Annotated in this window: 55 protein-coding genes and 1 tRNA gene (2 of these 56 running past the window's edge); 30 read left to right on the forward strand and 26 right to left on the reverse strand. The window is 63.7% G+C overall.

The window, feature by feature from the left end:
* The 3 genes from J7573_RS04990 to cmoB form a co-directional block, all read left to right on the forward strand.
* Nucleotides 1-306: the 3' portion of a protease inhibitor I42 family protein gene (locus J7573_RS04990; protein WP_294326550.1), read on the forward strand. The gene continues 87 nt to the left of window position 1, outside the view; only the last 306 of its 393 coding nucleotides appear in the window; its start codon lies beyond the left edge, outside the window; its stop codon occupies nt 304-306.
* An 89-nt stretch (nt 307-395) separates the two neighbouring features.
* Nucleotides 396-1139, forward strand: coding sequence for a carboxy-S-adenosyl-L-methionine synthase CmoA (cmoA, locus tag J7573_RS04995; RefSeq protein ID WP_294326552.1), 744 nt, complete (start codon nt 396-398; stop codon nt 1137-1139).
* A complete protein-coding gene (gene cmoB / locus J7573_RS05000; RefSeq protein ID WP_294326553.1) occupies nt 1136-2092 on the forward strand; it encodes a tRNA 5-methoxyuridine(34)/uridine 5-oxyacetic acid(34) synthase CmoB in 957 nt (318 codons plus the stop codon). The genes cmoA and cmoB overlap by 4 nt, the downstream gene beginning before the upstream one ends.
* A gap of 70 nt (nt 2093-2162) precedes the next feature.
* On the opposite strand, the gene J7573_RS05005 is transcribed toward cmoB, so the two are convergent.
* Nucleotides 2163-2366 (reverse strand): hypothetical protein, encoded by a 204-nt coding sequence (locus J7573_RS05005; protein ID WP_103449372.1) that lies wholly within the window; start codon nt 2364-2366, stop codon nt 2163-2165.
* 241 nt (nt 2367-2607) lie between these two features.
* On the opposite strand from J7573_RS05005, the gene J7573_RS05010 reads away from it, so the two are divergent.
* Together J7573_RS05010 and J7573_RS05015 are read left to right on the forward strand one after the other, a co-directional pair.
* Nucleotides 2608-3282 carry a heavy metal response regulator transcription factor gene (locus J7573_RS05010; protein WP_294326560.1) on the forward strand — a complete coding sequence of 225 codons (675 nt, stop codon included), beginning with the start codon at nt 2608-2610 and terminating at the stop codon, nt 3280-3282.
* Nucleotides 3279-4661, forward strand: a complete 1383-nt coding sequence (locus J7573_RS05015; RefSeq protein WP_294326562.1) for a heavy metal sensor histidine kinase — start codon at nt 3279-3281, stop codon at nt 4659-4661. Before J7573_RS05010 ends, J7573_RS05015 begins: the two co-directional genes overlap by 4 nt.
* 142 nt (nt 4662-4803) lie before the next feature.
* On the opposite strand, the gene pdxJ is transcribed toward J7573_RS05015, so the two are convergent.
* From pdxJ to rpoE, 10 genes are all read right to left on the reverse strand, one after another.
* Nucleotides 4804-5544 (reverse strand): pyridoxine 5'-phosphate synthase, encoded by a 741-nt coding sequence (gene pdxJ / locus J7573_RS05020; protein WP_294326564.1) that lies wholly within the window; start codon nt 5542-5544, stop codon nt 4804-4806.
* A gap of 43 nt (nt 5545-5587) precedes the next feature.
* Nucleotides 5588-6271, reverse strand: coding sequence for a DNA repair protein RecO (recO, locus tag J7573_RS05025; RefSeq protein ID WP_294326567.1), 684 nt, complete (start codon nt 6269-6271; stop codon nt 5588-5590).
* A 170-nt stretch (nt 6272-6441) separates the two neighbouring features.
* Complete coding sequence (gene era / locus J7573_RS05030; RefSeq protein ID WP_016498176.1) at nt 6442-7344, reverse strand: GTPase Era; 903 nt, start codon at nt 7342-7344, stop codon at nt 6442-6444.
* A complete protein-coding gene (rnc, locus tag J7573_RS05035) occupies nt 7337-8026 on the reverse strand; it encodes a ribonuclease III (protein ID WP_060508426.1) in 690 nt (229 codons plus the stop codon). The genes era and rnc overlap by 8 nt, the downstream gene beginning before the upstream one ends.
* Before the next feature lie 161 nt (nt 8027-8187).
* Complete coding sequence (gene lepB, locus J7573_RS05040; protein ID WP_054885003.1) at nt 8188-9042, reverse strand: signal peptidase I; 855 nt, start codon at nt 9040-9042, stop codon at nt 8188-8190.
* Nucleotides 9043-9047: 5 nt separating this feature from the next.
* On the reverse strand, nt 9048-10847 hold the full coding sequence (gene lepA, locus J7573_RS05045; protein ID WP_294326581.1) for a translation elongation factor 4: 1800 nt from the start codon (nt 10845-10847) through the stop codon (nt 9048-9050).
* A gap of 182 nt (nt 10848-11029) precedes the next feature.
* The gene (locus J7573_RS05050) at nt 11030-12466 is read right to left on the reverse strand and encodes a DegQ family serine endoprotease (protein WP_294326585.1); all 1437 of its coding nucleotides are present in this window, start codon (nt 12464-12466) and stop codon (nt 11030-11032) included.
* Nucleotides 12467-12653: 187 nt separating this feature from the next.
* Nucleotides 12654-13619 (reverse strand): MucB/RseB C-terminal domain-containing protein, encoded by a 966-nt coding sequence (locus J7573_RS05055; protein WP_294326588.1) that lies wholly within the window; start codon nt 13617-13619, stop codon nt 12654-12656.
* A gap of 12 nt (nt 13620-13631) precedes the next feature.
* Nucleotides 13632-14222, reverse strand: coding sequence for an RseA family anti-sigma factor (locus J7573_RS05060; RefSeq protein ID WP_294326590.1), 591 nt, complete (start codon nt 14220-14222; stop codon nt 13632-13634).
* Nucleotides 14223-14253: 31 nt separating this feature from the next.
* Nucleotides 14254-14835: an RNA polymerase sigma factor RpoE gene (gene rpoE, locus J7573_RS05065; RefSeq protein WP_003252049.1), complete on the reverse strand. Its 582-nt coding sequence runs from the start codon at nt 14833-14835 to the stop codon at nt 14254-14256.
* A 435-nt stretch (nt 14836-15270) separates the two neighbouring features.
* On the opposite strand from rpoE, the gene nadB reads away from it, so the two are divergent.
* The gene (nadB, locus tag J7573_RS05070) at nt 15271-16875 is read left to right on the forward strand and encodes an L-aspartate oxidase (protein WP_294326729.1); all 1605 of its coding nucleotides are present in this window, start codon (nt 15271-15273) and stop codon (nt 16873-16875) included.
* Here nadB and J7573_RS05075 read toward each other — a convergent pair.
* Complete coding sequence (locus J7573_RS05075; protein ID WP_294326731.1) at nt 16862-17323, reverse strand: protein YgfX; 462 nt, start codon at nt 17321-17323, stop codon at nt 16862-16864. The genes nadB and J7573_RS05075 overlap by 14 nt on opposite strands.
* On the reverse strand, nt 17307-17561 hold the full coding sequence (locus tag J7573_RS05080; protein WP_008094993.1) for a succinate dehydrogenase assembly factor 2: 255 nt from the start codon (nt 17559-17561) through the stop codon (nt 17307-17309). The genes J7573_RS05075 and J7573_RS05080 overlap by 17 nt, the downstream gene beginning before the upstream one ends.
* 133 nt (nt 17562-17694) lie before the next feature.
* On the opposite strand from J7573_RS05080, the gene J7573_RS05085 reads away from it, so the two are divergent.
* On the forward strand, nt 17695-18636 hold the full coding sequence (locus tag J7573_RS05085) for a folate-binding protein YgfZ (protein ID WP_294326734.1): 942 nt from the start codon (nt 17695-17697) through the stop codon (nt 18634-18636).
* 31 nt (nt 18637-18667) lie between these two features.
* The gene (locus J7573_RS05090) at nt 18668-19474 is read left to right on the forward strand and encodes an HDOD domain-containing protein (RefSeq protein ID WP_294326736.1); all 807 of its coding nucleotides are present in this window, start codon (nt 18668-18670) and stop codon (nt 19472-19474) included.
* Nucleotides 19475-19600: 126 nt separating this feature from the next.
* On the opposite strand, the gene J7573_RS05095 is transcribed toward J7573_RS05090, so the two are convergent.
* Nucleotides 19601-20980: a sensor histidine kinase gene (locus J7573_RS05095; RefSeq protein ID WP_294326740.1), complete on the reverse strand. Its 1380-nt coding sequence runs from the start codon at nt 20978-20980 to the stop codon at nt 19601-19603.
* Nucleotides 20973-21644 carry a response regulator gene (locus J7573_RS05100; RefSeq protein ID WP_159409075.1) on the reverse strand — a complete coding sequence of 224 codons (672 nt, stop codon included), beginning with the start codon at nt 21642-21644 and terminating at the stop codon, nt 20973-20975. The genes J7573_RS05095 and J7573_RS05100 overlap by 8 nt, the downstream gene beginning before the upstream one ends.
* A gap of 200 nt (nt 21645-21844) precedes the next feature.
* Between J7573_RS05100 and J7573_RS05105 the strand changes: the two genes are divergently transcribed.
* The 5 genes from J7573_RS05105 to J7573_RS05125 all read left to right on the forward strand — a co-directional run bounded on the left by J7573_RS05105 (nt 21845) and on the right by J7573_RS05125 (nt 27299).
* Entirely contained in the window at nt 21845-23134 is a 1290-nt protein-coding gene (locus J7573_RS05105) for an OprD family porin (protein WP_294326743.1), read from the forward strand.
* Nucleotides 23135-23178: 44 nt separating this feature from the next.
* Nucleotides 23179-24159 carry a tripartite tricarboxylate transporter substrate binding protein gene (locus tag J7573_RS05110; RefSeq protein ID WP_060508439.1) on the forward strand — a complete coding sequence of 327 codons (981 nt, stop codon included), beginning with the start codon at nt 23179-23181 and terminating at the stop codon, nt 24157-24159.
* Nucleotides 24160-24298: 139 nt separating this feature from the next.
* Nucleotides 24299-24757, forward strand: a complete 459-nt coding sequence (locus J7573_RS05115; protein WP_294326747.1) for a tripartite tricarboxylate transporter TctB family protein — start codon at nt 24299-24301, stop codon at nt 24755-24757.
* A 3-nt stretch (nt 24758-24760) separates the two neighbouring features.
* Nucleotides 24761-26275 carry a tripartite tricarboxylate transporter permease gene (locus tag J7573_RS05120; RefSeq protein WP_294326749.1) on the forward strand — a complete coding sequence of 505 codons (1515 nt, stop codon included), beginning with the start codon at nt 24761-24763 and terminating at the stop codon, nt 26273-26275.
* Nucleotides 26268-27299, forward strand: coding sequence for an AbrB family transcriptional regulator (locus tag J7573_RS05125; protein ID WP_294326751.1), 1032 nt, complete (start codon nt 26268-26270; stop codon nt 27297-27299). Before J7573_RS05120 ends, J7573_RS05125 begins: the two co-directional genes overlap by 8 nt.
* A 27-nt stretch (nt 27300-27326) precedes the next feature.
* Here the strand turns inward: J7573_RS05125 and ung are convergent, their stop codons facing one another.
* Nucleotides 27327-28019, reverse strand: coding sequence for a uracil-DNA glycosylase (ung, locus tag J7573_RS05130; protein ID WP_103449352.1), 693 nt, complete (start codon nt 28017-28019; stop codon nt 27327-27329).
* A gap of 126 nt (nt 28020-28145) precedes the next feature.
* Here ung and J7573_RS05135 point away from each other — a divergent pair, with 126 nt between their 5' ends.
* Nucleotides 28146-29255, forward strand: coding sequence for an enoyl-CoA hydratase/isomerase family protein (locus J7573_RS05135; protein WP_294326753.1), 1110 nt, complete (start codon nt 28146-28148; stop codon nt 29253-29255).
* Between the two features lie 5 nt (nt 29256-29260).
* Here J7573_RS05135 and J7573_RS05140 read toward each other — a convergent pair whose 3' ends face one another.
* Complete coding sequence (locus tag J7573_RS05140) at nt 29261-29701, reverse strand: hypothetical protein (RefSeq protein ID WP_294326756.1); 441 nt, start codon at nt 29699-29701, stop codon at nt 29261-29263.
* Nucleotides 29702-29913: 212 nt separating this feature from the next.
* On the opposite strand from J7573_RS05140, the gene J7573_RS05145 reads away from it, so the two are divergent.
* The 6 genes from J7573_RS05145 (at nt 29914) to J7573_RS05170 (ending at nt 35707) form a co-directional block, all read left to right on the forward strand.
* Nucleotides 29914-31404, forward strand: coding sequence for a sensor domain-containing diguanylate cyclase (locus J7573_RS05145; protein ID WP_294326757.1), 1491 nt, complete (start codon nt 29914-29916; stop codon nt 31402-31404).
* The gene (locus tag J7573_RS05150; protein ID WP_294326760.1) at nt 31397-31630 is read left to right on the forward strand and encodes a cysteine-rich CWC family protein; all 234 of its coding nucleotides are present in this window, start codon (nt 31397-31399) and stop codon (nt 31628-31630) included. Before J7573_RS05145 ends, J7573_RS05150 begins: the two co-directional genes overlap by 8 nt.
* Nucleotides 31631-31677: 47 nt before the next feature.
* On the forward strand, nt 31678-32370 hold the full coding sequence (locus J7573_RS05155) for a 16S rRNA pseudouridine(516) synthase (RefSeq protein WP_294326761.1): 693 nt from the start codon (nt 31678-31680) through the stop codon (nt 32368-32370).
* A gap of 333 nt (nt 32371-32703) precedes the next feature.
* On the forward strand, nt 32704-33591 hold the full coding sequence (locus tag J7573_RS05160) for an alpha/beta hydrolase (RefSeq protein ID WP_294326763.1): 888 nt from the start codon (nt 32704-32706) through the stop codon (nt 33589-33591).
* 111 nt (nt 33592-33702) lie between these two features.
* Nucleotides 33703-33776: transfer RNA gene (locus J7573_RS05165), tRNA-Gly, on the forward strand.
* A gap of 200 nt (nt 33777-33976) precedes the next feature.
* Nucleotides 33977-35707 (forward strand): SulP family inorganic anion transporter, encoded by a 1731-nt coding sequence (locus tag J7573_RS05170; RefSeq protein ID WP_294326765.1) that lies wholly within the window; start codon nt 33977-33979, stop codon nt 35705-35707.
* Here the strand turns inward: J7573_RS05170 and J7573_RS05175 are convergent.
* Nucleotides 35701-36771 (reverse strand): glycerophosphodiester phosphodiesterase, encoded by a 1071-nt coding sequence (locus J7573_RS05175; protein WP_294326767.1) that lies wholly within the window; start codon nt 36769-36771, stop codon nt 35701-35703. The two genes, J7573_RS05170 and J7573_RS05175, sit on opposite strands and share 7 nt — an antisense overlap.
* 239 nt (nt 36772-37010) lie before the next feature.
* Between J7573_RS05175 and J7573_RS05180 the strand changes: the two genes are divergently transcribed.
* A complete protein-coding gene (locus J7573_RS05180; RefSeq protein WP_294326769.1) occupies nt 37011-38021 on the forward strand; it encodes a DUF4917 family protein in 1011 nt (336 codons plus the stop codon).
* A 6-nt stretch (nt 38022-38027) separates the two neighbouring features.
* On the opposite strand, the gene J7573_RS05185 is transcribed toward J7573_RS05180, so the two are convergent.
* Nucleotides 38028-39242 (reverse strand): SAM-dependent methyltransferase, encoded by a 1215-nt coding sequence (locus J7573_RS05185; protein WP_294326770.1) that lies wholly within the window; start codon nt 39240-39242, stop codon nt 38028-38030.
* 73 nt (nt 39243-39315) lie between these two features.
* On the reverse strand, nt 39316-39933 hold the full coding sequence (locus tag J7573_RS05190) for a TPM domain-containing protein (RefSeq protein ID WP_294326772.1): 618 nt from the start codon (nt 39931-39933) through the stop codon (nt 39316-39318).
* Nucleotides 39934-40120: 187 nt separating this feature from the next.
* On the opposite strand from J7573_RS05190, the gene bglX reads away from it, so the two are divergent.
* The 4 genes from bglX to J7573_RS05210 all read left to right on the forward strand — a co-directional run bounded on the left by bglX (nt 40121) and on the right by J7573_RS05210 (nt 47195).
* Nucleotides 40121-42412 (forward strand): beta-glucosidase BglX, encoded by a 2292-nt coding sequence (gene bglX / locus J7573_RS05195; protein ID WP_294326774.1) that lies wholly within the window; start codon nt 40121-40123, stop codon nt 42410-42412.
* Between the two features lie 121 nt (nt 42413-42533).
* Nucleotides 42534-44291, forward strand: a complete 1758-nt coding sequence (locus tag J7573_RS05200; RefSeq protein ID WP_294326775.1) for an ATP-binding protein — start codon at nt 42534-42536, stop codon at nt 44289-44291.
* Nucleotides 44285-45619 carry a sigma-54 dependent transcriptional regulator gene (locus tag J7573_RS05205; protein WP_294326777.1) on the forward strand — a complete coding sequence of 445 codons (1335 nt, stop codon included), beginning with the start codon at nt 44285-44287 and terminating at the stop codon, nt 45617-45619. The genes J7573_RS05200 and J7573_RS05205 overlap by 7 nt, the downstream gene beginning before the upstream one ends.
* Before the next feature lie 256 nt (nt 45620-45875).
* The gene (locus J7573_RS05210) at nt 45876-47195 is read left to right on the forward strand and encodes an MFS transporter (RefSeq protein ID WP_110636269.1); all 1320 of its coding nucleotides are present in this window, start codon (nt 45876-45878) and stop codon (nt 47193-47195) included.
* A 51-nt stretch (nt 47196-47246) separates the two neighbouring features.
* Here the strand turns inward: J7573_RS05210 and J7573_RS05215 are convergent, their stop codons facing one another.
* Complete coding sequence (locus tag J7573_RS05215) at nt 47247-47999, reverse strand: hypothetical protein (RefSeq protein ID WP_294326791.1); 753 nt, start codon at nt 47997-47999, stop codon at nt 47247-47249.
* Between the two features lie 354 nt (nt 48000-48353).
* Here J7573_RS05215 and J7573_RS05220 point away from each other — a divergent pair, with 354 nt between their 5' ends.
* Nucleotides 48354-48680: a hypothetical protein gene (locus J7573_RS05220; RefSeq protein WP_294326794.1), complete on the forward strand. Its 327-nt coding sequence runs from the start codon at nt 48354-48356 to the stop codon at nt 48678-48680.
* A 102-nt stretch (nt 48681-48782) separates the two neighbouring features.
* Nucleotides 48783-49388 (forward strand): flavin reductase family protein, encoded by a 606-nt coding sequence (locus J7573_RS05225; protein ID WP_294326795.1) that lies wholly within the window; start codon nt 48783-48785, stop codon nt 49386-49388.
* Here J7573_RS05225 and J7573_RS05230 read toward each other — a convergent pair whose 3' ends face one another.
* Both J7573_RS05230 and J7573_RS05235 read right to left on the reverse strand, forming a co-directional pair.
* Nucleotides 49389-49622, reverse strand: a complete 234-nt coding sequence (locus tag J7573_RS05230) for a hypothetical protein (protein ID WP_159409050.1) — start codon at nt 49620-49622, stop codon at nt 49389-49391.
* Between the two features lie 45 nt (nt 49623-49667).
* Complete coding sequence (locus J7573_RS05235) at nt 49668-49961, reverse strand: antibiotic biosynthesis monooxygenase family protein (RefSeq protein ID WP_103449332.1); 294 nt, start codon at nt 49959-49961, stop codon at nt 49668-49670.
* Nucleotides 49962-50163: 202 nt separating this feature from the next.
* Here J7573_RS05235 and J7573_RS05240 point away from each other — a divergent pair, with 202 nt between their 5' ends.
* Complete coding sequence (locus tag J7573_RS05240) at nt 50164-51084, forward strand: AraC family transcriptional regulator (protein WP_294326802.1); 921 nt, start codon at nt 50164-50166, stop codon at nt 51082-51084.
* A 1-nt stretch (nt 51085) separates the two neighbouring features.
* Here J7573_RS05240 and J7573_RS05245 read toward each other — a convergent pair whose 3' ends face one another.
* Nucleotides 51086-52723, reverse strand: coding sequence for a 5-guanidino-2-oxopentanoate decarboxylase (locus J7573_RS05245; RefSeq protein WP_294326805.1), 1638 nt, complete (start codon nt 52721-52723; stop codon nt 51086-51088).
* 114 nt (nt 52724-52837) lie between these two features.
* On the opposite strand from J7573_RS05245, the gene J7573_RS05250 reads away from it, so the two are divergent.
* Nucleotides 52838-53713, forward strand: a complete 876-nt coding sequence (locus J7573_RS05250) for a LysR substrate-binding domain-containing protein (RefSeq protein ID WP_294326807.1) — start codon at nt 52838-52840, stop codon at nt 53711-53713.
* Nucleotides 53714-53811: 98 nt separating this feature from the next.
* Here J7573_RS05250 and J7573_RS05255 read toward each other — a convergent pair whose 3' ends face one another.
* Together J7573_RS05255 and J7573_RS05260 are read right to left on the reverse strand one after the other, a co-directional pair.
* Nucleotides 53812-54426 carry an NAD(P)-dependent oxidoreductase gene (locus J7573_RS05255; protein WP_294326809.1) on the reverse strand — a complete coding sequence of 205 codons (615 nt, stop codon included), beginning with the start codon at nt 54424-54426 and terminating at the stop codon, nt 53812-53814.
* A 28-nt stretch (nt 54427-54454) separates the two neighbouring features.
* On the reverse strand, nt 54455-55330 hold the full coding sequence (locus J7573_RS05260; RefSeq protein WP_294326810.1) for an MBL fold metallo-hydrolase: 876 nt from the start codon (nt 55328-55330) through the stop codon (nt 54455-54457).
* Between the two features lie 102 nt (nt 55331-55432).
* On the opposite strand from J7573_RS05260, the gene J7573_RS05265 reads away from it, so the two are divergent.
* Nucleotides 55433-55953, forward strand: the 5' portion of a protein-coding gene (locus tag J7573_RS05265; protein WP_294326812.1) for a LysR family transcriptional regulator. 388 nt of this gene lie beyond the right edge of the window; 521 of the gene's 909 nt are visible here — the first part of the coding sequence; the start codon lies at nt 55433-55435; the stop codon falls past the right edge of the window.

Raw genomic sequence — 55953 nt, forward strand, 5'->3', positions numbered from 1 at the left:
GCCGAAAGCGAATGCCCCAAGCGCCTGCAGGTCGGCCAGAGCCTCACCCTGACTTTGCCTAGCAACCCCACCACCGGCTACCGCTGGCTGGTGCAGAACCCTGCATCCAACGTGCTGCAAAGCCTGGGCCCGGAGGTCTACAGTGCCCCCGAGGACGCCGGTATCGTCGGCAGCTCGGGCATCTCGACCTGGCGCTTCCAGGCACGCACCGCCGGTGAAGGCCACCTGGTGCTGGTCTATCAGCAGCCCTGGGCGCCGGAAGTGCGCCCGGTACAGACCTTCGATTGCGCCATCCGGGTCAATTGAACGGGCAGCGCTGGTCAGCCAACCATGCATCCTGCCCGCGGTTTGGCTAGAATGCCGGCCCTGCCTATCGTCAGCCGCCTGGATTCACCGTGAGCAAACAGCCCGACCGCCTTTTCGCCCAACCTCTGGAGCAAGTCCCCGACTTCGTGTTCAACGAAGACGTGGTGCGCGTGTTCCCGGACATGATCAAGCGCTCGGTGCCCGGTTACCCGACCATCGTCGAAAACCTCGGCGTGCTGGCCGCCCGTTTCGCCCAGCCGAACACTGCGCTGTACGACCTGGGCGCCTCCCTGGGTGCCGTCACCCAGTCGCTGCGCCGCCATGTGCGCAGCGACGGCTGCCGGGTGATCGCGGTGGACAACTCCGCCGCCATGGTCGAGCGTTGCCGCCAGTACCTCACCGCCCAGGACTCGATGTTCCAGGAACTGCTGCCGGTCGACGTGCTGGAAGCCGACATCCTCACCCTGCCCTTCGAACCGGCCTCGGTGGTGGCGATGAACTTCACCCTGCAGTTCATTGCCCCGGAACAACGCTTGGCACTGCTCGGCCAGATTCGCCAGGCACTGCTACCCGGTGGCGCGCTGATCCTCTCGGAGAAGCTGCGGTTTGCCGATGACGCGGAACAGTCGCTGCTCAACGAACTGCACCTGGACTTCAAGCGGGCCAATGGCTACAGCGAACTGGAAATCGCCCAGAAGCGCAGTGCCATCGAGAACGTGATGAAGCCCGACACCCTGGAAGCCCACAAGGAACGCCTGCACGCGGCCGGTTTCACCAAGGTGGTGCCGTGGTTCCAATGCCTCAATTTTGCCTCGCTGATAGCCCTGCCATGATTGATCTGTCCCCCCTCGTCCGCCGCCTGGCGGGCACACCCCTGGCTTCCTGGTCCCAGGGCCTGCAAGCACAACTGGAAGCCAAGCTGGACAAAGGCCACGGCGACCTCGACCGCTGGCGCGGCGCGCTCGACGCGCTGCCGGCCCTGCAGCCCAGCGAAATCGACCTGACTGACGGCCTGCGCCTGGATTGCGAATGCGATGACGCCACCCGCGCGCAGATGCGCCAGGCGCTGATGGGCCTGTCGCCCTGGCGCAAAGGGCCGTTCGACCTGTTCGGCGTGCATGTCGACACCGAATGGCGCTCGGACTGGAAATGGTCGCGGGTCGGCCCGCACCTCGACCTCAAGGGCAAGCGCGTGCTCGATGTCGGCTGCGGCAACGGTTACTACCAGTGGCGCATGCTCGGTGCCGGCGCCGACATGGTCATCGGCGTCGACCCCAACTGGCTTTTCTTCTGCCAGTTCCAGGCTGTACAGCAATACCTGCCCGACCTGCCTGCCTGGCACCTGCCGTTCGCCCTGGAAGAGCTGCCGGCCAACCTCGAAGGCTTCGACACGGTGTTCTCCATGGGCGTGTTCTACCACCGCCGCTCGCCCATAGAGCACCTGCTGGCGCTCAAGGACTGCCTGGTCAAAGGTGGCGAGCTGGTGCTGGAAACCCTGGTGATCGAGGGCGACGAAAACCAGGTGCTGGTGCCCGAAGACCGTTACGCACAGATGCGCAACGTCTGGTACCTGCCGTCGGTACCGGCCCTGGAGCGCTGGTTGCGCCGTGCCGGTTTCACCGATGTGCGCTGCGTCGACTTGAGCGTCACCAGCGTCGAGGAACAGCGCAGCACCGAATGGATGCGCTATCAGTCGCTGGGCGACTTCCTCGACCCGAACGACCACAGCAGGACTATCGAAGGCTTGCCCGCCCCGCGCCGCGCCACCCTGCTGGCGCGCAAATAAAAAAGGCGTCCATGTGGACGCCCGAATCACACCTGTGCCGGGGAGCAGTGCCGGCACAGCTGCTGTTGCCTCAGTCCTTGGCCACCTCGCGGGCCTTCTCCTGCGCCTTGCGCTCGCGCTCGGCGACCGCCTGTTGCTTGTCGCCGTGCAGGCGCTCCTGATCCTGGCGGAACGCTTGCCAGAACTGCTGGGAACGTTCGGCGCCGCCTTCGGCGTAGACACTGGCGCTGCCCAGGGCGAGGGTCGCCAGCAGCAGGTATTTGCTCAGGTTCATGATGCTTGCCTCGTTGATAACCGATCAGACAGGGCAATCGTATCCACCGGCAGCTAACGCCAAGGTGAGGCGGGCATTACAGTCTTGCAATGTGGCCCTGGCAGACAGCCAGATAACACCAGGATTACAAATCCGTTATCTGCGCCGACGGACCGTTCGCATGCCGTAACATCCTGCCGCTTGACCCTGAAGCCCCTACAGGCTTGAGAATCCTGCCCTTTCCAGCCTACCGAGCCCGCCCATGCGCCTACTGATCATCGAGGACGAACTGCGTACCGCCGACTACCTGCAACAAGGCCTGCGCGAAAACGGCTACGTGGTCGACTGCGCCCACACCGGCACCGACGGCCTGCACCTGGCGCGCCAGCAGCCCTACGACCTGATCATCCTCGACGTCAACCTGCCCGAACTGGACGGCTGGACGGTGCTGCAGCGCCTGCGCGCCGAGTCGGCCACGCGGATCATGATGCTGACCGCCCATGGCCGCCTGTCAGACCGTGTCAAAGGCCTGGACCTGGGCGCTGACGACTACCTGCTCAAACCGTTCGAATTCCCCGAGTTGCTGGCCCGTATTCGCAGCCTGCTGCGCCGCAACGACCAGCAACTGCAACCGAGCACCCTGCGCGTCGCCGACCTGGAGCTGGACCCCGGCCGCCACCGCGCCTACCGGGCCGGCAAGCGTATCGACCTGACTGCCAAGGAATTCGCCCTGCTCCACCTGCTGATGCGCCAGAGCGGCGAGGTGCTGTCGCGTACGCAGATCATCTCGCTGGTGTGGGACATGAACTTCGATTGCGACACCAATGTGGTCGAGGTCTCGATCCGCCGCCTGCGGGCGAAGATCGACGACCCGTTCGACGACAAGCTGATCCACACCCTGCGCGGCGTCGGTTATGTCCTCGAGGCCCGCGTGTGAAGCACGCCAGCCTGTCACTGCGCCTGGGCCTGGGCATGACCCTGATGGGCGCCGCCCTGGTCTTGCTGCTCGCCTGCCTGGCGGTGTTCGCCCTCGACCACGAACTGGACAGCCGCGCCCGCAAGGACCTGGCGCGCAAGATGTTGCAGGTGGAGCATAACTTGCGGGTCGACCTGCGCAGCGAGGACCTTGGCAACCGCGCCCACCCGTTGCTCGACCTGGTCATGGGCCACGACAACCTGAGCCTGAGCGTACTGGCCCTTGAGGGCCGTCACCCGCACCTGCTCAGTCTCGGCCCTGCGCTGGAGTCCCGGGTTGGCGAATTGCATACCGATTCACGGCTGAACTACCACGAATGGCGCGACAGCAGCGGCAACCAGATCCTCACCGTGACCCGGCAGATGCGCCTGCGTGACGACACCCCGGTGCGGGTGATGATGTCGCTCAACCGCGCCGACGACCATGCCCTGCTTCAGGCCTATCTGCATTCGACCCTGCTGGCCTTGCCGGTGCTGTTGCTGCTGATCGGCGCTGGCGCCTGGTGGTTGATGCAACGAGGCCTGAGGCCACTGCGCCACTTCCGCCGCATCGCTGGGCAGGTCTCCACCCAGGACCTGCAACACCGCCTGCCCGCCACCGGGTTACCGCTGGAGCTGGCAGAACTGGCGCGCAGTATCAATGTGATGCTCGACCGCCTGGATCAGGGTGTGCGCCAGCTGTCGCAGTTCTCCGACGACCTGGCCCACGAACTGCGTACCCCGTTGGGCAACCTGATGGGCAAAGCCCAGGTCACCCTGGCCCGCGAGCGTGATAGCGCGAACTACCGGGAGGTGCTGGAAGACAGCATCGAGGAACTGACCCGGCTCAACCGCATCATTAACGACATGCTGTTCCTCGCCCAGGTCAGCCAGCCCCAGGCGCAAGTGACGCTCAAGCCGCTGGCCTTGGCGGATGAAGCGGCGCAGGTAAGCGAGCTGTTTGCCTTCAGTGCCGAGCTGAAGGGTATCGAGCTGCCCTTGCAGGGCTGGGGGACAGCGCTGGCAGACCGCTTGATGTTCCAGCGGGCGCTGTCGAATCTGTTGAGCAATGCGATTCGCCATGGGCCTGAAGGGCAAGCGGTGGAGCTGGGCATCGAGCGTCAGGGCAGCGAAGTGCTGATGTGGGTGGAGAACCAGGGGCCGGGGATTGCCGAAGAACATTGGCCTCAGTTGTTCGAGCGCTTTTACCGGGTGGGGTCGGGGCGTTCGCGGCTGGAGGGTGGGACAGGGCTGGGGCTGGCGATCGTGAAGTCGATCATGCAGTTGCATGGGGGTCGGGTCGAGGTGAACAGCACCCTTTCAGGGCCAACCCGGTTTACCTTGGTGTTTCGGGCTGAGTGATGGATACCTGTTCCGGCCTCTTCGCGGGTGAACCCGCTCCCACAAGGGTTGTAAAAACCTTGAGGCAGGCGCCGTACCTGTGGGAGCGGGTTTATCGAGGCGTCGAACCGCCGCGAAGAGGCCGGAGCAGGCAATCAACGCATCAGCGCGAAGCCGCGACGATCAACGCCTTCATCTCGGCCACAGCGGCCTTGAAGCCGACGAACAGCGCATGCGCCACCAGCGCATGGCCAATGTTCAGCTCATTGATCCCCTTGATCGCCGCCACCGCCTCGACGTTGTGATAGTGCAGTCCATGCCCGGCATTGACGATCAGCCCCTGGCCCACGCCAAACGCCACGCCATCGACGATGCGCTGCAGTTCCTCGGCCACTTCGGTCGGTGTTTCGGCATCGGCATAACGCCCGGTGTGCAGCTCGACGGCGGGGGCACCGACACGGCGCGAAGCCTCGATCTGCCGCTCGTCAGGATCGATGAACAGCGACACTTCAGCACCGGTACGCGACAGGCGCTCGACCGCCGCCTTGATCCGTGCCTCCTGGCCGGCCACGTCCAGGCCACCTTCGGTGGTCAGCTCCTGGCGGGTTTCGGGAACCAGGCAGATATGCGCCGGGCGGATCTTTTCGGCAAAGGCCATCATCTCTTCGGTGATGCCCATTTCGAAGTTCATGCGCGTCTGCAGCACGTCCTTGAGCACCACCACGTCGCGCTCCTGGATGTGCCGGCGGTCTTCACGCAGGTGCACGGTGATACCGTCGGCGCCCGCTTCCTCGGCATCCAGCGCAGCCTTGACCGGGTCAGGGTAGCGGGTGCCGCGGGCCTGGCGCAGGGTTGCCACGTGGTCGATGTTGACGCCGAGAAGCATGCGGTTGCTGTGAGTCACGAAACGCTCTCCTGAAGTTTGAGCCACACAGCATACGACGTGCTCAGCGCTTGCGAAACAGTTCCCGGCTGACCAGCGGTTTTGGCCCCAGGTGAACCGCCAGTGCCTGGCGCATCAGGCGCTTGGCCGCCAGCAAGGCGCCGGGGGCATCCCAGTCGGCCTGGGCCAGGGCCAACAGCTCTGTACCGTTGAACAGACCAGGTTGGGCCAGGTACACACGTTCAAGGCCGGCATCGACCCGCAGGCGGTACAGGCCATCAGCTTCGATCGGGTCGTCGTTGACGTCGTGGCTGAGGGAAAAGGTATAGCCCAGGTCCTCCAGCAGCCGCCACTCGAAGGAACGCAGCAGTGGCTCCAGCGGCCTACCCTCGGCCAAGGCCTGCAGGGTGAGCGCGTAATGCTCGAACAATTCAGGCTGCGGCGCCTCGGCGGGCAGCAGGCGCATCAGCAGTTCATTGAGGTAGAGGCCGCTGAACAGCGCGTCGCCATGCAGCCACGCCGCAATACCCACAGTGTCCAGGCGCCTGACGTTCTTCAGCTCACCTTTGCCGAACAGCTCCACTTCCAGCGGTACGAACGGCCGCACCAGGCTGCCCCCCTTGCCGCGTGCGCGCCGCAGCACCGCACGCAGGCGGCCCTGGGGCGTGAAGAAGTCCACAAGAGCACTGGTTTCCTTGTAGGCGCGGCTGTGCAGGACGTAGGCCGGCTGGCCGACTGGCTGTTCCATAAAGATCACTCGTTACCTGCGCCCCGGTAATACTGCTAATTGGGGCTGCTGCGCAGCCCATCGCAGGCAAGCCAGCTCCCACACCGACAGCATCGACTTCAAGTCATGTGCAGTACCTGTGGGAGCTGGCTTGCCTGCGATGGGCCGCAAAGCGGCCCCAACAGTAATACTTAGAGGTCGCCGTACCCCAGCGAACGCAGGGCGCGCTCGTCGTCGGACCAGCCGCCTTTGACCTTGACCCAAAGGTTGAGCATGACCTTGGAGTCGAACAGCACTTCCATGTCCTTGCGCGCTTCAGAGCCAATGCGTTTGATGCGTTCGCCCTTGTCACCGATGATGATCTTCTTCTGGCCATCACGCTCGACCAGGATCAGTGCATGGATGTGCAGCACGTGGCCCTGCTGCTTGAACTCTTCGATTTCCACGGTGATCTGGTACGGCAGCTCGGCACCCAGCTGGCGCATGATCTTCTCGCGTACCAGTTCGGCAGCGAGGAAGCGGCTGCTGCGGTCGGTGATCTGGTCTTCCGGGAAGAAGTGATCATTTTCCGGCAGGTGCTTGGCGATCTGGGCTTCCAGCGCCTCCAGGTTGTGGCCCTGCTGCGCGGAAATCGGCATCACTTCGGCGTTCGGCAGTTGCTCCTGCAGCCACTGCAGGTGCGGGATCAACTCGGCCTTCTCTTCCATGCGGTCGGTCTTGTTGACCGCAATGATCAGCGGGCCGGTCACGTACTGCACGCGCTCCAGCACCAGCTGGTCCTCGTCGGTCCACTTGGTGCGGTCGACCACGAAGATCACCACGTCGACGTCCTTCAGGGCCGCCGAGGCGTTGCGGTTCATGTAGCGGTTCAAGGCCTTGTCGTTGGCCTTGTGCATGCCCGGGGTGTCGACGTAGATCGCCTGCACGTCACCCTCGGTCTTGATGCCGAGCATGTTGTGGCGGGTGGTCTGCGGCTTGCGCGAGGTGATCGCCAGCTTCTGGCCGAGGATGTGGTTGAGCAAGGTCGACTTGCCCACGTTCGGGCGGCCGACGATGGCCACGTAACCGCAGCGGGTCGGATTGTTATCAGTCATTACCATTCTCCACGCCCAGGGCGATCAATGCAGCAGCGGCGGCGACCTGCTCGGCGATACGCCGGCTGACGCCCTGGCCACGGCTCTTGTTGTTCAGCAGCACCACTTCGCATTCGACGAAGAAGGTACGGCAGTGCGGTTCGCCCTGGATGTCGACCACCTCGTAACGCGGCAGCTCGCAGCTGCGCGATTGCAGGAACTCCTGCAGGCGGGTTTTCGGGTCCTTGTTGGTGTCGACCAGGGTCAGGCCTTCGAACTCGTCGGTCAGCCAGGCGAGGACACGCTCGCGCGCGGTCTGCATGTCCGCGTCCAGGTAGATGGCGCCGATCAGCGCTTCCAGCGCGTCGGCCAGGATCGACTCACGGCGGAAACCACCGCTCTTGAGCTCACCCGAGCCCAGGCGCAGGTAGTCGCCCAGGTCGAAACCACGGGCCAGGCGGGCCAGGGTCTCGCCCTTGACCAGGCGGGCACGCAGACGCGACAGCTGACCTTCGCGGGCCTGCGGGAAGCGCTCGAACAGCGCCTCGCCGGCGACGAAATTGAGGATGGCGTCACCGAGGAACTCCAGGCGCTCGTTGTTGCGCCCGGCATAGCTGCGGTGGGTCAAGGCCAGCAGCATCTGCTCCTGATCCTTGAAGGTGTAGCCGAGCTTGCGCTCGAGACGGGCAAGGGAAGCAGTCATGCAGCCACCCGTTGGTTGTTCAACGCGTTGTTCAAATCAACATCCTGAAAGACTGTTGGGCTGTGGTCCGTCGCGGTGAGCGGCGAATCTCTCGTTCCTTGAGAACACAGCCTATGTCAGAAATGCATTCGGCGCTGTCTGCAGGACAGCGCCGAAGGGTATCAATGGATCAGGCCGACCCGCGACAGGTTGGGCAAGTGGCTGAGCTTGGGCTCTGGCCAGCTCATCCATACCGCGAAGGCCTTGCCGACGATGTTCCGGTCCGGAACCATGCCGTGCAGCTCTTTAGGGATTTTCGGGTCATCCCAGTAGCGGCTGTCGTTGGAGTTGTCGCGGTTGTCGCCCATCATGAAGTAATGGCCAGCCGGCACGGTCCATTGCTGGTCCGGCGGCATGCGATAACGGGTCATCTCCTTGCGGATCAGGTGCTCGGCTTCGCCGAGTTTTTCCTTGTACAACTCGGCGCTGCCCAAGGTACCTGGCTCGGCACCGACCAGCTGCTCGGCGATCGGCTGGCCGTTGACGAACAGCCGCTTGTCGCTGGTGTAGCTGATCTTGTCGCCCGGCAGGCCGACCACACGCTTGATGTAGTTGACGTTCGGGTCGCTCGGGTAGCGGAACACCATCACATCGCCGCGTTGCGGGTCACCGACCTCGATGACCTTCTTGTCGATCACCGGCAGGCGGATGCCGTAGGAGAACTTGTTCACCAGGATGAAATCGCCCACTTCCAGGGTCGGTTTCATCGACCCCGAAGGGATCTGGAACGGCTCGACCAGGAACGAGCGCAGCACCAGCACGATGAACAGCACAGGGAAGAACGACTTGCCGTACTCCACCAGCAGCGGCTCTTTGCTCAGGCGCTCGACCACCGCCATTTCTGGCTGGGTGACGCTGCCCTGGTAGTTGGCGATCGCTGCCCGCCGGCGCGGAGCCAGGAACAGCAGATCGATCAAGCCCAGCAGACCGCAGACGAAGACGGCGATGACTAGCAACAGCGGGAAATTTAGCGACATAGGACCTAGCTATCCAACCTGAGCACGGCGAGGAAGGCTTCCTGTGGAATCTCCACGTTGCCCACCTGTTTCATGCGTTTCTTACCGGCCTTCTGCTTCTCCAGCAGTTTCTTCTTACGGCTGACGTCACCACCGTAGCACTTGGCCAGTACGTTCTTTCTGAGCGCCTTGACGGTTGTCCGCGCGATGATCTGGCCGCCAATGGCTGCCTGGATCGCCACGTCGAACATCTGCCGAGGGATCAGCTCCTTCATCTTCTCGGTCAACGCACGGCCTTTGTAGGCCGCGTTGTCGCGGTGCACGATCAATGCCAGGGCATCGACCTTGTCGCCGTTGATCAGTACGTCCAGCTTGACCAGGTTGGCCGACTGGTAGCGATCGAAATGATAGTCCAGCGAAGCATAGCCGCGGCTGGTCGACTTCAGGCGGTCGAAGAAGTCCAGGACCACTTCGTTCATCGGCATGTCATAGCGCACCTGCACCTGGCTGCCGAGGAACTGCATGTCACGCTGCACGCCACGCTTCTCGATGCACAGGGTGATGACGTTGCCCAGGTGCTCCTGCGGCACCAGGATGGTCGCGGTGACGATCGGCTCGCGGAAGTCGGCCACGGCCGAGACATCCGGCAGCTTCGACGGGTTGTCGACGATGATGGTTTCGCCGGTTTTCAGTTCCAGCTCGTAGATCACGCTTGGCGCAGTGGTGATCAGGTCCAGGTCGTATTCGCGCTCCAGGCGCTCCTGGATGATCTCCATGTGCAGCATGCCGAGGAAGCCACAACGGAAGCCGAAGCCCAGAGCATCGGAGCTTTCCGGCATGTACTGCAGCGACGAATCGTTCAGGGTCAGCTTCTGCAGGGCGTCGCGGAAGTCCTCGAAGTCATCGGAACTGACCGGGAACAGGCCGGCGTAGACCTGTGGCTGAATCTTCTTGAAACCGGCCAGCACTTCGACTTCTGGCGTCGAGGACAGCGTCAGGGTGTCACCGACCGGGGCACCGTGAATGTCCTTGATGCTGGCAATGATGAAGCCCACTTCACCGGCCTTCAGGTCGGCGGTCTGGGTGTGTTTCGGGGTGAACACACCGACGCTGTCGACCAGGTGCACCTTGCCGGTGGACTTGACCAGGATCTTGTCGCCTTTCTTGACGCGGCCGTGGCGCACACGCACCAGCGAGACCACGCCCAGGTAGTTGTCGAACCAGGAGTCGATGATCAGCGCCTGCAGTGGCGCCTCGATATCGCCTTCCGGTGCGGGAATGGTCTGCACCAGGCGCTCGAGCACCTCGTCAACGCCCATGCCGCTCTTGGCGCTGCAGGCCACGGCGTCGGTGGCGTCGATGCCGATGATCTTCTCGATCTCGTCCTTCACGCGGTCCGGATCGGCCTGGGGCAGGTCCATCTTGTTCAGGACCGGCATGACTTCCAGGCCCTGCTCGATGGCGGTGTAGCAGTTGGCGACGGACTGGGCTTCGACACCCTGGCCGGCGTCCACCACCAGCAGCGCACCTTCACAGGCCGCCAGCGAACGCGAAACTTCGTAGGTGAAGTCGACGTGACCGGGGGTGTCAATGAAGTTCAGCTGGTAGACCTTGCCGTCTTGCGCCTTGTAGTTGAGCGTGACGCTGTGGGCCTTGATGGTGATACCGCGTTCGCGCTCCAGATCCATGGAGTCCAGTACCTGGGCTTCCATTTCGCGCGCCGACAGGCCACCGCACATTTGAATGAAACGGTCGGCCAGCGTCGACTTGCCATGGTCGATGTGGGCGATGATGGAGAAATTGCGGATATGACTCAAATCACTCACGGGTCAACACTCGGAAAAGGCTGCGAGCCGGACGCCCGCCGAAAAATAGCCGGGAATTGTACCTTAAGCTGCTGGGATATGGGAGATTCCTCTATCGGACTGTACACAGCATTCGCCCCCGCAATTGTGAACTTTCATGAAAAAGGGCAGCCGAAGCTGCCCTTTCCTACCTCTGAGTCCGCTTATTCAGCGAGTTTGAAGGTGATGAAGCTGGCACGCCCCTGGCGCAGCACGCGCATCGACACCGAACGGTTCTTCGGCAGGTCCTTGGCGATTTCGGTGAACTGCTTGGCCGACGCGACCGCCTGGTTATTCAGGTGGCTGATCACGTCGCCCGGGCGCAGCCCGATCATCGCGGCCGGGCCGTCCTGGACTTCCTTGATGACCACGCCACCCTTGAGTTCCAGGGTCTTCTTCTGTTCGGCGGTCAGGTCCGATACCGACACGCCCAGGCGGTTGCTGTTGCGCTCGGCGCCGCCTTCAGGGCCGCTACCGGTACCGATGTCGGCATCGTCATCCGGCATTGGGCCGACGGCAACGTCCAGGGTCTGGCGCTTGCCGTTGCGGATGATTTCGAGCTTGGCTTTCTCGCCGTCCTTCAGGCTGCCGACCAGGTGCGGCAGGTCGGCCGACATGACGATCGGCTGCCCGTTCATGCTCAGGATCACGTCACCCACCTGCAGGCCGCCCTTGGCTGCCGGGCCGTTTTCCAGTACTTGCGCCACCAGGGCACCGGCCGGCTTGTCGAGACCGAACGATTCAGCCAGGTCCTTGTTGACCTCCTGAATCACCACGCCCAGCCAGCCGCGGCTGACCTTGCCGTCTTTCTTCAGCTGGTTGGACACATCGATGGCCACGTCGATCGGAATGGCGAAGGACAAGCCCATGAAGCCACCGGAACGGGTGAAGATCTGCGAGTTGATACCCACCACTTCGCCCTTCATGTTGAACAGTGGGCCACCGGAGTTACCCGGGTTGATGGCCACGTCGGTCTGGATGAACGGCACATAGGTGTCGTTGGGCAGGGTCCGGCCCTTGGCGCTGACAATACCTTTGGTCACCGAGTGGTCGAAGCCGAACGGCGAACCGATGGCCAGCACCCACTCGCCAACCTTGAGCTTCTCGGAGTCACCCAGCTTGACGGTCGGCAGGTTCTTGCCCTCGACCTTGAGCAGGGCCACGTCGGTACGCGGGTCGGTGCCGATCAGCTTGGCCTGCAGCTCGCTGCGGTCCGACAGGCGGACGATGATCTCGTCGGCATCGGCAACCACGTGATTGTTGGTCAGGACATAGCCATCGCTGGAAATGATGAAGCCCGAACCCAGCGACATGGCCTCGCGCTGACGGTCACCGCGCGGCGAACGCGGCTGCTGCGGCATGTTGCGCTCGAAGAACTCGCGGAACATCGGCGGCAGGCCTTCGAGGTCCGGCATCTGCCCGGAGGCGAGGCGGTCCGGCAGTTTCTGCTTGGTGCTGATGTTGACCACGGCCGGCGAGGCCTGCTCGACCAGGGTGGTGAAGTCCGGCAGGGCTTCATCGGCCTGGGCGCTGAGCACCTGGCCGAGCATCAGCACGGCGGCGAACATCGTTAGGTAGGATTTCAAGCGTGGTATTGACATACGGCTCCCGTCACAACGAGCGGTAGTTGGAAATTGCCCTGCACAAAGCAGGAAAGGCCAGACTCCTAGAAGCCTGACCTATAGAAAATTTGCCGAAGGATTGCAAATGACAATGCTTTAATTTCATTTCAGCCGCGTGTCCGTTCGCCTGTGCATTGCCCTTGATACGGCCCGCAAAAGCGCGCCGTCACTGGCGCGCCTGGGCATCCTGAGGGCGCATCGACAACGCGATACGTTCTGCCGTACCCAGCGGAATCTCGCCGACCACGGTGACCTGCACCTTGCCCTTGGGCGTGTTCAGCCGGCGTGAAACGGCCGAGGTCGGGCCAAGCTGGGTGCGCACATCGGCACCGGCATCATCCTTCACGGGCTCGAGGAACACCGAGAATCGGGCCAGACCATCGTCATACATCAGGCTGCTGATCGAGCTGTTGCGCTCAGGGTCGCGGCGCACCGTACTGTTGATCAGTTCGAACCCCGGCGGCAGCCAGTCCGAACGCCAACCGGCAACGGCTTCGGTGTTGGTACTGGCCGCACGCTCGACCGGCTTGCAAGCCGCACTGGCTTGCAGGTCCTGGTCGGTAGGCAGGTCGTCGGTGTCCAGGCGGGTCATCTGGAAGCGTTCGAGCAACTGCCCCTTGTCGTTGAGCATCAACGAACGCAGCGGCAGGCCGGTACGGCGGTCCAGGTGGAGCTCGAATGCATAGCGGTGCTGGTCACGCGGCGTCAGCGTGACAATCACCGCGTCGCGGTCAGCGACCCGGGACTTGCCCGCCACACCCAGGTCGTACCAGCTCATCAGCTTGAGGGGATCGAGCGAACGCTGTGCAGAATCAGGAGGGTTGCCTACCCCGCTCGCCAAGGCACCACTGACGCACTGCACCTTGCCATCCACGCGCACGATTTCCTGGGCGGTGCCATCGAGCTGCAGAAGCCGCTCGCTGACTTTGCCGTCCTGAACGCGATGCCAGATATCGTGGGAAGAGAAGCTGCCGTTACGTTCGTAGACGAAGGAGCCCTGGTAACTCTGCTTCTGCTCGGCCTGTGCCAGCTTGTTCAACCATTCGCTCGCCTCGGGCGAGGAATTGGCTGCCAACGCTGGCACCGTCATGCAGCTGCCTATCAGCAGCGACAGGAGAGGTAGCGCGCGCATGATCCTCCTTACTTAGCGGTTTTCCAGGCTGGCGGCGCGGGCATACGGCAGGGCGGTTTCAGTGCCCTTGAGCGCGGATTCCTGCGCGTGCTGGCGCAGATAGCCTGGCAGACGCTGATCCCAGCCGGCCTGGTTCTGCAGCACGCCGTTGGCCATCGGCCCGGTCGGTTGCTCACTGCTTTCACTATAGCCTGCCAGAACCGCCGGGCCCTGACTTTGTGGCATGCTCAGGCCTTGCTGTGCAGGCTGCTGGGCAGCCAGCTCGGCGCCGGTGATCTCGTCCTGGTTGTACATGCGTACGCCGGCCAGCACTGCTACGGTGACCGAGGCAGCCACGGCCAGGCGGCCAATGCTGCGCCACGGGCCCTGCTTGACCTTGACCGGCACGGCTTCATCAGCCAGCGCGGCGGAGACCGCCGAGGCGATATCCAGCTTGGGCAGCAGCAGTTCCTTGTGCATCGCTGCGCGGGCTACCTGGTAACGCGACCAGGTGGCACGGGTTTCGGCATCGTCGACGGCATTCAACACCCGACGCAATTCCAGTTCGTCCGCTTCGTTATCCATCACCGCGGACAGCGATTCCTGCAAAGCTTCACGACTCATGGCGGTTCCTCTCTTGGCTGTCGCCGCTGTCTCAGGTTTCCTGCAACAACGGCTGCAGGGCTTTGTCTATGGCCTCCCGAGCGCGGAAGATTCGAGAGCGCACGGTACCCACCGGACATTGCATGACGCTGGCAATGTCTTCGTAACTCAACCCGTCGAACTCACGCAGGGTCAGTGCCGTGCGCAGATCTTCGGGCAGTTGCTGGATGGTGCGATGGACAGTGCCTTCGATTTCATCCCGCAACAACGAGCGCTCTGGGGACTCGAGATCCTTGAGACCATGATCGCCGTCGTAAAACTCCGCATCCTCGGAGCTCACATCGCTGTCTGGCGGCCGTCTTCCACGGGACACCAGGTAGTTCTTCGCCGTATTGATGGCGATGCGGTACAGCCAGGTATAAAACGCACTGTCACCGCGAAAATTGCCAAGCGCACGGTAGGCCTTGATAAAGGCTTCCTGCGCCACATCCTGGGCCTCGTGGGTGTCGTGAACGAACCGCACGATCAACCCTAGAATCTTGTGCTGATACTTCAGCACCAACAGATCGAACGCTCGCCTGTCTCCGCGCTGCACGCGCTCGACAAGCTGCTGATCCTCTTCCTGGGTTAGCATGAACACTCCTCAGTGAACTCGAAGGAGCGGTGCAACAGCCTTTGTTCAGGCTTGCAACCATAGACTCGGGCTTTGCGCAAAAGTTCTCCCCTCCAAGCAAGTTTCCTGCGGCCCTTGGTCGGCTCGCACGGAAGACGCGGCGCGGTCACGGCCCGCTGCGTCGATAATCAGGTTTCGAATACGCAGGTGTCAGCCCGAATAGAGCTGCCGCCCCGCGTCGCCGCGGCAAATTATGGCGTGCGGACAGCCTTCATAGGATTTCCGGCCGTGTCGGAAAGTTCCCGCAAAGATTGACGCAACGTCCTAAGTGGCATGGAAATTGGCTACCGCAGGCTGCTATAAAGGCAGCCCGGCCAGTATTCACGATAGTTTCACATTGCCATCTGCACGTGACTATTGTGCCGCGCCCTTTCCAAAGATTACTAGTGTCCCGACATGAGCCAACAATTCCAACATGATGTCCTGGTGATCGGCAGCGGCGCAGCCGGTCTCAGCCTGGCACTGAACCTTCCCGGCCATTTGCGCATTGCCGTGCTGAGCAAGGGCGACCTGGCCAACGGCTCGACCTTCTGGGCCCAAGGCGGGGTCGCCGCCGTACTCGACGACACCGACACTGTGCAGTCGCATGTCGAAGACACCCTCAATGCCGGCGGTGGCCTGTGCGACGAAGAGGCCGTGCGCTTTACCGTCGAGCACAGCCGCGAAGCCATCGAATGGCTGATCGAGCAAGGTGTACCTTTCACCCGCGACGAACACTACAGCGTCGATGATGGTGGTTTCGAGTTCCATTTGACCCGCGAAGGCGGCCACAGCCATCGACGCATCATCCATGCGGCCGACGCCACCGGCGCGGCGATTTTCACCACCCTGCTCGAACAAGCGCGAAAGCGCCCGAACATCGAGCTGCTGGAGCAGCGCGTGGCGGTCGACCTGATCACCGAGCGCCGTCTGGGCCTGGCGGGTGATCGCTGCCTGGGTGCCTACGTACTGAACCGCAACAGCGGCGAAGTCGACACCTTCGGCGCGCGCTTCACCGTGCTGGCCACGGGGGGCGCAGCCAAGGTCTACCTCTATACCAGCAACCCCGACGGGGCCTGCGGCGATGGCATCGCCATGGCCTGGCGTGCCGGCTGCCGGGTGGCGAACCTGGAATTCAACCAGTTCCACCCGACCTGCCTGTATCACCCTCAGGCCAAGAGCTTCCTGGTCACCGAGGCCTTGCGTGGCGAAGGTGCGCTGTTGCGGCTGCCTAATGGTGAGCGTTTCATGCCGCGCTTCGACCCGCGCGAAGAACTGGCCCCGCGCGATATTGTCGCCCGCGCCATCGACCACGAAATGAAGCGACTGGGGGTCGACTGCGTCTACCTGGACATCACCCACAAGCCGGCCGATTTCATCAAAAGTCACTTCCCGACCGTCTATGAACGCTGCCTGGCCTTCGGCATCGACATCACCCGCCAGCCGATTCCGGTGGTTCCGGCCGCCCATTACACCTGTGGCGGGGTCATGGTCGACGATCGCGGCCACACCGATGTGCCCGGCCTGTACGCCATCGGCGAAACCAGCTTTACCGGCCTGCACGGCGCCAACCGCATGGCCAGCAACTCGTTGCTGGAATGCTTCGTCTATGGCCGTGCCGCAGCGGCGGACATCGAGGCGAACCTGGACCAGATCGCCATGCCCAGGGCCCTGCCCTGCTGGGATGCCAGCCAGGTCACCGATTCGGACGAAGACGTGATCATCGCGCACAACTGGGACGAGTTGCGCCGTTTCATGTGGGACTACGTGGGCATCGTGCGCACCAGCAAACGCCTGCAGCGCGCCGAGCATCGCGTTCGCCTGCTGCTCGACGAGATCGACGAGTTCTACAGCAACTACAAGGTCAGCCGCGACCTGATCGAACTGCGCAACCTGGCCCAGGTGGCGGAGCTGATGATTCGCTCGGCGATGCAGCGCAAGGAAAGCCGCGGGCTGCACTACACCCTGGATTACCCGGGAATGCTGCCCGAAGCCAGAGACACCATCCTCAGCCCGACCTGAAACAGCTGTCGAACCGGCGACGGCTGAACTTCAGCCTCACCCGCAAACGACGGTGCTGGTCAGCCCCCAAGGCATCCCGAGGTACGCACTGGCTCTCGCCGAGCCAGTGCCCTGCCCTGACGAAGCGCAACACCACCCAGCCCGGCACCGCCACGCTGTCCCGACACAGGCGCACCGGCTGCCAACCCAGCGCCCGGCTGAACACGCGCCAGCCCAGCGCATCTCGGCGCAGGCCAGTAACAGCACGGGGATCAGTCAGCAGAATACGTCGGGGAATCGCCCAGCGAGCGTGGGCAATACAAGCGGCAAGAACACAAAGGCCAAGCCACCAGGGCAGCGCGCTCAGCCACAAGACCAGTAGCGCCAGCACCTGGCAACCCAGGTAGGCCGCCAGCAACAGGCGCGAGCCCTGCCAGCGGCACTCGAAACACTCACTTGGGCTGGACACGGTCCAGAATGATGCGGACCATGCGCTGCAGCTCCGGGTCCTCCGACTCGGTACGCTCCATGAACCAGCCGAACATGTCCTGATCTTCACAGCTCAACAGGCGGACATAAAGTTCGCGGTCGGCTTCGCTCAGGGTCGGATAGACCTCCTGGGTGAATGGCACCAGCAGTACGTCCAGTTCCAGCATGCCGCGGCGGCTGTGCCAGAAAAGCCGGTTGAGTTCAGTTTGTTCGACCATGGGGCCCTCCTCGAATGGTCGCGCAGTATACCGCGCAGTGAACGAAGCGACACAGGGCGTTGGTCTAGTCACCTACCTATTTTGTTACTGGCGTTCTATGATGGCCGCCAGTCTTTAGCCACCGCGATGACCCATGGCCGATTCCGCTTTCTTCAGCCCCCTGTCCCACGAGGGCATCCTCGCCGTCCGCGGCTCCGACGCCGGCAAGTTCCTGCAGGGCCAGCTGACCTGCAACATCAACTACCTCAGCCTCGAGCATGCCAGCCTCGGCGCCCGCTGCATGGTCAAGGGGCGCATGCAATCGAGCTTCCGCATCCTACCCGAGGGCAATGGCTACCTGCTGGCCATGGCCAGCGAGCTGCTGGAGCTGCAGCTGGCCGACCTGAAGAAGTACGCCGTGTTTTCCAAGGCCACGCTCACTGACGAGAGCGCAGCCTGGGCACGCTTCGGCCTGCAGGGTGGCGGTGCCGCGCTGCAGGCACTGGGGCTGGACCTTCCGGCTGCGGCAGGTAGCACCGTTCGCCATGATGGCCTGATCGCCATTGCCGTCTCCGCCGACCGCGCCGAACTCTGGGTACCGGCAGAGCAAGCCGACAGCATTCGCCAACAGCTGGCAGCCGCGTTGCCGGAAGGCAGCCTCAATGACTGGCTGCTGGGGCAAGTGCGCGCCGGCATCGGCCAGGTCATGGGTCCCACCCGCGAGCTGTTCATCCCGCAGATGATCAACCTGCAGGCCGTCGATGGCGTGAGCTTCAAGAAAGGTTGCTACACCGGCCAGGAAATCGTCGCGCGCATGCAGTACCTGGGCAAGCTCAAGCGCCGCCAGTACCGGCTGGCGCTCGCGCAGCAGGATATTCCGGCCCCCGGTACCGAAATCTTCTCACCGACCCATGGTTCGTCCGTTGGCGAAGTGGTGTTGGCCGCCAGCACTGGCCAGGGCTGCGAGCTGCTTGCAGTGCTCAGCGCCGAGTCGGTGGCGGACGACAACCTGCACCTGGGTAGCCTCGAAGGCCCTCGTCTGCAGGTGCTGAGCCTACCCTACGAGCTGGACCGCGATCGGGAAATCCAGCGCTGAACAGTGCATCACCCTTGCCGTTGAGACGTTCATGAACAAGCTGGCCGAGATGGTTCAAGCGCAGTTGCTCGCTGCCATCGACAACGATGACCTGGTCCTGCCAACCTTGCCCGAGGTAGCCCTGAGCATTCGCGAGGCCGCCGAAGACAGCGAGATCAGCGTTGCCGCCCTGAGCAAGGTGATCGGCCGTGACGCCGCCCTGTCGGCGCGCCTGATCAAGGTGGTCAACAGCCCGCTGCTGCGCGCAGCGGTCGAAGTCACCGACCTGCACACGGCCATCACACGATTGGGCATCAACTACAGCTGCAACCTGGCCATCGGCCTGGTGATCGAACAGATTTTCCATGCCCGCTCGTCGGCAGTTGAGCAAAAATTGCGGGATATCTGGTCGAACAGCCTTGAAGTTGCCGGCATCAGCTATGAACTGTGCCGCCGATACACACAGCTGAAACCCGACCAGGCAACCCTCGGTGGGCTGGTCAACCAGATCGGCGCGCTGCCGGTGCTGATCTATGCCGAAGAACACAACGAGCTGCTTTCCGACCCGGTCTGCCTGCACTATGTGATCGAGCAGATCCAGCCGGTGCTGGGGGACAAGATTTTGTCTGCGTGGGAGTTTCCCGAGCAGCTGGTCAACCTGCCGAGCCAGGTGCAGGACCTGGACCGGCGCACCGACAAGGTCGACTACATCGATGTGGTGCAGATCGCCAAGTGCCTGAGCCAGCGCGCGCGCAGCCGGCCGTTGGCGGCGTTGCCGGCTTATCGGCACCTTGGGTTGCCCTTTGGCACCGAACTGGAGATTGCCGAGCTGCTGGAGGCGCGGAGCATGTTGCGCTGACAGGTGCTGCCTGTACCGGCCTCTTCGCGGGTAAACCCGCTCCCACAGGTATCGCGCTGCCCTCAAGCCTTATGCTGTCCCTGTGGGAGCGGGTTCACCCGCGAAGAGGCCAGCTCAGGCTAAAGATCAGTCGGCGATGAAACTCACCCGCACTTTCAACCCGCCTTTCTCGCCATCATGCAGGCTGATCTGCGCCAGGTGCGCCCTGCAGATCTCACCCACGATGGCCAGCCCCAGCCCACTGCCCTGCACGCCCCTGCGATAGAAGCGCTCGAACACCCGCTCGCGCTCCTCTTCGGGAATCCCTGGCCCATCATCCTCGACCTCCAGCACCGCCGGCGCCAGCACCCGCAGGATTACATTGCCGCCCGCCGGGGTATGCGCCAGCGCGTTGTCCACCAGATTGCTGAGCAGCTCGTTGAGCAGCGTCGGCTCCCCCTTCAACCACACCGGCGCCTCGGCTTCCAACGCCAGGGCCACGCCTCGGTTGTACGCCAGTGGCGCCATTGCCATGCCCAGTTCACGGGCCAGCTGGCTCAGGTCCAGGCGCTGGGCACCGCCTTCGGCAATCGCCCGGGCACCGTTCTCGACCCGGGCCAGCGATAGCAATTGATTGGCCAGATGGGTCAGACGATCAGTGCCCTGTGCGGCCGACTCCAGGGTCTGCCGCCATTCGTCGGGCTGCTGCGAACGCAGCCCGAGCTCGACCCGTGCCTTCAGCGCCGCCAGTGGCGTGCGCAGTTCGTGGGCCGCCTCGGCAATGAACTGCGCCTGGCGTTCGAACTGCCCGCGCAACCGCTCGGTGAAGTGGTTCAAGGCACGCACCAGTGGGCCCAGTTCACGCTGCACCTGCACCACCGGAAGCGCCCGCAGGTCATCCGGCTGACGCTCTTCCACCGCCGTACGCAGGCGCTCCAGGGGGCGTAGCGCCGCGCTGACCGCGAACCACACCATCACCAGCGCAGCCAGCGCCAGCATACCCAGGCGCAGCAGGGTGTCGGCCATCAACCCACGGGCCATGCGCACCCGCGCCTCTTCGGTCTCGGCCACGCGGATTTCCGCCATGCCGTTCATGTTCGGCTCGCTCACCGCCTTCAGCAGGCTGACCACACGCACGTCCTGGCCGAGGTAGGTGGCATCGTAGAAGCGCGCCAGTGCCGGATAGTCGTCGGTACGCGGCGTGCCGGGCGGCGGTGGCGGCAGGTGCTCGTAACCGGAAATCAGCTGCTGGTTGATGTCCAGAACCTGGTAGTAGATACGCCCGGCGCTGTCGTAGGCGAAGGTGTCCAGCGCCACATAGGGCACATCGGCGCTGAGGCTGCCATCACGCTGAGACAGCCCGGCGGCGATGGTCCGCGCCGAAGCCAGCAAGGTGCGGTCGTAGGCGGTATCGGCCGCTTCGCGACCGTTCCAGTAGGCGCTCAGGCCGCTGGCCAGCATCAGCACCACCAGCAGCAGCGCGAGGTTGCCCAGCAGCCGCCCACGCAAGCTGCCGTTGTCACGCATCACGGTGCTCGAGCAGGTAACCCAGGCCGCGGAAGGTGACGATGGCAACGGAGTGGCCATCGAGCTTCTTGCGCAGGCGGTGGATGTAGATTTCGATCGCGTCGGGGCTGGCCTCTTCGTCCAGGCCGAATACCTGGGCGGCCAGCTGTTCCTTGCTCATCACGCGCCCCGGGCGAGCGATCAATGCTTCAAGCACGCTCTGTTCACGCGAGGTCAGGGTGAGGTTTTCCTCGTCCAGGCTGAAACGCCGGGTGTCCAGGTCATAGACCAGCGGCCCGCAGCGCTGTTGGCGTTCGCCACCGAGCACGCTGCGCCTGAGCAAGGCCTTTACCCGCGCTTCCAGCTCGGTCAGCTCGAAGGGCTTGGCCAGGTAATCGTCAGCACCGAGGTTCAGGCCGTGCACACGGTCCTTCACATCGCTGCGTGCGGTGAGCATGAGCACCGGCAGGGTCTTGCCGCGACCGCGCAGGCGCGCCAGCACCTCGAAGCCGTCCATCCGCGGCAGGCCCACGTCGAGCACGGCAACGGCGTACTCCTCGCTGGCCAGGGCCAGGTCGGCAGCCACGCCATCATGCAATACATCCACGGTCAGGCCTTGGCTTTTCAGGGCCTGGGCCACGCTTTCGGCCAGTTGCAGATGGTCTTCGACCAGCAGCACACGCATCGGATTCTCCCTGCTCGGGTGGGGCGGTGGCGCGGAGTGTACCGCCGTCGCCAAGCCTGTGAAGCCCCTTGTGGCAAACCTTTCACGCTGAAAGGTTAGCGAAAGGTTCATTGCCTAGCATCGCACCACGGTCGCTCCACGCGCCGAAAAAAGCACCAGCAAGGTGCAACGAACAAGAATAAAAAAACGGAGTCATCCCGATGCTGTCATTGCAGCCTAAGGCGTTCGCGCCTAGCCGTTCCCTGTCCGCACGCCCTTCTACCATCGCCAGTGCCCTTGCACTTGCCGGTGTCGCCCCGCTGAGCCAGGCCGCCTTCTTCGAAGACAGCACGGCAACCTTCGAAACCCGCAACATGTACTTCAACCGCGACTTCCGCGACGGTACCAGCGCGCAACAATCCAAGCGCGACGAGTGGGCCCAGGGCTTCATGCTCAACTTCGAGTCCGGCTATACCGATGGCACCGTGGGTTTCGGCCTGGATGCGCTGGGCATGATGGGCATCAAGCTCGACTCCAGCCCCGACCGCACCGACACCGGCCTGCTGCCGACCCACGATGACGGCAGGGCTGCCGACGAGTATTCCAAGCTCGGCCTGACCGGCAAGGTGAAAGTGTCGAAGACCGAACTGAAGGTCGGCACCCTGATCCCGGAACTGCCGACCCTGCAGCCCAACGACGGCCGCATCCTGCCGCAGACCTTCGAAGGCGGCCTGCTGACCTCGCAGGAGATCAAGGGCCTGACCTTCACCGGCGGGCGCCTGGACAAGGCCAAGGACCGCAACGACACCAACTGGGAAGACCTGGCCCTCAACAACAAGAACGGCCGCTTCGGCGGCACCTTCAGCGCCGACAACCTCGACCTGGCCGGCCTGGACTACAAGTTCACCGACCGCATCACCGGCAGCTACCACTTCGCCCAGCTCGACGACATCTACCGCCAGCACTTCATCGGCATGCTCGCCACTCAGCCGTGGGGCCCGGGCACCTTCGGCGCCGACGTGCGCCTGGCGATCAGCGACGATGCCGGCGCAGCCAAGGCCGGGCGCATCGACAACACCACCTTCAACACCCTGCTCAGCTACAGCCTGGGCGGGCACAAGGTCAGCGCCGCCTGGCAGCAGCTTTCCGGCGACAGCGCCTTCCCCTACGTCGATGGTGCCGACCCGTACCTGGTCAACTTCGTGCAGATCAACGACTTCGCCGGTGCCGACGAGCGTTCGTGGCAAGCGCGCTACGACTACAACTTCGCTGCCCTTGGCGTCCCCGGCCTGACCTTCATGACCCGCTACATCAACGGCGACAACGTCAGCCGCGCCGCGGGTGGCGAGGGCAAGGAGTGGGAACGCAACACCGAACTGAAGTACGTGGTACAAAGCGGCCCGTTGAAGAACGTCGCCGTGCGCCTGCGCAACGCCACCTTCCGCTCCAACTTCGCCCGCGATGCTGACGAAGTGCGGCTGCTGGTGAGCTACAGCGTCGCGCTCTGGTAACCCATGCGGTAACCCATAACAAAAAACGCTCACGGAGACATTCGATGACCTTTTCACTGCGCCGCCTCGTCCTCGCCACCGGTTGCCTGCTGCTGGCCGGCAACGCCCTCGCCGCCGAACCGAAACGCCCTGAATGCATCGCCCCGGCCTCGCCCGGTGGTGGTTTCGACCTGACCTGCAAACTGGTGCAGAGCGCCCTGGTGCAGGAGAAGATCCTCAGCAAGCCAATGCGCGTGACCTACATGCCCGGCGGTGTCGGCGCGGTGGCGTACAACGCCGTGGTCGCCCAGCGCCCGGCCGACGCCGGCACCCTGGTGGCCTGGTCCAGTGGTTCGCTGCTGAACCTGGCCCAGGGCAAGTTCGGCCGCTTCGACGAGAACGCAGTGAAGTGGTTGGCCGCAGTCGGCACCAGCTACGGCGCCATCGCGGTGAAGAGTGATTCGCCCTACAAAACCCTCGACGACCTGGTCGCGGCACTGAAGAAAGACCCGAGCAAGGTGGTGATCGGCTCCGGCGGCACCGTCGGCAGCCAGGACTGGATGCAGACCGCGCTGATCGCCAAGGCCGCCGGCATCAACCCGCGCGACCTGCGTTACGTGGCCCTGGAAGGCGGCGGCGAGATCGCCACTGCGCTGCTGGGCGGGCACATCCAGGTCGGCTCCACCGACATCTCCGACTCCATGCCACACATCCAGAGCGGCAACATGCGCATCCTCGCGGTGTTCTCGGAAAACCGCCTGGACGAGCCGGAGATGAAGGACATCCCCACCGCCAAGGAACAAGGCTACGACATCGTCTGGCCGGTGGTGCGCGGTTTCTACCTTGGGCCGAAGGTGAGCGACGAAGACTACGCCTGGTGGAAAGAATCGTTCGACAAGATGCTGGCTTCGGAAGACTTCGCCAAGCTGCGTGACCAGCGCGAGCTGTTCCCGTTCGCCATGACCGGCGCGGAGCTGGACGGCTATGTGAAGAAGCAGGTGACTGAGTACAAGGCACTGGCCAAGGAATTCGGCCTGATCCAGTAAGCCAATTTCGACCTTTCACCGATCCCTGTGGGAGCGGGCGTACCCGCGAACACCGGCAGCGCCGGTGCCATGCTCTGCGGAGCTTGCTTCGCGGGCAAGCCCGCTCCCACAGGGCCCGCGATTCAACGAGGATTTTACAATGATCCTGCAACGCATCTTCGCCCTGGCCCTGCTGGCGGTGTGCGCCGTCCTGGCCGTGATGGCCTGGCCCTACCAGGCCGCGTTTTCCTACGAACCGGTCGGCCCGCGTGCCTACCCACTGCTGATGCTCGGCCTGATGAGCCTTGGCCTGCTGTACCTGGCGATCCGTCCCACACCCATCGTGCGCAAGGACGACGAGCCTGAACTGGACCGCGAAACCCTGATCAAGATCACCGCCTGCGTCGGCCTGCTGATCATCTTCGCCGCCACCTTCGAAGCCCTGGGCTTCATCCTCAGCGCCATCCTGGTCGGCATCCCCATGGCCCGCCTGTACGGCGGCCGCTGGTTGCACAGCACCCTCGTGGTGGTGGGCATGAGCGTGTTCCTCTACTGGCTGTTCGACCGCGTCATGGACGTGCCCCTGCCCCTCGGCCTGCTGAGCGTACTGGAGAACTGACACATGGATACCTTGAGCTACCTGGGCCAGGGCTTCGGCGTCGCCCTGTCCCCTTACAACCTGGTCACCGCCCTGTCGGGCACGCTGATCGGCACCGTGGTCGGCCTGCTGCCTGGCCTGGGCCCGATCAACGGCGTGGCCCTGCTGATCCCGATCGCCTTCGCCCTCGGCCTGCCTCCGGAGTCGGCGCTGATCCTGCTGGCCGCGGTGTACCTGGGCTGCGAATACGGCGGCCGGATCAGCTCGATCCTGCTGAACATCCCCGGCGAAGCCTCGACCGTGATGACCACCCTCGACGGCTACCCGATGGCGCGCCAGGGCCTGGCCGGTGTGGCCCTGTCGCTGTCGGCCTGGAGTTCGTTCATCGGCGCGTTCATCGCCACCTGCGGCATGGTGCTGTTCGCCCCGCTGCTGGCGAAATGGGCGATTGCCTTCGGCCCGGCGGAATACTTCGTGCTGATGGTATTCGCCATTGTCGCCCTTGGCGGCATGGCCGGTGACAAGCCACTGAAGACATTCATCGCTGCGCTGATCGGCCTGTTCCTGTCGGCAGTCGGTATCGATGCCAACAGCGGCGTCTACCGCTTCACCGGCGACAGTGTGCACCTGGCCGATGGCATCCAGTTCGTGGTGCTGGTACTGGGCCTGTTCTCCGTCAGCGAAATCCTGCTGTTGCTGGAAAAGACCCATCATGGCCACGAGGCGGTCAAGGCCACCGGGCGCATGCTGTTCAACCTCAAGGAAGCGGCCTCGGTGTTCGTGGTCAACATCCGCTGCGGCCTGCTGGGTTTCATCATGGGCGTGCTGCCAGGCGCCGGCGCCACGCTGGCGAGTGCCGTGGCCTACATGACCGAAAAGCGCCTGGCTGGTGAGAAAGGCAAGTTCGGCAAAGGTGACGCCCGTGGCCTGGCGGCCCCGGAAACCGCCATCGGCGCTTCCTGCTGCGGTGCCCTGGTGCCGATGCTGACCCTCGGCGTACCCGGCTCGGGCACCACGGCGGTGATGATCGGCGCGCTGACCCTGTACAACATCACCCCGGGCCCGCTGCTGTTCGAACAGCAACCAGACATCGTCTGGGGCCTGATCGCCTCGCTGTTCATCGCCAACATCATGCTGGTGATCCTGAACATCCCGATGATCCGCATCTTCACCCGCATCCTCGCCGTGCCGAACTGGGCGCTGGTACCGGTGATCGCGATCATCACCGCGATCGGTGTGTACGCCGTGCATGCCACTACCTTCGACCTGTTCCTGATGGTCGGCATCGGCATCATGGGTTACATCCTGCGCAAGCTGGACTTCCCGCTGTCGCCGATCCTGCTCGGTTTCATCCTCGGCGGCCTGATGGAGCAGAACCTGCGCCGGGCACTGTCGATTTCCAACGGCGAGCTGGGCATCCTCTGGTCGAGCCCGATCAGCATGTCGGTGTGGGTGCTGACCCTCTGCATGCTGACCCTGCCGCTGCTGCGCATCTGGCGCAAGCGCAGCCTGCAGCGCCGGGCCATGGCTGATGCCTGATCGGTCACTGCCGCTGTTTGTCGCAACCGGGCTGGTCGGCCTTGCTGGCGGTTTTGCCGCCAGCAAGGTCGGCTGGCCTTTGCCGTGGATGGTCGGCGCGTTGCTGGCGATCATCCTGGTGCGCTGCCTGACGCCCTGGCAGCTGTCGGAAATCCCCAATGGCCGCAAGTGCGGCCAGTGCATCATCGGCATCGGTATCGGCCTGCATTTCACCCCAGCGGTGATCGAGCAGGTCGCCAGCCACTTCGCGCTGATCTTGTTCGGCGCGCTGTTCACCTCGCTTTCCAGCGTGATCAGCGTGTGGCTGCTGCGGCGCACCGGTGAAGACCGCGCGACGGCGTTCTTTGCCAGCATGCCTGGTGGCTCGGGGGAGATGGTCAACCTTGGCGCACGCAATGGCGCGGTACTCAGCCAGGTGGCCGCGGCGCAGAGCCTGCGCGTGCTGGCCGTGGTGCTGTGCGTGCCGGCGCTGTTCAAGTTCCTGCTCGGTGACGGCGTGCCGCTGAATCACGCCGGCAGTGTCAGCTGGGGCTGGCTGGCGCTGATCGCGCCGTTGGGCGTGGCGGTGGGTTTTGCCTGGCAGCGCCTGCGCCAGCCCAACCCATGGCTGTTCGGGCCGTTGCTGGTCGCCGCGTCGGTGAGCCTGGCGGGCAACCTGCAGATCGCCTTGCCCAACGGTGCCAGCCAGATCGGCCAGTGGCTGATCGGTAGCGGCCTGGCCTGCCATTTCAACCGCGCGTTCTTTCGCCGCGCGCCGTCCTTCCTCGGGCGCACACTGGTAGCCACCGGCCTGTGCATGGCAATTGCCGGCAGTGCTGCATGGGGATTGAGCGTGATGACCGAGCTGGACCTGCGCTCGCTGACCCTGGGGATGATGCCGGGCGGGATCGCCGAGATGAGCCTGACGGCCGAAACCCTGCAGTTGTCGGTGCCGCTGGTGACGGCGCTGCAGGTGGTGCGGTTGATTCTGGTGCTGTTTCTGGCGGAGCCGTTATTCAGGTATTGGGTCAAGGCTCAGGACTAGGGGCTGCCCTGCAGCCCCTGCCCGCCTTCAGAGTGGCGGCAGTGCCCAGTTGATCGGCGCCATGCCACGCTGTTCGAGGAAGCTGTTGGTGCGGCTGAAGTGTCCGCAGCCGAGGAACCCGCGATAGGCCGACAGCGGCGACGGGTGCACCGACTTGAGCACCAGGTGCTTGGTGCCATCGATCAGCTTCTGCTTGCTCTGGGCATGCGCCCCCCACAGCAGGAACACCACGTTCGGGCACTGCTCGCTGACCACCTGGATGATCCGGTCGGTAAAGAACTCCCAACCCTTCTTCGCATGCGAGGCGGCATTGGCGCGCTCGACGGTCATGGTCGTGTTGAGCAGCAGCACGCCCTGCTCGGCCCAGCTCTGCAGGTAGCCGTGGCTGGCGATCGGGATGTTCAGGTCGCGCTGCAGCTCTTTATAGATGTTGACCAGCGACGGTGGCGCCGGCACGCCCGGCTGCACCGAGAAACACAGGCCATGGGCCTGGCCTGGGCCGTGGTACGGGTCCTGGCCGAGAATCACCACCTTGACCTGCTCCAACGGCGTGGAATTGAGCGCATTGAAGATCAGCGGCCCCGGCGGGTAGATCTCCTTTCCGGCCGCGTGCTCCTGGCGCAGGAACTCACGCAGCTGGTGCATGTAGGGCTGGTCGAACTCGGCGCGCAGTGCGGCCTTCCAGCTGGGTTCGAGTTTGATGCGATCGTCTTCAGTCATGGGGCCATCCGTAAACAATGGCGCGACACTAGGTAAGCCACTTGCCCTTGTCAATCGATCCGACCGACGACCGGCATGATCGGCGATGCGGGCCATACTTGGGGGATGACTTGCGCGAGGTAGTCCATGGCCATTCATTGCGAGGTACTCACCGGCGCCGACGGCGCCCGAATCGGCATCGCCACGCTCGATGCCCCCAAGGCGCTCAATGCCCTCAACCTGCCGATGATCGAAGTGCTGGGCGAACAGCTGCACAGCTGGGCCAGCGACCCTGGGGTCGTCTGCGTGCTGCTGCGCGGCAACGGTGCCAAGGCCTTCTGCGCCGGCGGCGATGTGCGGGCGCTGGCCCAGGCCTGCCTGGCCCACCCCGGCAGCGTACCACCGCTGGCCGCCACCTTCTTTGCCGCCGAATACCGCCTCGACTACCTCTTGCACACCTACCCGAAGCCCTTGCTGTGCTGGGGCCACGGGCATGTGCTGGGCGGCGGCATGGGGCTGCTGCAGGGCGCCGGTGTACGCATTGTCACCCCAAGCAGCCGGCTGGCCATGCCGGAAATCAGCATCGGCCTGTACCCGGACGTAGGCGCCAGCTGGTTTCTCGCCCGCCTGCCCGGCAAGCTTGGCTTGTTCCTCGGGCTGACCGGGGCACCGATCAATGCCCGTGATGCCCTCGACCTGGACCTGGCTGATCGCTTCTTTGGGGAAGAACAGCAAGAGGCCTTGGTCGAAGAGCTGTTGCAACTGAACTGGCAGGAGCAGACCGGCCTGCAGCTGAACAGCTTGCTCAAGGCCGAACAGCATCGCGCCTGGGCTGAGCTGCCTGCGGCGCAGTGGCTGCCGCGACGCCAGGTGATCGACGAACTGCTCGATGTGGCCGACCCGGCTGCAGCCTGGCGCGCCCTGGAAAGTCTCAAGCATCACGCTGATCCGCTGTTGGCCGAAGCCGGCCAACGCCTGCATGAAGGCTGCCCACTGACGGCACACCTGGTCTGGGAGCAGATCCGGCGTGCCCGGCACCTGTCACTGGCCCAGGTGTTCCAGATGGAATACAGCATGAGCCTCAATTGCTGCCGGCACCCGGAATTCAGTGAAGGCGTGCGAGCGCGCCTACTGGACAAGGACAACCAGCCGCACTGGCACTGGCCGGATGTGGCGCAAGTGCCAGCGGCGGTGGTCGAGGCGCACTTTGCCAAGGTGTGGGAAGGGCGACACCCGTTGGCCGACCTGGGGTCATGACACTCTCAGCGCTGCCAGTTGTGGTCGCCTCCACGCCCACGGTCTGACTGGCGATCATTGTCCCCGCGGTTATTGGAATGCCAGCGATCATGCTGGTAACGCTGGCTGCCATCGCGATAGTCATTGCGGTCGCGATCCCGTCCATAGTTATTGCGCTGGCGATTGCCATAGTCGTATCGCGGGTTGCCGTGCCACTGGTTCATCCCCGGCTGTGGATTGGGCCGGTAATAAGGCGCCGGAGCCGGCCGGTAGTAACGGGGTGCAGGCTGGTAGTAGTAACGCGTCTGTGGCGTTACATAGTAGCGGTCATAGCGGTAATACCCCGGCGTTACGTAGCGATCGGTGGTGTAGTAATCCGAACGGTAATAGTCACCGCCCTCGTAGTAGGGCGCGCAGGCGGACGTCATCAGACCCAGCAGGGCGATTAACAGAATTCGATAGGACATGGCGGCCTCCTGGACCGCAGAGGTGCTCGAACAGCGGCGCTGGCGAGCGTCGACGCAAATGCGTTCATCGACACTGAATCAGACAACGGCGCCAAGGTGCAGTGCCATTTCAGCAACAAATTGATACAGGTCGAAATAACCATTAAAAACATGCAGTCATTTGCCTGTCATCTCACTAGAATGAGCGCCTCGGCACACATCACGGGAAGATCATGCCTTCACGCTCCGCCCTGTTTTCACAGCGCTCGCTGATCCTCGCCCTGCTGCTGTTGCTGACCTGCGGCTTCCTCGCCACATCGCTGATCAGCTATTTCGCCTCGCGCAGCGCGATCCGCGACGGCATCGTCAATACCGAGCTGCCGCTGACCTCCGATACCGTCTATTCGGAAATCCAGAAAGACCTGATCCGCCCGGTGTTGATCGCCTCGATGATGGCCCAGGACACCTTCCTGCGCGACTGGGTGCTGGCGGGTGAACAGGACACCCAGCGCATCACTCGCTTTCTCGGCGAGGTCATGGGCAAGCAGGACACCTTCACCTCGTTCTTCGTCTCCGACCGCACCCTCACCTACTACCAGGCCAAGGGCGTGCTCAAACACGTGGTACCGAACACCTGGCGCGACGCCTGGTACTTCCGCCTGCGCGAGATGAAAACGCCGTATGAGATCAACGTCGACCTGGACATGGCCAACCAGGACAACCTGACGGTGTTCATCAACTACCGGGTGCTGGACTATCAGCAGCGCTTCATCGGTGCCACCGGCGTGGGCCTGAGCGTGGACGCGGTGATCAAGCTGATCGACAAGTACCAGCGCCGCTACCAGCGCTCGGTGTTCTTCACCGACGCCAAGGGCAAGGTCATTCTGACCGGCTCGGAGGGTGGCCCGCATGGCCTGAAGGTCGGGCAACCCTTGAGCGACAATGCCGACCTGAGCGATTTGCTGGCGCAGCGCCCGACGCCCACCGAGGGCAGCCACGAGTACCAGGACAGCAAAGGCCACAGCCACTTCCTCAATGTGCGGCAACTGCCCGAGCTGGGCTGGTACCTGCTGGTCGACAAACGCGAGACCGGCGCCCTGGACCCTATTCGCCACTCGCTGTACCTGAACCTGGTGATCTGCGCGATGATCACCCTGGTGGTGCTGTCGCTGCTCAACGGCATGCTCAGGCGCCACCAGGCCAGCACCGAGGCGCTGGCGACCCTCGACAGCCTGACCGGGCTGCCCAACCGGCGCAGCTTCGACCTGCTGGCCGCCCAGGCCCTGCAGGAGGCCCAGCGCGATTGCGCGCCGCTGGTCGCCCTGCTGATCGACCTCGATCACTTCAAGGTGCTCAACGATACCCATGGCCACCTGGCAGGCGACGAAGTGCTGCGCCAGTTCGCCAACGTGCTGCAGGGCAGCCTGCGTCAGTCGGATATACTTTGCCGCTGGGGCGGAGAGGAATTCATCGTGTTGCTGCGTGAGGTCGAAGGCCGGCAGGCGATCGACGTGGCGGAGAAAATCCGCCGTCGTACCGAGCAACTGACCTTCAGCTACGAAGATCAACCTTTGCGCCTGACCACCAGTATCGGCCTCAGCGCCTTGCAGCCGGGCGACACCCTGCACGCCCTGCTGACCCGCGCCGACCGTGCGCTTTATCGTGCCAAGCAGGCCGGTCGCAACCGCGTCTGCAGCGAAACCCCCGGAACCGAACATGAATGACAGCCAGCACTGCCCCGCCTGTGGCGCCCTCAACCAGTGCAGCCTGGCCGACCCGCGCAGTGCCACCCAGGCCTGTTGGTGCTACGGCGTGACCATCGACCCCGCCGTGCTCCAGGCCCTGCCTGCCGAACTGCGCGACAAGGCCTGCCTGTGCCCGCGCTGCGCCGCCGTGGAAGATCAACTTGTGGGAGCGGGCGCGCCCGCGAAGAAGCCGGCACCGCTCTAAAGTGAAAAACCGCTAAACTGCGCCTCCATTTCACCTTGCCTGCTGCCATGCGCCTCGACCGCTTCCTCGCCAACCTGCCCTGCTACAACCGCCAGCAAGTGCGCCTGCTGCTGGTGCAGCGCCGTGTGCGCCTGGACGGCGAACTGGTCAGCGATCCCAAAGCCGAGGTCCGCGAATTCAGCCGCGTCGAAGTCGACGATCAACTGCTGCAGGCCGGCCGCCCTGCGCGCTACCTGATGCTGCACAAGCCCACTGGCTGCGTCAGCGCCACGCAAGACCCGCAGCACCGCACCGTGCTCGACCTGCTGCCCTGCGAATTGCGCGACGACCTGCACATCGCCGGGCGCCTGGATTTCAACACCACTGGCCTGATGATCCTGACCAACGATGGCCAGTGGTCGCGGCGCCTGACCCAGCCGGCCACCAAGCTGCCCAAGCATTACCTGGTGCAAACCGAAGACGAGATTGGCGCGCACTATGTCGCCAAGTTCAGCGAAGGGTTCTACTTCGCCTTCGAAGACCTGACCACCCTGCCCGCCCGACTCGACATCCTCGGCCCGCGTCAGGCACGGCTGGCAATCGTCGAAGGGCGCTATCACCAGGTCAAGCGCATGTTCGGCCATTTCGACAACAAGGTGGTCGGCCTGCATCGCGAAAGCATGGGTACGATCCGCCTCGATCCGGGCCTGCAACCCGGCGAATTCAGGGCCCTGACGGCGGATGAAATCGCCTCGGTCTGAATGCCGTAATACAGGCATACGACCGCTGAGCGGCCCGAGTCACAAATTTGCGCAAACGGCACTTGCGCGATCTCCGACCCACTGCTTGACTCCTAACTCGTCAGTCCGCGAGTGACCAACCAGTCACGCCTGCAGTTCATGACACCTTTTGCCGGCCACCCAAAGCCCAGATGCCTTGGGGCACGGCAGATTGCCCGCCAAAACAATATCGTCGACACGTGTGCCAAGGATCGACACAGGGCCCCCCGATTTATTCAGGCGAATGCCTACCTGTCATAAAGAACGTGCACCCTAGGTGACGCGATTACCCTTTTTGCGCCAGGAGTCGATGACATGAGGCCAGAAATCGCTGTACTTGATATCCAAGGTCAGTATCGGGTTTACACGGAGTTCTATCGCGCGGATGCGGCCGAGAAGACGATCATACTGATCAATGGGTCGCTGGCCACCACGGCCTCGTTCGCCCAGACGGTGCGTAACCTGCACCCGCAATTCAACGTTGTGCTGTACGACCAGCCGTATGCCGGCAAGTCCAAGCCGCACAACCGCCAGGAACGCCTGATCAGCAAGGAGGACGAGGCGCAGATCCTTCTCGAACTGATCGAGCGGTTCCAGTGCGACCACGTCATGTCCTTCTCCTGGGGCGGTGCCTGCACCCTGCTGGCGCTGGCGCACCAGCCGCGGATGGTGAAGAAGGCGGTGGTCAGCTCGTTCTCGCCGGTGATCAACGAACCGATGCGCGACTACCTTGAGCGTGGTTGCAAGTACCTGGCCGCCTGCGATCGCTACCAGGTCGGCAACCTGGTCAACGACACCATCGGCAAGTACCTGCCATCACTGTTCAAGCGCTTCAACTACCGGCATGTCAGCGGCCTGGACAGCCACGAGTACGCGCAGATGCACTTCCACATCAATGAAGTGCTGCAGCGTGACCTGCAGCGGGCACTGAATGGCGCGCGCAACATCGACATCCCGGTGCTGTTCATCAACGGTGACCGCGACGAGTACACCACCGTCGAAGATGCCCGCGAGTTCGGCAAGCATGTGGGCAACAGCCAGTTCAGCGTGATCCGCGACGCGGGCCACTTCCTTGACATGGAGAACAAGGCAGCCTGTGAAGACACCCGCAATGTCATGCTCGGTTTCCTCAAGCCGACCGTGCGCGAGTCCCGTCAACGCAGTAACCCATACATCCAGGGGCAGCATGCATTGGCCATCTGAGCGCATCGGCGTCCCGTACCCCACACCCGCAGGTCATGGGGCGCCGACAAGCTTTTTTATAACTTGGGCTTCTAATTCAGAGAGGGTTCTGGTAAAAAGTCCAGCGCAGATGCGGGTATAGTTTAGTGGCAAAACGAAAGCTTCCCAAGCTTTAGTTGAGGGTTCGATTCCCTCTACCCGCTCCACACATTGCATTCCCCCGCATGGCGTTCCAGCAACGTCATCGCTGTCAAAAGGAGCCCACGGCTCCTTTTTTCGTTTCTGCCCTTTCATTGATATGGCCCATGGCCGCGTTCGACGCCTTCGTCTTCAATTCGCTTGCAAGCGAAACGGCTTGGGGCGCATATGCTTCATGGATCCGTGAAACATTTTGAAAGGACGACACATGTTTCTCTCCCGCTGGCTGCCCGGCCTTGCCAACCTGTTGCATTACCGCCGTGAATGGTTCCATGCCGACCTGCAGGCCGGGCTGTCGGTGGCGGCGATCCAGATCCCCATCGCCATTGCCTACGCCCAGATCGTCGGCCTGCCGCCGCAATACGGCCTGTATGCCTGCGTGCTGCCGATGATGGTCTATGCCCTGATCGGCAGCTCACGGCAGTTGATGGTCGGCCCCGACGCCGCCACCTGCGCCATGATCGGCGGCGCCGTGGCGCCACTGGCCATGGGCGACCCGCAGCGCATCGCCGAACTCTCGGTGATCGTCACCGTGCTGGTCGGGGTGATGCTGATTGTCGCCGGTGTGGCGCGCGCCGGGTTCATCGCCAGCTTCTTCTCGCGCCCGATCCTGATCGGTTACCTCAACGGTATCGGCTTGAGCCTTATTGCCGGGCAACTGTCGAAGGTCGTGGGGTTCAAGATCGAGGGGGACGGCTTCATCCTCAGCCTGGTGAATTTCTTCCAACGCCTGAACGAGATCCACTGGATGACCCTGGCGATAGGCCTGGCCGGGCTGGCACTGCTGATCGTGCTGCCGCGCCGCTACCCTCGCCTGCCGGCGGCCCTGGTGACCGTGGCAGTCTTTACCTTGCTGGTCGGCCTGCTTGGCCTGGACCGTTTTGGCGTCGCCATCCTCGGGCCGGTGCCGTCCGGCATCCCCAAGCTCGCCTGGCCCCACAGCAACCTGAACGAAACCAAAAGCCTGCTGCGCGATGCCTTGGGTATCGCCACCGTGAGCTTCTGCAGCGCCATGCTCACCGCGCGCAGCTTTGCCGCAAGGCACGGCTATGCGATCAACGCCAACCATGAATTCGTCGCCCTTGGCGTGAGCAACCTGGCCGCCGGCATTTCCCAGGGTTTTGCCATCAGCGGCGCCGACTCGCGCACAGCGGTCAATGACATGGTCGGCGGCAAGAGCCAGCTGGTCGGCATTATCGCGGCACTGGTCATCGCCCTGATCCTGCTGTTCTTCACCGCACCGATGGCGTTGATCCCCCAGGCGGTACTGGGTGCGGTGCTGCTGATGGCAGGCTGGGGCCTGATCGACATCAAGTCGCTGGGCAGGATAAGACGCCTGAGCCGCTTCGAGTTCTGGCTTTGCCTGCTGACCACGGTCGGTGTGCTCGGCCTGGGCGTACTGCCGGGCATCGTGTTTGCCGTGACCCTGGCGATCCTGCGCCTGCTCTATACCATCTACCAACCCACCGACGCCGTGCTCGGCTGGCTGCCGGGCATCGAAGGCCAGGTCGACATCCGCAAGAACAAGGATGCCCGCACGGTGCCCGGCCTGGTGGTGTACCGCTTCGACGACGCAATCCTGTTCTTCAACGCCGACTACTTCAAGATGCGCCTGCTCGAAGCGGTGCAGAGTCAGGCCCAGCCCCAGGCGGTACTGTTCGATGCGGAAGCGGTGAGCAGCATCGACGTCAGCGGCATTGCCGCCCTGCGCGAGGTGCGCGACACCCTGACAGCGCAGGGCATCCACTTCGCCATCGCCCGTGCCCGGGGTACTTTCCTGCGCATGCTGGTGCGCTCGGGGATGGCGCGGGAGATGGAAGAAAAGTTGCTGTTTGGCTCGGTAAGGGCGGGGATTCGGGCTTATCGGGTTTGGCGGAACAGGAGTCGCAAGGCGCCAGAGGCCGAACAAAAGCCACTGGCGAGTCAGGACAATCAATAACCCAAAGCTTCCAGCAGTTCGGGTTCGGTGCGCTTCAGAGGTCGCTGCAGGAAGCGCAACAGCTCAGCGGACCGATTGGTGAAGATCCCGTCGACACCGGACTGCATGGCCTTGTCGAAATCGACCCTGTCGTCGAGTGTGTAGACGTGAACCAACAACCCGCGCTCGTGATTGGCCTGGTTCATCCACGGCTGGATCAGGTCGCTGTAGCTCTGCTCGCCCAGATGAGTGCGCGTGGCTGACGGGCCGGTACCGATTGCGCCCTCCTGCCTTGCATGGTCGAGCCAGCGCATGAACTCCGCCTTGTCCTTGGGCTGTTGGCGCGCATAGAAAGCGGCCTTGTCCTGCTCGCCTGACTGGGCGAAATCCTGCCCGGATGCCGATGCGATGCCATTGTTGCCCACCCACAACAAGAGGATCTTCGGCACCTGCGGCATCGCTTCGTGCAGCAACTTGAGGCTGTTGCGGTCGAACGTCTGCAACACGACCCGCCCCGGCCGATCAAGCCAGCCACGGGCTTCGAGGCGTGCCTTCAGGTCTTTCTCGATGCCGGGGAACTGGTTGGGTACCTTGGTTTCGATATACAGCCCGGGGTGGCGGTCGGGGTTGCCTTCGGCGATGTCGATGACTTCGTCCAAGGTCAGTATCGGCAACTTTTCGAACGACTGACGGGCACGCTTCGGGTAGGCCTGGTTGAACCAGCTGCCGGCATCCAGCGACTTCAGCTCAGCCAGGGTGAAGGCACTGACCGGGCTTTTCGCACGCTCGGGAAATCGCTCGGCGACGTTGCTGGTGCGCGACAGCTCATCATCGTGGACTACCACCAGCACGCCATCGCGGGTGCGTTGCAGGTCGAGTTCCAGGTAATCGGCGCCCAGCTCGCGGGCCAGCAGGTAGGCGGGTGTGGTGGATTCGGGGGCATCGTAGGAAGCGCCGCGATGGGCGATCACGGCCGGGTAAGGAATGCCTTGGGCAGCGGCCAAGGTCTTGCCATCAGTGGCTGAGGCCAGTGCAGCCGAGAACAGCGTGCTCAGGGCCAGGGTGCGGAGCAGCGGGTTGCGCATGGAGAAGTCCTCTTTCGTCCTGCGGGCCTTGTGCTGCCTGTTCTGGCCTCTTCGCGGGTAAACCCGCTCCCACAGGATTTCCACTTGCTTAAGAGCTGTGCGATATCTGTGGGAGCGGGTTTACCCGCGAAGAGGCCGGAACAGGCAATACAAGGCGGTAATGTAAGCACCAACCCTCGCACACCTTGCATGACATGCTAAAGTCCCCGCCGTTTCCCGCACCACCGAACGGACCGCACATGCCAGCTCTCGACGCCCGCCTCGCCACTTGGCCAGACCTCAACCAGCGCCACCCCTGCACAGCCCTTCTGCTGGGCAACGGCGCCAGTCGCGCACTGTGGAAACCGTTCGGCTACTTCTCGCTGTACGAGGAAGCCCAGCGTGCCGGGCGCAAGAAAGGCCTGGCGATCAGTGACCAGGCCCTGTTCAAGTCGCTGGGCACCGAGCTGTTCGAGCCGGTACTGAGCATCCTCAACCACACCGTGCGCGCCAACGCCGCCCTGGCCATCAATTCCACCGCGCCGTTGAACCGCTACTACTCGATCAAGGAAGGCCTGATCCACGCCATCCGCACCCTGCACCTGCCCTGGCCACTGGTGCCAGCCGCTACCCTGGCGTCGATCAACCAGGCCTTGCGCGAATACCGCAGCGTCTATACCAGCAACTACGACCTCATCCTGCCCTGGGCCCTGCAGCACAATCCGCAGGGCTTCGCCGCGCTGTTCGACGATCAAGGGTTCTTCGACGTGCGCCACACCCACAGCGAAGGCACCCGCGTGCTACACCTGCACGGCGGCCTGCACCTGCTCAAGCTGCCCGACGGCAGCACCCGCCAGCGCAGCGCCGACAGCGCCGAGTTGCTGGACGGCTTTGCCGTGAACATTCCCGGTGAAGTGCCGTTGTTCGTCAACGAAGATCGCAGCGACGAAAAACTGCGCGCCATCCGCAACTCCGACTACCTCGCCTGGGGGTTGGGCCAACTGGCACAGGAAAGCCAAGGCGTATGCCTGTTCGGGCAGCATCTGGACGGCACTGACCAGCACCTGGTCGAAGCCATTCGCCAGGCACGGCCGGCGCATCTGTCGATTGCCATCCGGCCGTTGAGCGAGGCTTCGGTGATCAACCAGAAGCAGCATTTTGTCGAGCGGTTCGGGGATATGACCGGGACGGCGCTGCACTTCTTCGATGCCAGTACACATCCGTTGGGGTTGGAGGGGTTGGCGATCGAGGTGCCGTCAGCACGTCACTGATTGTAATCAGATCAGCTTATCCGCCCGCAACAACGTCTCCAGGCAATGCTCCTGCACCCCATAAAACGCCTTGAGCTGCTCGATCTTCTCCAGCAATGCCGCGTTATCCCCCGACTGCCGGCGCTTCACCGCAAGAATCATCTTGTTCTTGTTGGTGTGTTCCAGGGAGATGAACTCGAACACCTTGGTTTCATAACCGCAAGCTTCCAGATACAGCGCGCGCAGGCTGTCGGTCAGCATCTCGGCCTGCTGCCCCAGGTGCAGCCCGTACTGCAGCATCGGCTGCAGCAGCCCCGGGCTGTGCAGTTGCGGGCGGATCTGTTTGTGGCAGCACGGCGAGCACATGATGATCGCGGCATTGCAGCGGATGCCGGTGTGGATGGCGTAGTCGGTGGCGATATCGCATGCGTGCAGGGCAATCATCACCTCGATGGCCTCGGGCACCACGCTGCGCACGTCGCCGCACTGGAACTCCAGGCCCGGGTGTTCCAGGCGCTGCGCGGCGGCATTGCACAGGTCGACCATGTCCTGGCGCAGTTCCACCCCGGTCACCTGCGCTTCTCGCGCCAGGGTGTTGCGCAGGTAATCATGCATGGCGAAGGTCAGGTAACCCTTGCCCGAGCCGAAGTCGGCCACCCGCAGGGTCTGCTCGGCCGGCACCGGGGCATTGGCCAGGGCATGGTCGAAGACTTCGATGAACTTGTTGATCTGCTTCCACTTGCGCGACATCGAAGGGATCAGTGCGCCTTGGGCATCGGTCACGCCCAGATCGCGCAGGAATGGCCGCGACAGCTCCAGGTAGCGCTTCTTCTCGCGGTCATGACCGGTGTTGGCAACCGCCTCGCGTGGCGCCTGCGCGCCGTGGCGCTGAAGCATCGGCTTGCCCTTCTTGCTGAAGGTCAGCTGCACTTCGCCGTCGGCATCGAACAGGTGGGCATTGCGGAAGCTCTCCGGCAGCAGCTCGGCGACCAGCGCCTGGGCCTGCTCCAGCGGCAGGTTGCGGGTGATGTCGCGGGTCTGATGGCGGTAGACCAGCGACAACTGGGCCTGCCCCTTCACCATCAGCGGCTTGGCGATGATGCGCTGCAGGGTCTGGTCAGCCCCGACATGGCGCGCCAGCACCAGCTTGACCAGGGTGTTGCCGTGCAAGGCAGCACTCAGCAGGTCGAGGAACTGGGCGCGCGCATCCGGCGCGGAAGAAGCGGAAGTACTGGCGGACATGGAAAGCGGGTGCCTCGGATAACAGGGGGCGCGTTGCGCAATGCCGCGCATTCTACACCCTGTGCCAGCCAGTTCAGTCGAGAATCACCAGACGGTTGGGCAGTTCGTTGCGCGCATGGGTGCGTGGCACGTGCTCGCACAGCAACTCGCCGCACGCCTCGATGCACTCGACAAAGCCCTGCAAGGTCCGCCCCTGGCGAACCTGTTCGGCGAAGCGCGCAACCAGCACGGCGCGGGCCTGGGCATCGAGATGGTGATCGATGCCTTGGTCGACAAGGATTTCCACATGCCGCTCGGCCTCGGCGACAAAGATCAGCACCCCGGTGGCGCCTTCCGTGCCTTGCAGGTTCTGTTCGCGAAACTGCTGGCGCGCCAGGCCCGAAGCGCGCCAGCGACGCAAGGCAGCCGGAATCAGCATGGCCGCCAGGCGCGGGCTGCGCAGCAGCAGGCACAGGCCGATGAACAGCAGCACGTTGGCGACCAGCAGCCCTCGTATGCCGGGCCAGCCCAGCAACCACTGCAGCAGGCCAGGCACCGCCAGCGCCAGCACGGCGGCCCAGAACAGTGGCAGGTAGGCATAGTCATCGGCGCGGCGCGCCAGCACGGTCACCAATTGCGCATCGGTGCGCCGCTCGACCCGGGCGATGGCCTCGGCCACCTGGCGGCGTTCGTATTCGTTGAGGGGGGTCATGCCTTCGCTCTCTTCAGCGTTCTTATAGTTGTTGTCCCGGCATTCGGGTCTTCGTCCGCGGCCGACATATTCAGGCATAATCCGCCGCTGGAAGCATTACCCGCGAATCGTACAACAATAGCCGCCTGAAAACTTCGGCCGCGCGCGTATCACCGTGGATACGGCAAAGGCCTCGACAATGGAATTGATGATGAAACTGTCTTTGCTGGGCCTGGCCATGGGCCTTGCCAGCCAGGCGGCCCTTGCCGCCCCTACCGCTCCGCCCCTGCAGGACAAGCAGGCGTTCATCGACCATCTGATCAGCCAGATGACCGAGGCTGAGAAAATCGGCCAGCTGCGCCTGATCAGCATCGGCCCGGAAATGCCCCGCGACAAGATCCGCGAAGAAATCGCCGCCGGCCGCATCGGCGGTACGTTCAACTCGCGCACCGCCCCCGAGAACCGGCCGATGCAGGACGCCGCCATGCGCAGCCGCCTGAAGATCCCGATGTTCTTCGCCTACGACACCATCCACGGCGAGCGCACCATCTTCCCGATCGGCCTGGGCCTGGCCGCCAGCTGGGACATGGACGCCATCGCCAAGGTCGGCCGCACCTCGGCCATCGAAGCGTCGGCCGACGCCCTCGACATGACCTTCGCGCCGATGGTCGACATCGCCCGCGACCCACGCTGGGGCCGCACCAGTGAAGGCTTCGGCGAAGACACCTACCTGACCTCGAAGATCGGCCAGGTGATGGTTCGCTCGTTCCAGGGCAGCAGCCCGGCCAACCCCGACAGCATCATGGCCATCGTCAAGCACTTTGCCCTGTATGGCGCGGTGGAAGGCGGGCGCGACTACAACACCGTCGATATGAGCCTGCCAAAGATGTACAACGACTACCTGCCGCCCTACCGCGCCGCGCTCGACGCCGGTGCCGGCGGGGTGATGGTGGCGCTCAACTCGATCAACGGCGTGCCGGCCACCTCCAACACCTGGCTGATGAACGACCTGCTGCGCAAGGAGTGGGGCTTCAAGGGCGTGACCATCAGCGACCACGGTGCCATCCAGGAGCTGATCCGCCACGGTGTCGCCCGCGACGGCCGCGAAGCCGCCAAGCTGGCGATCAAGGCCGGCATCGACATGAGCATGAACGACACCCTGTACGGCGAAGAGCTGCCAGGGCTGCTGAAGTCCGGCGAAGTGACCCAGCACGAACTGAACCAGGCCGTGCGCGAGGTGCTCGGTGCCAAGTACGACATGGGCCTGTTCAAGGACCCGTACGTGCGCATCGGCAAGGCCGAAACCGACCTGAAAGACTACTACGCCGACGACCGCCTGCACCGTGACGCCGCCCGTGACGTGGCGCGCCGCAGCCTGGTGCTGCTGGAAAACCACAACCAGACCCTGCCGCTGAAAAAGGCCGGCACCATCGCCCTGGTCGGCCCGCTGGCCGATGCCCCGATCGACATGATGGGCAGCTGGGCCGCCGACGGTAAGCCGATGCACTCGGTCACCGTGCGCGAAGGCCTGCGCCGTGCAGTCGAGGGCAAGGCCAAGCTGGTGTACGCCAAAGGCTCCAACGTCACCGGCGACAAGGCGATCCTCGACTACCTGAACTTCCTCAACTTCGATGCACCGGAAATTGTCGATGACCCGCGCCCGGCGGCCGTGCTGATTGATGAAGCGGTCAAGGCCGCCAAGCAGTCCGATGTGGTAGTGGCCGTGGTCGGTGAGTCCCGTGGCATGTCCCACGAGTCGTCGAGCCGCACCACCCTGGAAATCCCGGCCAGCCAGCGCGAGCTGATCAAGGCCCTGAAGGCCACCGGCAAACCGTTGGTGCTGGTATTGATGAACGGCCGTCCGCTGTCGATCAGCTGGGAGCGTGAGCAGGCCGATGCCATCCTCGAAACCTGGTTCTCCGGTACCGAAGGCGGCAATGCCATCGCCGATGTGCTGTTCGGCGACTACAACCCGTCGGGCAAGCTGGCCATCACCTTCCCGCGTTCGGTCGGGCAGATCCCGATGTACTACAACCACACCCGCATCGGCCGGCCGTTCACCCCTGGCAAGCCGGGCAACTACACCTCGCAGTACTTCGAAGAGCCCAACGGCCCGCTGTACCCGTTCGGCTATGGCCTGAGCTACAGCAGCTTCGAGCTGTCGGGCCTGACCCTGTCGAACAAGGACCTCAAGCGCGGCGACACCCTGGAGGCCAAGGTGACGGTGAAGAACACCGGCAAGCTTGACGGCGAGACGGTGGTGCAGCTGTACCTGCAGGATGTTTCGGCGTCGATGAGCCGCCCGGTCAAGGAGCTGAAGAACTTCCAGAAACTGATGCTCAAGGCCGGTGAGTCGCGGACCTTGACCTTCCGCATCAGCGAGGACGACCTGAAGTTCTACAATGGCCAGCTGCAGCGCGTGGCCGAGCCTGGCGAGTTCAATGTCCAGGTCGGGCTGGATTCCGAAGCGGTGCAACAAAAGAGCTTCGAACTGCTGTAACTGAAAGGTTGCCTGTACCGGCCCTTTCCCGGGCTCGCCCGCTCCCACAGTGAATATCCTGTGGGAGCGGGCAAGCCCGCGAAGAGGCCGGGCCTGATATCCCTGAATCCGGATCCGCCCCATGCCCTTTTCCTTTCGCGCCCTGCGTCTGGGGCTGATCACCCTGCTGATCGTGCTTGGCACCGCCCTCAGCGCCGGCTGGGCCATGCACCAGGCCAAACGCCAGGCCATGGAAGACGACGCCCGCCGCGCCAGCCAGCAGCTGGTGCTGTACGCCAACGCCCTGCACACCCTGATCGATCGCTACCGCGCCCTGCCCGCCGTGCTGGCGCTGGACCCGGAGCTGATCGAAGCCCTGCGCGGCCCGGTCAGCGAACAGGTACAGCATGCGCTCAACCTCAAACTCGAGCGCATCAACGGCGCCGCCAACTCCTCGACCCTGGAGCTGCTCGACCGCACCGGGCTGGCCGTGGCCGCCAGCAACTGGCGCCTGCCGACCACCTATGTGGGCTCCAACTACGGCTTTCGCCCCTACTTCAAACAGACCCGCAACCTGGGTAGCGGCCGCTTCTACGCGGTGGGCGTGACCAGTGGCGTGCCGGGCTATTTCCTGTCCAGCGCGGTCAGTGACGAGCAAGGGCGCTTCCTCGGCGCCATGGTGGTCAAGCTGGAGTTCCCCGAGCTTGAGCGCGAGTGGCGCCAGGGCAGCGACATCCTGCTGGTCAGTGACGCCCGCGGGATTACCTTCATCGCCAACCAGGACGGCTGGCGCTACCGCGAGCTGAAACCGCTCAGCGGCGCCGATCGCGCCGAGCTTGGCGAGACCCGCCAGTACGACAAACAACCACTGGTGCCGCTTCAGCACCAGATACTGACCCGCTTTGCCAGCAACAGTCACCTGAGCCGCGTGCAGGGCCCCGACGGTGCTGCCGAATACCTCTGGGAAAGCCTGCCGCTGGAAGGCGAGGACTGGACCTTGCACCTGCTGCGCAAACCCCAGGTCGAAGCCGCTGGTCGCAACGCGGCACTGGGCGCCGCCGCGGTATGGCTGAGCCTGGTGTTCGCCGCACTGTTCGTCAGCCAGCGCCTGCGCCTGGCCCGCCTGCGCCAGCGCAGCCGCGAAGAGCTCAAGCGCCAGGTCGAGGAACGCACCCGCGAACTGCGCACTGCCCAGGAAGGCCTGGTGCAATCGGCCAAGCTGGCCGCGCTGGGGCAGATGTCGGCGGCCATGGCCCACGAGATCAACCAGCCGCTGACCACCCAGCGCATGCAACTGGAAACCCTGCGCCTGCTGCTCGACCACGGCCGTTACGACGACGCGCGCAAGGCCCTCGAACCGCTGGAGCAGATGCTCACGCGCATGGCCGCGCTGACCAGCCACCTGAAGACCTTCGCCCGCAACAGCCCGATCGGCCTGCGCGAACGCCTCGACCTGGCCACCGTGGTCGACCAGGCCCTGCACCTGCTGGACACCCGCATTCGCAGCGAGGAAGTCGAGGTGGCCCTGTACCTTGCACGTCCGGCCTGGGTCCGAGGCGATGCAATCCGCCTCGAGCAGGTATTGATCAACCTGCTGCGCAACGCCCTCGACGCCATGGCCGACAAGCGCTACAAGCGCCTGGAGGTACGCATCGAACCGGACCACGCGCAGTGGCGCCTGAGCGTGCTGGATTCCGGTGGCGGCATTGCCGAAGCGGACCTGGCCAAGGTCTTCGACCCCTTCTTCACCACCAAGCCGGTGGGCGAAGGCCTGGGCCTGGGCCTGGCGATTTCCTATGGCATCATCGTCGAAGCTGGCGGCCAGTTGCACGCCGAGAACCTGCCGGGCGGCGCCCGGTTGAGCCTGACCCTGCCCCGTGACCTGGAGCCTGTATGTTGAATTCAGTGATCGTCGTCGATGATGAAGCCAGCATCCGCACTGCGGTCGAGCAATGGCTGAGCCTGTCGGGCTTCAGCGTGCAACTGTTCGCTCGCGCCGAAGACTGCCTGGCCCAGCTGCCCGCGCACTTTGCCGGGGTGATCATCAGCGATGTACGCATGCCGGGCATGGGTGGCCTGCAACTGCTTGAACGCCTGCAGGCGGATGACCCGGACCTGCCGGTGATCCTGCTGACCGGCCATGGCGATGTGCCGATGGCGGTCGAGGCCATGCGCAACGGCGCTTACGACTTCCTCGAAAAGCCCTTCACCCCGCAGCACTTGCTGGGCAGCCTGCGCCGCGCCCTGGAGAAACGCCAGCTGGTCCTGGAGAACCGCCGCCTGCATGAACAGGCTGACCTGAAGTCGCGCCTGGAAACCACCCTGCTCGGCATGTCGCAAGGCTTGCAGCAGCTACGCAGGCAAGTGCTGGACCTGGCCAACCTGCCAGTGAACGTGCTGATCCGCGGCGAAACCGGCAGCGGCAAGGAGCGTGTGGCGCGCTGCCTGCATGACTTTGGCCCACGCGCCGACAAGCCGTTCGTCGCACTCAACTGCGCGGCCATCCCCGAAGCGCTGTTCGAAGCCGAACTGTTCGGCCACGAAAGCGGTGCCTTCACCGGTGCCCAGGGCAAACGCATCGGCAAATTGGAATACGCCAACGGCGGTACGGTATTCCTCGACGAGATCGAGAGCATGCCGCTGGCCCAGCAGGCCAAGCTGTTGCGGGTGATCCAGGAGCAGAAGCTGGAGCGACTGGGGGCCAACCAGAGCATCAGCGTCGACCTGCGCATCATTGCCGCCACCAAGCCCGACTTGCTCGAAGAGGCTCGTGCCGGGCGTTTTCGCGAGGATTTGGCCTATCGCCTGAACGTGGCGGAACTGCGCCTGGCGCCGCTGCGTGAACGGCGCGAGGACATCCCGTTGCTGTTCGAGCATTTCGCCCGTGCTGCAGCGGCCAAGCTAGGGCGCGGGGCGCCACCACTGAGCGGTGCGCAACTGGCGCAGCTGCTGTCCCATGACTGGCCGGGCAATGTGCGTGAGCTCGCCAATGCGGCGGAGCGGCATGCACTGGGGTTGGGTTCGCCGAACATCGAGGTTGCGCCTGCCGGGCAGTCGTTGGGTGAGCAGATGGAAGCGTTCGAGGCCCAGTGCCTGCGCGCTGCATTGCGCCAGCATGGGGGTGAGATCAAGGCGGTGATGGAAGCCTTGCAGCTGCCTCGGCGCACGCTGAACGAAAAGATGCAGCGCCATGGCTTGGTCCGCGAGGCATTCGTCGAGCGGGAATAGGCGGAAATCCGCTTATAGACGGATCTTGATAGGCGAAAATCCGCTTATTCCTGCGAGATTTCGGGGCTGCTGTGCAGCCCTTCGCGGGCACGCCCGCTCCCACAGAGAACTGCGCCGTGCCAGGTAATACGCGGTTCCTGTAACGCTGCAACGCCCCCATTTGGATCGCCACGCACCCATTTGGCACACCTTCTGCAATTGCCCTGGCAAGCTGCGCTTCGGCGCGCTCCACAAAAACAACGAGAAGGTATCCCTGATGGATAACGCCACCTCCCTGCCAGCCGGGGCGGCCGTCACGCCCGCCGCTGAAAAAACCACCGCCAGCCGCCTCAAGTCGATCTTCAGTGGTTCCATCGGCAACATGGTCGAATGGTACGACTGGTACGTCTACGCCGCATTCTCGCTGTACTTCGCCAAAGCCTTCTTCCCGGCTGGCGACTCCACCGCGCAACTGCTCAACACCGCCGCGATCTTCGCCGTGGGCTTCCTGATGCGCCCGATCGGTGGCTGGCTGATGGGCCTGTACGCCGACCGCAAGGGCCGCAAGGCCGCGCTGATGGCTTCGGTGCTGCTGATGTGCGCCGGCTCCCTGGTGATCGCCCTGACCCCGGGCTATGAAACCATCGGCGTCGCCGCGCCGGTCCTGCTGGTCATCGCACGCCTGATGCAGGGCCTGTCGGTGGGCGGCGAGTACGGCACCTCGGCCACCTACCTCAGCGAAATGGCCAGCAAGGACCGCCGTGGCTTCTTCTCCAGCTTCCAGTACGTGACGCTGATTTCCGGCCAGCTCATCGCCCTGGCGGTACTGATCATCCTGCAACAGACCCTGACCACCGAGCAGCTGTACGCCTGGGGCTGGCGTGTGCCCTTCGTGATCGGCGCGCTGTGCGCGGTGGTTGCCCTGTACCTGCGCCGCGGCATGGAAGAAACCGCTTCCTTCACCAAGAAGGAAAAGGCCAAGGAAAGCCTGATGCGCACCCTCATGCGCCACCCCAAGGAGCTGATGACCGTGGTCGGCCTGACCATGGGCGGTACCCTGGCCTTCTACACCTACACCACCTACATGCAGAAGTACCTGGTCAACACCGTGGGCATGAGCATCAGCGATTCGACCACCATCTCGGCGGCCACGCTGTTCCTGTTCATGTGCCTGCAGCCGGTGATCGGTGGCCTGTCCGACAAGATCGGCCGGCGCCCGATCCTGATCGCCTTCGGCGTGCTCGGCACCCTGTTCACCGTGCCGATCCTCAGCACCCTGCACACCATCCAGACCTGGTGGGGTGCGTTCTTCCTGATCATGGCGGCGCTGATCATCGTCAGCGGCTACACCTCGATCAACGCAGTGGTGAAGGCCGAGCTGTTCCCTACCGAAATCCGCGCCCTGGGCGTCGGCCTGCCGTACGCGCTGACCGTGTCGATCTTCGGCGGCACCGCCGAGTACGTGGCCCTGTGGTTCAAGAGCGTCGGCATGGAAAGCGGCTTCTACTGGTACGTCACGGCGTGCATCGCCTGCTCGCTGCTGGTGTATGCGACCATGAAGGACACCAAGCAGCATTCGCGGATTACTACTGACTGATTGTGATACCGCATGGAAAAAGGGCGCCCTATCAAGGGCGCCCTTTTTGCTTCAGGACATCTCCAGCACCTGACGCGGCTCACGTTTCTGGTACCAACTCGCCATCAGCACCAGCACCAGCAACACGCCCCCCAGCACAGCGGAAGAACCGATGGTGCCGAAGTCCAGCCCGCCCTTCTCGTGCGGCTTGGTCAGGACGTCGCCAAGGGTCGCGCCGAACGGACGGGTCAGCACGAAGGCCACCCAGAACAGCACCACACCCGGGATGCGCGTCCAGTAGCGGGCCAGTACCACCAGGGCGATGGCGCTACCGACCAGCAGTGCGCCACCGGCAAAGCCCAGACCCGAGTCGTCCGCCAGATAGTCACCCAATGCGGTACCCAAGGTGTTGGAGAACAGGATGGCGATCCAGTAATAGATTTCACCGGTACGGTTCTTGATGCGGGTGACGTCGAGCGGGTTGCCGCTCAGGCGCCAGACCAGGAAGGTCAGCAGCAGGATGCCGATCAGGATTGCCGAGCCAGCGGCATAGCCCAGGCCCAGGGTGCGGTCCATGAAGTCGGACATGGTGGTGCCGGCCGTGCTGGTGGACAGGATCACCAGCCAATACAGCATCGGGTGATAGCGGCGCGAAAACAGCTGACCGAACAGGGTTACCAGGAACACGCTGATCAGCACCATCGAGCTGACGGCATAGCCAACGTTGAGGGTCATCGACAGCAGATCACCGGCTGTTTCGCCAAGGGTGGTGGCGCAGATCTTCATGACCCAGAAGGCCAAGGTGATTTGCGGAAGTTTGTTCATTGTTTGCCGCTCCGGAATTGAGTGCGGCGATGGTGCTGAGCAGAGCCTGAAAAATCGGTTGGCGATATATGAAAAAAGCGTCATACGCTGTTACAAATTAAGATTTTTCGTTCTTAACCGCAGATTAATCCCACTCCCTCAATCTGCAATGGCTGGCGAAGCATTGCGCTCGCCTTGGGTTTGAAGCACCTCACGAAGAGGCATCGGCAGTCGCTGATATGCACAGCGCTCGACCAAATACATCAATTAATTCGATTTTTAGACGCTATTTTTTGCGCTTTTTAATCAAATTAATCGGCGTAGCATTAAACCCATAGCAACAAACAACCTCTCGCACCCAAAGGAGCAACCACCATGAAAAGCAAACTGATCCTCACCCTGGCCCTCTCGGTATTCGCTGCTGGCGCATTCGCCGAAGATGGTTTCGACCGCACCAACGCCCACACCTTCGCCGCCGCCCAGACCCAATCGGCCAGCTTCGCGGAAGACGGTTTCGATCACACCGGTGCCCAGCGCTTCGCCGAAGACGGCTTCGATCACACTGGCGCTCAACGCTTCGCAGAAGACGGCTTCGACCACACCGGTGCTCAGCGCTTCGCCGAAGATGGTTTCGATCACACCAACGCCCAACGCTTCGCCGAAGACGGCTTCGACCGCACCAACGCCCACCGCCTCAGCTGATCCCTGTTGCGCGCTACCAGCCCGGCCTCGCGCCGGGCTTGATCATTTTCAGGCGGACAAAGGCTTGGCACACTAGGCGCCTCGTTCCCAGGATGCTGGCAGATGTACTACTACGAACCCGCCAAAGGCCACGGCCTGCCCCATGACCCGTTCAACGCCATCGTCGGCCCGCGCCCGATCGGCTGGATCTCCTCGCAGAGCCAGGACGGCCAGCTGAACCTTGCGCCGTACAGTTTCTTCAACGCCTTCAACTACATTCCACCGATCATCGGTTTCTGCAGCGTCGGGCGCAAAGACAGCCTGAACAACATCGAGCAGACCGGCGAGTTCGTCTGGAACCTGGCCACCCGGCCACTGGCCGAGCAGATGAACCAGAGCTGCGCTGCCGTCGCGGCCGATATCAACGAGTTCGAACTGAGCGGCCTGACTGCGGTGCCTTCGAACATCGTCAAGGTGCCACGCGTGGGCGAAACGCCGGTGGCCTTCGAGTGCAAGGTGAGCCAGATCGTCCAGCTCAAGCGCGCCGATCAGCAACTGGTGCCCAGCTGGCTGATTCTGGGTGAAGTGGTGGCGGTGCACATTGCCGAGCACCTGCTGAAGAACGGCATCTACGATACCGCTGCCGCCGAGCCGATCCTGCGTGGCGGTGGCCCGGCGGATTACTTCGAGTTGGGCAACCTGTTCAAGATGGCTCGCCCACAGGCCTGATCACCAGATCAGTTCGCCTTCCTCGCCCACGCCCTGCAGGCGTGCAAGCTCGGCGCAGGCGGCTTCGTCAGCCGCCACGGCGCTTTTGAACACCTGCTCGTCGAGTACCTTGTGAAAGCGCGGCGCGCCGCCCATGCCCAGGGCCTTGACCGCGATGGCGGCGTTATAGCCACCGCCTTCCACCGGGACCATCGCCGAAACCGCTTCGAAATGCGGGAATTCTCTACGTGCCATGTTGCCATCCGCCTGTTGATCGATGGGCGGCATTCTAACCGTGTTTCAATCGAAGGTATGCAGGTCGAGGCTGCTGACGACCTGCGCCTGAACCAGCTCGCCGAACACATTGAGGGTGGGCGAGGCGAAGTAACCGCTCATCGCCTGTTGATCCTGCCAACTGCCGCTGAGCAGCCACAGGTCGGCGTCGGCCTGGGAACGCTGCACGGTGAAGCTCAGGCAGCCCGGGGTGCGCAAGGATGGCTCCAGCAGGTCGCGCAGGCGGGCGCCAAGTTCTGCGGAACGACCGCTGCTGGCACGGATGAAAGCCAGATGGGTGACCGGTTGTCGTAGGGTCATTGCACGATCTCCTTGAAGCAGGCGGGCGGAAAAACCAGGCTGCCAAGGTTAGGGGCTGGCGCGCGCGACGCGTTAGGCCATTACTGCTCAGCGATTGCCTGATCCTGCAGCGCGGCAGGATCAGGCAATCGACGTGCAGCTTTCGACTAGCGCCTGCCATTGCCCAAACCTATGCTGCGTCGGTCAGTAGAGGAAAGCCATCATGACCACCGCCCCGACCATCGACCCGACCCTGGAAGTGCAGCGCCAGGAACTGGCCGCGTTGATCCGCAAGCACGCTGGCGAGCCCCATGGCCCCGCCTCGGCCATCGACGACCTGTATCTGGTGCGCTACACCGAGAACGTCCGTTCGGTGCCGACCTTGGCTCAACCGGCGCTGTGCATCCTGGCCCAGGGCAGCAAAAGCCTGTTCCTCGGCGACGAACAATACGCCTACGACCCGTTGCATTACATGGTGGTATCGGTGACCTTGCCGCTGAGTGGCGTGAAACTGGACGCCAGCCCGGAGAACCCGAGCCTGGGCATCCGCATGGACCTCGACCCGGCCGAAATCAGCCAGTTGATCGCAGAGAGCGGCCCCATGCTGGTGCCCAACCTGCCCTCCGGCCGTGGCCTGTATGTGGAACGCACCGACCCGCAGCTGCTCGACGCCTTGCTGCGGCTGGTCCGCTTGCTGGACACACCGCGCGACATCGGCATGCTGGCACCGCTGATTCGTCGCGAGATTCTCTACCGCCTGTTGCGTGGGCCGCAGGGTTATCGTCTGTACGAAATCGCCCTGGCCAACAGCCAGACCCACCGGGTGTGCCAGGCCATCACCTGGCTCAACCAGAACTATCAGCAGCCGCTGCGTATCGAGGACCTGGCCCGTGAGGTCAACCTCAGCACCTCGACCTTGCATCACCGCTTCAAGGCTGTGACTTCCATGAGCCCGCTGCAGTACCAGAAGCAACTGCGCCTGCAGGAAGCGCGGCGGCTGATGCTCAACGACGGCCTGGAGGCGGCGGTGGCGGGCTATCGGGTCGGGTACGAAAGCCCGTCGCAGTTCAGCCGCGAGTACAGCCGGCTATATGGCGCACCGCCGATTCGAGATGTGGCGCGGTTGCGGGCCAGTGCGGGCTGAACTAGCCCGCTACTGCTGCCTGCCACTGGTTCTGATCGACCTGGATCAGCGTCGGCCCCTTGCGCTCCACCGCCCGTCCCAGCGCAGCCTGCAGTTGCTCGACATCGGCCACATGCTCGGCATCGGCGCCCAGTGCCCGGGCCACGCCGATGAAGTCCGGGGTATGAATGTCCACGCCAACCGGCTCGATCGCCCGGTTGACCATGTACTTCTTGATCTCCTCATAACCCTGGTTGTTCCACAGCAGCACGATCATCGGCACCTGCGCCTCTACCGCGCTGGCCAGTTCCGGCAAGGTGAACTGCATGCCGCCATCGCCAATCAGGCAGACCGCTGGCGCACGCTCGGCCGCTTGCTCGGCGCTGCCCAACCAGGCACCCATCGCCGCTGGCAATGCATAGCCCAAAGTGCCGTAGCCGGTCGAAGCATTGAACCAGCGCCGCGGCTGATCCATGTCCAGGGTCAGGTTGCCGGTGTACACCGGCTGGGTCGAGTCGCCGACCAGAATGGCATTGGGCAGGCTTTGCAGAATGCTGCTCAGCAGGCGTGTCTGGCTCAGCGTCGGCTGGTCCCAGCCCGTTGCCAACGCTTCGCGCAGGCGCTGCGCGCGGGCAACGCCCCAGCCCTCGGCACACACCGGTGCGGGTAGCTGACGCAAGGCCTCAAGCAGGGATTGCGCGGCCAGCTCGGCATCCGCGACCAACGCCAGCTCGGGCAGGTAGTTGCGCACGGTCTGGTCCGGATCGATGTCGATGCGCAGCAAGCTGCCGGGAATCTTGAAACCGCCCTTGAAGGTCACGTCATAGTCGGTCTCGGCCAGTTCGGTGCCGATCGCCAGCACCACATCGGCCTCTTCCACCAGCTCCCGGGTGGCGACCAGCGTTTGGGTCGAGCCGATCTGCAACGGGTGGCTGGCTGGCAGCAGGCCTTTGGCGTTGATGGTCAGTGCCACCGGTGCCTGCAAATGTTCAGCCAGCAGCGCCAGCGGTGCACCCGCAGCCAGTGCACCGCCACCGGCCAGGATCAGCGGCCGGCGGGCATTGGCCAGGCGCTCGGCCATGGCAGCTACGGCCTGGGGTGCAGCACCTGCACGGGCACTGCGCACAGGGCGGCCTGGCAGCAGGTGGTCGGCAGGCTCGACCAGCACGTCCAGCGGGATCTCGATATGCACCGGGCGCGGGCGGGCGCCATCGAACACGGCAAAGGCGCGAGCCAGCACCTGCGGCAAGTCATCGGCGCTCATCAGCGTCTGCGAGAACGCCGCAACGCCCGACACCAGCGCTGCCTGGTTGGGCAGCTCGTGCAGTTTGCCGCGACCACCGCCCAGTTGATCTCGCGACTGCACGCTGGAGATCACCAGCATCGGGATCGAATCGGCATAGGCCTGGCCCATGGCGGTGGTGATATTGGTCATCCCCGGGCCGGTGATGATGAAGCACACGCCGGGCTTGCCACGGGTACGCGCATAGCCATCAGCCATGAACCCGGCGCCCTGCTCGTGGCGCGGGGTAATGTGGCGGATCGACGAGCCTGCCAGGCCACGGTAGAGCTCTACGGTATGGACGCCGGGAATGCCGAAGACATGGTCCACGCCATAGCCTTCAAGGAGTTTGACCAGTACTTCGCCGCAGGTTGCCATCGGATGTCACCTTGGATTTTGTTGGAATCTGCGCCCATTGGACCCAAGGCAGTGCTACCGCCACAATGCAAAAAAACACATACTAGCCATGTCCTGTAATCATGGCTCAGCGCAATGAAACGGCTCCCCCCCCTGTCCGCCCTGCACACCTTTCTGGTCACCGCCCAGCACTGCAATTTCACCCGTGCCGCCCAGCAGCTGCACATCACCCAAGGTGCCGTCAGCCGGCAGATCGCCGGGCTCGAGGAACACCTGGGCTACGCCTTGTTCCAGCGCCAAGCTCGCGGCCTGAGCCTGACCCGCGAAGGCCAGGACTGGCTGCCTCGGGTACAGCAGATCTTCGGCCTTATGGAACAAGGCGTGCGTGAAGTGGGCGGACGCAGCGCCACCTTGCAGCTCAAGGCACCAACCTGCGTGATGCGTTGGCTGCTGCCACGGCTGATGGAGTGGCAGGCGCTGCGGCCCGACGTGCCGGTCGAGTTGACCACCACGGTGCAGCACGGGGTGGATTTTCGCCGTGAGGGGTTCGATGCCGCCGTGGTCTATGGCGCTGCGCCGAACCATGGCCTGCGGGTGCGCAAGCTGTTCGACGAGCAACTGACACCGGTGTGCGCGCCTTCGCTGTTGAAAGGGGCGGTACCCCTGCAACAGATTCAGGACCTGGCGCGGCACATGCTGCTGCATCCGTCACGGGATGAGCATGACTGGCGGCTGTGGCTTCAGGCAGCAGGCGTGGTGCTGGAGGCACAGGGGCCGAAGCAGCATTTCGAAACGCTGGACATGGCGATGGCCATGGCATCGCAGGGAACCGGGGTGGCGATTGGCGACTGGGCGCTGATCGGTGATGACTTGCGCGGGGGACGGCTGTGCATGCCGTTTGCGCTGAAGGTTCAAACCGGCAAAGCGTATTACCTGGCAAGCCACCCCAAGAGCCATCCTCCAGGCTTGGTGGAATTGTTTGATTGGCTTGAAAGCCGAGCCAGCCAATGAGGGCCTATTCGCGGGCGCGCCCGCTCCCACAGGTTCGGCGCAAGGCTTGAAACCTGTGCAGTACCTGTGGGAGCGGGCATGCCCGCGAAGCAGGCGACTCAGTAGCCGATGGTGAAGCGCTGGCGCGAGTGCGCCGGTTTCTCCAGCTCATCGAGCATGGCAATGGCAAAGTCGGCAAAGGTGATCGTGCTTTTGCCATCCGCACCGATCAGCAGATGGTCCTTGCCCAGTTTGTAGTGCCCGCTACGCGCTCCTTCGACGAACTCCGCCGATGGCGACAGGAAGGTCCAGTCCAATGTCAGCTCCTGGCGCAGCACATCGAGAAAACGCACCCCGGCACTGGCCTCAGCCTTGTAGGCTTCCGGGAAGTCCGGGCTGTCGATCACGCGGTGCCCGGAAGGCAGCAGCAGGCTGCCTGCACCGCCCACCACCAGCAAGCGCTTGACCCCGGCACGCTTGACCGGCTCGATGATGGCGTGGGGCTCGAGGGTCGAGAAGTGCGCTGCACTGAGCACCGCGTCGACACCCGCGACCGCCTGCTGCAGGGCGGCACTGTCCTTGGCATCCAATGCCTGGGTGGTTACACCTTCGCGCCCCTGCAGCTGCGATGGGTCACGGGCAATGGCCACCACACTGTGGCCGCGACGCAGAGCCTCTTCCAGCAGTTGGCTGCCAGCACGGCCGGTGGCGCCAATAATTGCGATCTTGCTCATCGAAAATGCTCCTGTCAGTTGAATGGAATTACCACTTCATTTCGCCCTTGGCGACTTTCGCGCCGAGTTCCAGCGAACCCTCATCGGCAAGCGCGGGGTAGCGCTGCTTCATCGCCTCAATCAATGCGCCGCTATCCTTCGCCTTGGCCGCTTCGGCATCGAACGCGCGAATGTAGCCCGCCGTGAAACGCACGGCGTCGAGTGAGTGGCTGCTCTGGCCCAGGTAATGGCCAGGCACCACCGTACGCGGTGCCAGGCTCTCGATCTTCGCCAGGGTGGCAAGCCAGTCGGCGTGGGATTTGGCCGTCTGGGTGTCGGCCATCCACACGTGGATGTTCTGCGCAACCACGACACCGCCGACCACTGCCCTGATGGACGGAATCCAGACAAAACTGCGATCCGGTTGTGGGCCATCCAGGCCGACGACCTCCAGCGACTGCCCTTCCAGCATCAAGCGGTGGCCTTGTAGCACTTGCGGCAGCACCAGCCGTGCCGGTTTGTCCGCGCCCATCTGTGGCCCCCAGTAGGCCAGCTTGGCGTCCATGGTTTGGCGGATATGAGCCAGCGTGGCGGCCGAGGCGAGCACCTTGGCGTCGGGGAAGGCTTGGGTCACGGTGTCCAGGCCGAAGTAGTAATCCGGGTCGCCGTGGCTGATGTAGATGGTGGTCAGGCGTTTGCCGCTGGCCTGCAGGCGCTGCACCAGTTGCTCGGCCTGGGCCTTGCCGAACTGGGCATCGACCAGGATGGCCTCTTTCTCGCCACTGACGATCACCGAGCTGACCGGGAAGATGGCCTGATGCCCCGGGTTGTATACCTCGAGCTGCAACGGCTCGGCGGCCAGTGCCGGGCCGGCCAGGGTGATGCAGGCCAGCAGCAGGCCACGCAAGGGGGTGAAGAGCGACATGGTGACTCCTGCGGGATGAACGATGGGCAACAGCTTAGTTGCCCGATCCATGACAAAAAATGCGATGCTCAGACATAGTTTGTTTCTAAAATCGGGCAAATCATGGACCGTCTCAACGCCATGCGCGTTTTCGTCACCGTCGTCGACCTGGGCAGCCAGTCGGCAGCGGCTGATCACCTGCAGCTGTCGCGGCCTGTGGTGTCGCGCTACCTGGCTGAACTGGAGGACTGGGTCGGCGCACGGCTGATGCAACGCACCACGCGCAAGCTCAGCCTGACTGCCGCCGGCCAGGAAACCCTGCCCCGCTGCCGGCAGTTGCTGGACTTGGCCGGCGACCTGCAGGCCGCCGTGCAGCAACCGCAAGATGCGCCAAAGGGTGCCCTGCGTATCAGCGTCAGTACGTCGTTTGGCCAGGCGCAGCTGGCCGATGCGGTCGCCGAGTATGTGCGGCGCTACCCAGGCGTGAAGGTTGAACTGCAGATGCTCGATCGCACGGTCAATCTGGTGGACGAGCGTATCGACCTGGCTATCCGCACCAGCAACGAGCTGGACCCGAACCTGATTGCCAGGCGCCTGACCGTGTGCCGCTCGGTGATCTGTGCAACGCCCGCCTACTTGCGCGA

It is taken from the genome of Pseudomonas sp., assembly GCF_017744435.1.
Taxonomy (GTDB): Bacteria; Pseudomonadota; Gammaproteobacteria; order Pseudomonadales; family Pseudomonadaceae; genus Aquipseudomonas.

What these genes read in the sequence shown, in the direction of transcription:
- J7573_RS05225 (WP_294326795.1), top strand. Translation starts at nt 48,783, where the DNA reads ATGTACTACTACGAACCCGCCAAAGGCCACGGCCTGCCCCATGACCCG.
- J7573_RS05230 (WP_159409050.1), bottom strand. Translation starts at nt 49,622, where the DNA reads ATGGCACGTAGAGAATTCCCGCATTTCGAAGCGGTTTCGGCGATGGTC.
- J7573_RS05125 (WP_294326751.1), top strand. Translation starts at nt 26,268, where the DNA reads ATGCCTGATCGGTCACTGCCGCTGTTTGTCGCAACCGGGCTGGTCGGC.
- J7573_RS05100 (WP_159409075.1), bottom strand. Translation starts at nt 21,644, where the DNA reads ATGCGTGTGCTGCTGGTCGAAGACCATCTGCAACTGGCCGAAAGCGTG.
- J7573_RS05255 (WP_294326809.1), bottom strand. Translation starts at nt 54,426, where the DNA reads ATGAGCAAGATCGCAATTATTGGCGCCACCGGCCGTGCTGGCAGCCAA.
- J7573_RS05205 (WP_294326777.1), top strand. Translation starts at nt 44,285, where the DNA reads ATGTTGAATTCAGTGATCGTCGTCGATGATGAAGCCAGCATCCGCACT.
- J7573_RS05095 (WP_294326740.1), bottom strand. Translation starts at nt 20,980, where the DNA reads ATGCGTGACAACGGCAGCTTGCGTGGGCGGCTGCTGGGCAACCTCGCG.
- J7573_RS05185 (WP_294326770.1), bottom strand. Translation starts at nt 39,242, where the DNA reads ATGTCCGCCAGTACTTCCGCTTCTTCCGCGCCGGATGCGCGCGCCCAG.
- J7573_RS05005 (WP_103449372.1), bottom strand. Translation starts at nt 2,366, where the DNA reads ATGAACCTGAGCAAATACCTGCTGCTGGCGACCCTCGCCCTGGGCAGC.
- J7573_RS05150 (WP_294326760.1), top strand. Translation starts at nt 31,397, where the DNA reads ATGAATGACAGCCAGCACTGCCCCGCCTGTGGCGCCCTCAACCAGTGC.
- rpoE (WP_003252049.1), bottom strand. Translation starts at nt 14,835, where the DNA reads ATGCTAACCCAGGAAGAGGATCAGCAGCTTGTCGAGCGCGTGCAGCGC.
- J7573_RS05145 (WP_294326757.1), top strand. Translation starts at nt 29,914, where the DNA reads ATGCCTTCACGCTCCGCCCTGTTTTCACAGCGCTCGCTGATCCTCGCC.
- J7573_RS05155 (WP_294326761.1), top strand. Translation starts at nt 31,678, where the DNA reads ATGCGCCTCGACCGCTTCCTCGCCAACCTGCCCTGCTACAACCGCCAG.
- era (WP_016498176.1), bottom strand. Translation starts at nt 7,344, where the DNA reads ATGACTGATAACAATCCGACCCGCTGCGGTTACGTGGCCATCGTCGGC.
- J7573_RS05175 (WP_294326767.1), bottom strand. Translation starts at nt 36,771, where the DNA reads ATGCGCAACCCGCTGCTCCGCACCCTGGCCCTGAGCACGCTGTTCTCG.
- J7573_RS05060 (WP_294326590.1), bottom strand. Translation starts at nt 14,222, where the DNA reads ATGAGTCGTGAAGCTTTGCAGGAATCGCTGTCCGCGGTGATGGATAAC.
- ung (WP_103449352.1), bottom strand. Translation starts at nt 28,019, where the DNA reads ATGACTGAAGACGATCGCATCAAACTCGAACCCAGCTGGAAGGCCGCA.
- J7573_RS05140 (WP_294326756.1), bottom strand. Translation starts at nt 29,701, where the DNA reads ATGTCCTATCGAATTCTGTTAATCGCCCTGCTGGGTCTGATGACGTCC.
- J7573_RS05240 (WP_294326802.1), top strand. Translation starts at nt 50,164, where the DNA reads ATGACCACCGCCCCGACCATCGACCCGACCCTGGAAGTGCAGCGCCAG.
- J7573_RS05215 (WP_294326791.1), bottom strand. Translation starts at nt 47,999, where the DNA reads ATGAACAAACTTCCGCAAATCACCTTGGCCTTCTGGGTCATGAAGATC.
- J7573_RS05010 (WP_294326560.1), top strand. Translation starts at nt 2,608, where the DNA reads ATGCGCCTACTGATCATCGAGGACGAACTGCGTACCGCCGACTACCTG.
- J7573_RS05250 (WP_294326807.1), top strand. Translation starts at nt 52,838, where the DNA reads ATGAAACGGCTCCCCCCCCTGTCCGCCCTGCACACCTTTCTGGTCACC.
- J7573_RS05115 (WP_294326747.1), top strand. Translation starts at nt 24,299, where the DNA reads ATGATCCTGCAACGCATCTTCGCCCTGGCCCTGCTGGCGGTGTGCGCC.
- J7573_RS05120 (WP_294326749.1), top strand. Translation starts at nt 24,761, where the DNA reads ATGGATACCTTGAGCTACCTGGGCCAGGGCTTCGGCGTCGCCCTGTCC.
- J7573_RS05170 (WP_294326765.1), top strand. Translation starts at nt 33,977, where the DNA reads ATGTTTCTCTCCCGCTGGCTGCCCGGCCTTGCCAACCTGTTGCATTAC.
- J7573_RS05180 (WP_294326769.1), top strand. Translation starts at nt 37,011, where the DNA reads ATGCCAGCTCTCGACGCCCGCCTCGCCACTTGGCCAGACCTCAACCAG.
- J7573_RS05210 (WP_110636269.1), top strand. Translation starts at nt 45,876, where the DNA reads ATGGATAACGCCACCTCCCTGCCAGCCGGGGCGGCCGTCACGCCCGCC.
- J7573_RS05080 (WP_008094993.1), bottom strand. Translation starts at nt 17,561, where the DNA reads ATGGTCGAACAAACTGAACTCAACCGGCTTTTCTGGCACAGCCGCCGC.
- J7573_RS05105 (WP_294326743.1), top strand. Translation starts at nt 21,845, where the DNA reads ATGCTGTCATTGCAGCCTAAGGCGTTCGCGCCTAGCCGTTCCCTGTCC.
- J7573_RS05110 (WP_060508439.1), top strand. Translation starts at nt 23,179, where the DNA reads ATGACCTTTTCACTGCGCCGCCTCGTCCTCGCCACCGGTTGCCTGCTG.
- J7573_RS05050 (WP_294326585.1), bottom strand. Translation starts at nt 12,466, where the DNA reads ATGTCAATACCACGCTTGAAATCCTACCTAACGATGTTCGCCGCCGTG.
- J7573_RS05220 (WP_294326794.1), top strand. Translation starts at nt 48,354, where the DNA reads ATGAAAAGCAAACTGATCCTCACCCTGGCCCTCTCGGTATTCGCTGCT.
- J7573_RS05235 (WP_103449332.1), bottom strand. Translation starts at nt 49,961, where the DNA reads ATGACCCTACGACAACCGGTCACCCATCTGGCTTTCATCCGTGCCAGC.
- J7573_RS05190 (WP_294326772.1), bottom strand. Translation starts at nt 39,933, where the DNA reads ATGACCCCCCTCAACGAATACGAACGCCGCCAGGTGGCCGAGGCCATC.
- nadB (WP_294326729.1), top strand. Translation starts at nt 15,271, where the DNA reads ATGAGCCAACAATTCCAACATGATGTCCTGGTGATCGGCAGCGGCGCA.
- J7573_RS05260 (WP_294326810.1), bottom strand. Translation starts at nt 55,330, where the DNA reads ATGTCGCTCTTCACCCCCTTGCGTGGCCTGCTGCTGGCCTGCATCACC.
- recO (WP_294326567.1), bottom strand. Translation starts at nt 6,271, where the DNA reads ATGGAACAGCCAGTCGGCCAGCCGGCCTACGTCCTGCACAGCCGCGCC.
- J7573_RS05135 (WP_294326753.1), top strand. Translation starts at nt 28,146, where the DNA reads ATGGCCATTCATTGCGAGGTACTCACCGGCGCCGACGGCGCCCGAATC.
- lepB (WP_054885003.1), bottom strand. Translation starts at nt 9,042, where the DNA reads ATGTCGCTAAATTTCCCGCTGTTGCTAGTCATCGCCGTCTTCGTCTGC.
- J7573_RS05055 (WP_294326588.1), bottom strand. Translation starts at nt 13,619, where the DNA reads ATGCGCGCGCTACCTCTCCTGTCGCTGCTGATAGGCAGCTGCATGACG.
- rnc (WP_060508426.1), bottom strand. Translation starts at nt 8,026, where the DNA reads ATGACTGCTTCCCTTGCCCGTCTCGAGCGCAAGCTCGGCTACACCTTC.
- cmoB (WP_294326553.1), top strand. Translation starts at nt 1,136, where the DNA reads ATGATTGATCTGTCCCCCCTCGTCCGCCGCCTGGCGGGCACACCCCTG.
- J7573_RS05245 (WP_294326805.1), bottom strand. Translation starts at nt 52,723, where the DNA reads ATGGCAACCTGCGGCGAAGTACTGGTCAAACTCCTTGAAGGCTATGGC.
- J7573_RS05160 (WP_294326763.1), top strand. Translation starts at nt 32,704, where the DNA reads ATGAGGCCAGAAATCGCTGTACTTGATATCCAAGGTCAGTATCGGGTT.
- bglX (WP_294326774.1), top strand. Translation starts at nt 40,121, where the DNA reads ATGATGAAACTGTCTTTGCTGGGCCTGGCCATGGGCCTTGCCAGCCAG.
- J7573_RS05090 (WP_294326736.1), top strand. Translation starts at nt 18,668, where the DNA reads ATGAACAAGCTGGCCGAGATGGTTCAAGCGCAGTTGCTCGCTGCCATC.
- J7573_RS05200 (WP_294326775.1), top strand. Translation starts at nt 42,534, where the DNA reads ATGCCCTTTTCCTTTCGCGCCCTGCGTCTGGGGCTGATCACCCTGCTG.
- J7573_RS05085 (WP_294326734.1), top strand. Translation starts at nt 17,695, where the DNA reads ATGGCCGATTCCGCTTTCTTCAGCCCCCTGTCCCACGAGGGCATCCTC.